This is a genomic window from Polyangium fumosum (assembly GCF_005144585.1).
Taxonomy (GTDB): domain Bacteria; phylum Myxococcota_A; class Polyangia; order Polyangiales; family Polyangiaceae; genus Polyangium; species Polyangium fumosum.
The window spans coordinates 1-52,124 of record NZ_SSMQ01000086.1 but is presented as its reverse complement, the minus strand read 5'-3'; the positions used below and the strand labels follow the sequence as shown (position 1 = coordinate 52,124).

The window sequence follows — 52,124 nt, the reverse complement described above, 5'->3', positions numbered from 1 at the left end:
TCGCTCCGCTCCGATCGTGCTCCCGAGCACCATGCGCCGAGGGCACGGCCAGGGGAACGTCGCTTCGCTCCGAGGGTGCCCACGTGCGCCGGAACGGGTGCCCAGGTGCCAGCGGAACGGGTGCCCAGGTGGAGCGGAATGCGCACTGGTTCGCCACGAACGAGCTGAAGCGGCCCGACGCTGTAACGATCACGTGGTCGACGAACAGGAGGCCGACTTGGTCTCCAGCTTCCTTGACGCGCAGGGTGAGCTCGATGTCCTCGGCCGAGGGATCGGGATTGCCGCTCGGGTGGTTGTGGATGAGGACGAACCCCGAAGCGGCGAGCTCGAGGCCAGCACGCAGGATGTCGGATGTGCGAACGGCGAGTGCGTGGAGACCGCCTCGGGCGAGCATCCGTGCCCCACGGAAGTGGCTCTGCCCGCTGAGCGCGAGGAGGTGCATCTCCTCGTGGATGAGGTGCCCGAGCCGGGGTTGGGCCCAGGCGACGACGTCCAGGCAGGAGGCGATCGAGGTGACGTCTGCGGCTTCGACGAACCGGCGGTGGCCGAGCTCCAGGGCGGCGAGGAGACGGGTGGCTTCGTCCGAGGTGAGGGCGAAGCGCTCGGTCAGGGCGAGGGGGGACAGGCGGGCGAGGGAGGCGAGGTTGCCGAGGTATTCGAGGAGATGGGCTGCGACGCCGGGGCGTCCGAGCACGTGGTCGAGGAGGGTTTCGGTGGGGGCGCTGTGGAGGTCAGAAGTCCCAGCCGGCAACGATTGGTGGTCGTCGGGAGCGTCGGACAAGGTGCGCGGCTCCTTTTCGAGGGGTCAAGCGAATGGCGTGATGCCATTCATTACTCTTATGCCTCCCACGCACCTGGTTTTTCAGAACAACAGCCGCTGCACCCCCGGTGGCGCATGATCCCACTCGCACGACACCCGCAGGCCTTCGGGCGTCATCTTGGCAAGCTCGTCCAGCATGGGTGCATGGTCCAGCCTGCTCGCGAGCCACCTCGACCGCCAATACTCGGCGACCGCCTCCCCGCCATCGTCATCCAGCGGAAATGCGTACTCCGGCGAGCTGTCGACGCCGAGCAAAAACCTCCGCGTGTTTCGCGCGAGCGGGACGACATACACGATCCGCGGCGAACCGTGGCGGATCAAATCCGACGCCTGAAGCCCGAGTGCAGCGAGCCCCTCCCGGATCTGCCGCATCTTAGGGCTCACGCCCTCCCCGAAGACGAAGTTCACGTTCTGGAACTCCCGTTGATCCACCGCCAGCTTGGCGAGGGCTTCCTCCGCTTCTGCGCTGAAGTTTGTCGAGCCGTGGCCGCCGCTGCGCCCCACCTCGATGTAATCGACAGAAGACGTCTGCCCTGGAATCGTGCCCGAGGGGAGGCGCACCCGATTGTATTGCGACGAGCGCTCAGGGTACAGGCTCGTCGTTCCGAGCATGACCAGGGTCGGATCCTTCGTGATCCGTCGACCGGCCATCTGGCTCGCAATGATGCTCGCCTCGCCTTCGTAACGGGCGCGGTACGCCCTCACGACGGTCGGGCTCGCCATCATCAGGCAGGCGAGCTTTCCGCCGAGCAGGTGACCATAGGGAGGCGCCGCGCCACAGGTGGTGATCTCCATGATCGCCGACGAAGCGAAATGTTGCTTCGTCTGACGCAGGGCGAGCTCCGCCGCCCATCGCGCCTCGGAGTCGGCCAACAGCGATGAAAGAGAGCCCTGCGTGCTGGAAAGTGCACGGTGGGCCCGGAGCAATACCCTCGCAGTCGCGGCCCGCTTGGCACGGAACAGCGGGGATTTGGCACGATCGAGCAGGTCTGCGCCCTCGAGCGAGACCTCGCGCTCTACGCCGCCCTCCTTGAGTTGCGCGCCTCTCTGGCCGAGAGCCTCTCGCGCGAGTTCTGCGAGCCGCTGCTCGAGCGCGTCCTCGAGCAGCGGGGGGTGGGCGCCGTCGAACCCCAGATCCTCGGTGTAGAGGGCCCCGAGATCCTCACGAACCCTGCGGCGCAAGGCTTCGAGGGCTTCCACATCCGTGAGCTCTCCTAGCCGAATCCGCGCGAGGAGCCCATCCAGCGTCCAACCGATCCACTCATCACGGGCGGAAAGCTGCATCACGGCGTTGCTCAATGACGCAATGCCAATGACGGGGTGGTGCGGCTGCGCGGCATCTCGAATGAGGTAGGCGAGGACGCGCCCCGGCGTTCGTCGGTACCGGCTCGACCACGTGTGCCGGAAGTACCGCCACACCTGATACAGGTCGATGTTCGTGAATCGATCCCGGACACCGGTCTCCGCGGCTTGTAAATAAGGCCGACAGATCCCCCGGAGCAGATCTGCGCGCTCGGCGCGCGACTTGGCTGCGACCGGGCGCAGCGCTGCGGCGAGCCTCCGACCGTCCGCGATGAGGTTGATGATCGACTCGTATCGCGCGCCGCGTGACGGACGCTCGAACTCTTCGATGAAGCGCCGTACCGAGTGGCTGTGGAGCTGGTCCTTGCGGCCGAAGAGGAGCTGCCGGCGCACGGCCTCCTTCGTCGGCCCGGCATCTTGGTCGTCGTGGGGACGAATCCAGATAGCCTCCCCTTCCGACCGTACCTGCCAGCCGATCTGGACGAGATCGCGGAGGATCAAGAGAGCGGCGACATGGCGGCGCGCCGGTGGCTGCTCTCCCCTCGCCTGCTCGATCTGCTCCTGGAGCGCAGCCGCTGCCGTCTGGGCTTCCTCGTCGAGGCCCTCGACGAACTCTGCGAGAGCTCGCAGCGGCGGGGCGTGGTCCTCGAGACGGGGCTGGAAGGCGATGCCCAGCTTGTTCCCTGTCCGCGCGTGCTTCGTGTACCATCCGCCCAGCCCTCGTGTCCTCCCCCTTTCTCGGAATCCCGCCCTCCCATTGGCTCGCGAGTAACCCCCTCGCGTTCGCAGTTCCCGACCTCTACCCGGTGAGCCCCGGCCACACCCTCGTCATCCCCCGCCGGCTCATCGCGACCTGGTTCGATGCGACCCCCGAGGAGCAGGCGGCCATCTTTCAGCTCGTCGACGAGGTCAAGCGCAAGCTCGACGCGGAGCGCTCCCCGGACGGCTACAACATTGGCATCAATGCGGGCGAGGCCGCAGGCCAGACGGTCATGCACTTGCACGTGCACGTCATCCCGCGGTACCGCGGTGATGTCGACGACCCACGCGGCGGCGTGCGGCACGTCATTCCCGGCAAAGGCAACTACCTGGAGAATCGGCCCGCTCCCCTCACCCGTGGCGGCAAGGTCGACCCGCTCCTCCGGCACATCGATCCCCTCTTCCGGCAAGCCACCGATATCGCCATTCTCGCGGCGTTCGTACAGCAGAGCGGCGTCAGCCTGCTCCAGGCCCATGTCTTCGGCGCCCTCTTGCGGGGCGCGCACGTCCGACTCGTCACGGGCGATTATCTCAACATCACCCAGAGCGAGGCCCTCGCGAAGCTCCGCGACTGGATGGACACCTGGGAGGCGCGCATCGCTCCGGATGGCTCGTCCCCTGGGCGCTTTGAGGCGCGCGTCGTCGAAGTGGAGCGCCTACCCGAGGGCATCCGGTCCTTCCACCCCAAGTCCTGGCGTTTCGAGGGGCCCGATTTCGGTACTGCGTTCGTCGGATCGAGCAATCTTTCGCATGTCGCGCTGCGCACAGGGGTCGAGTGGAACCTTCGCGTGGATCGTCATCGCGATCAAGCCGCCTATCAGGCCATCGTCGATGCTTACGAGCAGTGGTGGACGGCCGCCGTTCCGCTCACGGCCGATTGGATTGCAGACTATGCGCGCCGGGCTCGAGAGGCTCCCGTCTTCGCCCTGCCTCCCGGCGAGGAGGACGACGAGACGAAAGCGCCGCCCGAGCCGCATCCCATCCAGCGGGAAGCCCTGGCCGCCCTCGCGCAGTCGCGTGCCGAGGGGCGCAACCGGGCGCTTTGCGTTCTGGCGACGGGCCTCGGCAAGACGTGGCTCGCCGTGTTCGATGTGGCGGCCTTTGCAGAGTTACACGGGAATCGCCCCCGCGTGCTTCTTCTCGCTCACCGAGAGGAGCTGCTCGTGCAAGCTGCGAATACATTTCGGCGCCAGCTCCGCGATGCGCGCGTGCGTTTTGGGTGGTTCGTCGGCGACAAAGACGACCTCGGAGGCGACATCGTATTCGCCTCCATCCAGAAGCTCTCCCGCCCGGAGCACCTCGCCCGCCTCGCCCCCGAGGGGTTCGATTACGTCATCGTCGACGAGGTCCATCACGCCACCGCCCCGAGTTATCGCAGCATCGTCGACCGGCTCACGCCACGCTTTCTCCTCGGGCTCACGGCCACTCCGGAACGAGCCGACGGAGCGGACGTGGCAGGGCTCTTCGACGACCACGTAGCCTACCGGGCCGACATCGGCGTAGGGATCCAGCGCGACCTGCTCGTGCCCTTCGCGTACTTCGGGCTGAAGGACGAGACGAATTACGACGCCATCCCGTTCCGCAATCGTCGCTTCGATCCCGAGGCGCTCGAACAGGCCGTCGACACGGACGCTCGGCTCGAACGGATGTTCCGCGCCTGGCAGGACCATCCAGGCAAACGCACGCTCGTGTTCTGCTGCTCGATTCGCCACGCCGATCATGCTTCCGCGTTCCTCGCGAAGCAGGGCGTTCGCGCGGCCTCCGTGCATTCGGGACCAACCTCGGCGACACGCGAAAGCGCCATTGCTGCATTGATCGACGGGACGCTGGACGCCCTTTGCACGGTCGATCTCTTCAACGAAGGGATCGACATCCCGGCCATCGATCGCGTGGTGATGCTCCACCCGACGGAGTCCCCGGTCGTCTTTCTTCAGCAGCTCGGTCGTGGCCTCCGCGCAACCGAGGGGAAGACGCGCCTCGTCGCCCTGGATTTCGTGGGCAATCACCGCGTGTTCCTGGAGCGCGTACGCACGCTGATCTCGCTCGAACCGGAGCCCACGAGCCTGCGCGACTTCCTGGAGGGCAAGCAGGCCGCGAAGATGGCCCCCGGGTGCAACGTCGACCTCGAGCTCGAAGCCAAGGACCTCCTGCGCTCGATGATGTCGTCGCGCGAAGGTGGCCTGATCGTGCAAGTCTACCGCGATCTGCGGACCATCCGCGGCGAACGTCCGACCGCTGGGGAGCTGCGCCGTATGGGATACCCCCCGTCCACGTTGCCCGACGAATACGATGGGTGGTTCGATTTCGTGAATGCGGAAGGTGACCTCCACGAGGACGAGCGGCGCGTTCTGGGCACCACCCGCGCGTGGTTCCAGCACGTCGAATCGATCCCCTCGACCCACGCTCCGCGGCTTCTCGTGCTCGAAGCGCTCCTCGAAGCTGGCGCCCTCCTTCAGGGAATGCCAATCGATACCCTCGTGCGCCATTGCCGCGACGTGCTCGTGCGTTTCCCCGAGCTTGCGGCGGAGTGCGGCAAGCTCGCGAATACCGATCCGGTGAGTTCTTCGACGGCGTGGAAAACGGGCCCTCTTGCGGACTGGACCGAAGACAAGGGGAGACGCTTTTTCTCTCCCGGAGGCGAACGCTTCGTGCCTCGCATTCCCTGCCCGGCGGGGCACGAGGACACGCTCGTCGCCATGACGGCCGAGCTCGTCGACGAACGCCTGGCAGCCTGCCGAGCACGCCTGCGTCAGGATGCGTCGGGCACTTCCTTCACGGCCAAGGTCACTTGGAACCAGCGCAATCCCATCCTGAAGCTCCCGTCCCGCGAGCAATGGCCGGATCTTCCTTTCGGCTTCCAGGACGTGCGCCTGCCGGACGGATCCTCGTGGCAATTCTCGTTCGTGAAGGAGTTCTGCAACGTCGCGCGTCCGGTGGGTTCGCAGCGGAACGCCCTTGCCGACCTCATGCGCCGGTGGTTCGGGCCATCCGCCGGTCATCCCAAAACCCAATTTCACGTGCGATTCAACCGATCCCCCGATGGATGGTGGGTCGGCCCCGAGGAGCGATACGTCGTGGCGCGTGCCGAGCGCGGGCTGCTCGTTGCATTCCCCACGCTCCGCGCAGCCGCCGGAGCTGCGCGGGATCCGATCGCGCTCGCGCCCGAAGGGGAGCAGGTCCGGTTACCGATGAAGGCTCGTGGGGAAGGATTGTTCGCCGTGCGTGCGACGGGCGATTCCATGAATGGAGGCAAGGAGCCCATCCGAGACGGTGATTGGCTCGTGATGCGATTCGCACGGAGCGCGTCCCGTGAAGCCATCCAGGGCAAAATTGTGCTGGTCGAGATGCCGGATTCCGATCTCGGCGCAAGTCATCTGGTCAAGCGCATCGTCCGGGACGACAAGCGGTGGGTCTTGCGCTCGGAAAACCCTGCCTTTCTCTCCATCGACGCCACGGCCGACATGGTGCCCATCGCGATGCTCGTCGAGGTGGTGAAGCCGGAATCGCTCGGGCCACCGGTCGGCGCGACCATCGAGGATGAAAAGCTAGCCGAAGCATTCGGTCTCTCGGTGCCTCCGCGGAGCGGAAGGGTGGATGGTCACCTCTTTCTGCTCATCGAGGAGAAGGGAAGGCTCGTAGCGCCGGATCGGATCCGTTTCCCGGGCATCGAACCGCGACCAGGTGAAACGGCGTTCGTGCTGACACGGGCGCCGGAGGGGTCGACATGGCGTTACGCCGGCGTCGCCTGCTTCCTCGAAGAGGATGGCCTGTGGGCGTGCGCGGGAATCGATCTCCCGGCCTTCCGTACGCTGGGAGAGGGCCGGGAGGCGTCTCGCACGTTGCATAAATCCGCCGAGGATCGGGCGCGTCGCCTCATCGATGAGCTACTTCGCAAGAAGGGCGCGGGGTCGAGCGTCGAGCGGAATGGAAAACGATTCCGGCTCGTCGGACCTACAAAACGCGGCGGCGTGCGTATCGACGGCGGGCCGGGTGGATTCGAGGAACGGACGGTGTCGCTCACGGATATCGGCTGGGCCCTCGCCGCGCTCTCCGAGGGGAACGAAGATCCGCGCCTGCTCCAGGAGGAGCTCGTTCACCGTTTGCGATATCTGGAAGGCACGCCGAAGGGCTCGACGCGTTACATCGATACGGGCTGGGCCATCCTGCTCGTGAAAGAGGCGCTCGCCTCGAAGGATTGAGCAATCAGCCGCCCTGCTCTTCCGGCTTTTTCTTCCCCCGCCGCTTGTACAGCGCCGAGAGCTCGAATGCCGTGGCGATCGCTGGTTCCGCGAGCTCCCGCGCCGCCGCCTCGGCGGCCTCGCGTGCCGTTCGCGTCAAGCTCACGATGATCCCGTCGATGAGGTCCAGCGCCTCGGTCTCGACCGGCGTTCCCCGCGGCTCCGCCTTCGCCTTCGCCGCGTCACGCAGCGCCGCCGCCTTCGCTTCGAGATCGACCGCCGCTTGCGGACCCCCGCGATTCTGCGCGGCGGATGCGACGGCAGGCTCCTTCAGAACGGTGCGCAGGGCATCGAGCTGCTTGGCCAGCCCTTCGGCATCCTCGGCGACAGCGGACTCGCTATCGAGCAGAACCTCGATTTTCTTCACGGCTTCCGTATTGCCTGAAAGCAAGAGCGCACGCTTCGTTCCGGCGAGCACCGAGCGCCCGCGTAATCGCACCCCCTGCCCGTCCCGCATCGCCGTCGCGTGTGCGACGGTATCGATCTTCTTGCTCGTCCGCTTGGCCTCGCGCCCGACGCCCGCATCGATCAGCGCGTCCCGCGCGTCCTTCAGCTCGGCGGCGTCCTCGGGCGCGAAACCGAACGCCGCGAGCTTCGATCCGTGCGTCAGGTAGGCATTGAGCGTCTGATTCGCCTGCTCCAGCGTGTCCTCGGAACCGAACCGCTCACCGTCCTTGATGAAGGCCGCGCGAGCTTCGGGGGGAAAGGTGTTCAAATCGAGCGCCATGTGGAAACGTCCTCCCGTGAGGTGAGCACGCTACATGAGCTGGCATACGTGTGTCCAGGGTGGAGGCGCGTGGACCTGACCGGGCGGCGTGTGAACCTGGGCCAGGGGCGCGTGAGGTTGGCTCGGAAGCGCGTGCGGTTCGGGTCGGGATGTAATGAAGGCCACGCGGTGGCGCGTGAACTTGGCAAGGGGGCGCGTGGACCGGGGTCGGGGCCGCCTGAAACTCACGAACGGCGCGGCTGGAGGTGACGGCCGCGCGGTTGGACTTCAGCGACGGCGCGCGCGTGGTTCGGGCGGGGGCGCCTGTAGCACCGAAAGGGAGGCGTGGGTTTCGCGAGGTGGACGCCTGGACCTGGGTCGGGGTCGCGTGAAGCCGATATGCCTGCGTGTGGACTCGCGAGACGCTACGCCCGGATCTCTCGCGGCATCACACGGGGTTGTCCGGGGCGCGTGAGGACTTCACGCGCCCCCTTCGCGCCCCCTGGATCGCCGACGCCCTTGGGCCCCCGCCAGAAGTCGCGTGGCTGTACCACCGTGCTTCCGGTGTCTCGCTGCGCGTCGATCCCGAGCTCCTCGCGGCCCTCCGCGCGGCTTCCGGGACGTCGGGGCCCGTGTCGATCCCGGAGCCTGTGCAGCGGTTCCTCGTGCGGCTCGCGGGGTGGGATGAAGAGACCCGCGCTCGCGGGCCGGTGGATGAGGAGGCCGCGATCCTCGAGCGTCCGAGGGGTGAGCTGGTCGCGGCGGCGCGCGTGCGCTCGGAGAAGAACGGAGCAGCGAGGTATGTCTAACACCCGCAAGGTCGAGTTCGAGGCTGTCCGCCGGACCCTCATGGGAGACCAGGAGGTCCCCGGGGCCTTCGAGCAAGCGCTCGGCTTCCGCGCGGCGACGACGGCCTACAAGGGCGTCCACCTCATGAACGACGTGGCGCAATCCATCCTCGGAGGCGCGCCGGCCCATGGCGGAGACTTTCTCTCCCGCGTGATCCGGTTCGACGTCGAGGACGAGGACAACAGCGAGCGCGCGATGCGCAGCGACAAGCGATTCGGCGCCGCGTTCAACCAGGCGTTTCCGCCGTCGCTCGGCCCGCAGCGCGTCGAGGATCTCCGCCGCGCCGCGCGCATCGTGCTGAACGCGGACGGCGGCTTGTACGCGCCCGGCACGTCGATGGCCAGCCCGCTCGCGACGCACAAGGCCCTCCTGGGCTTCGAGGGGTTCCGGCGCTTCCGAATTGGCGGCTACCTCGCGAACGCGCTCGCGGCCGAGGGCCGGCAGCGATTGAAGCGCCTGCTCGAGGACGAGGGGGATCCGATCACGCGCGCGTTCCGCCCGCTGCTCCTCGAGGCGGACCTCGTGGACAAGCAGCCGCCCAAGGAGATCAAGCGGACGGCGTTCGACGAGGCCCTGGGGCGCAGGCTCTCGACGCTCCTCGCGCAGCCCTTGAGCAAGCCGGCCATTCTTCGGCTCTTCGCGCTCGGGGCGAGCCTTGGGGTCGTACTGAAGTTCCTGGGCGCAGGTCGCCCGCACGGGCGTCCCCTCGTGCTCGCGCTCGCCGCCGAGCAGCAAGGGCAGATCAAGCCCGTGCGGCAGGAGGCGGTGGGCTCGTTCAAGCGCGGTATCGATGCCTTCGATCAGTGCGTCGCCAAGCTGATCCCGAGCCACCCGTATGCGCAGGAGATCGAGGCGAAGCCGCGGGCCAAGGCCGATTGCCTGGAGGTACCTCGCGGCCCGCTCGCGAGCAGCGCAGAGGGCATCATCGCCGCCGCGCGCGACTATGGTGGCAGCAAGGGAGACGAGAAGGATCTGTATTGGCCCGACAAGTTCTTCGTGGCCTTCGGCCGCAAGGCTGGGTGCGTCTTGCCGCGCAATGACAAGGCCGGGTGGGGAAAGCACCTCGCGCTCACATCGGAGCTCGTGGAAGTGCTCGTCCTGATGCTTGTCCCGCGTGGCTCTATGCCGCGCCCGTGGAACGACTTCTGGCGTAGCGTCCGAGAGGAGCTCGGGGTCGTCGTCGGCAGCAACGTGTCGGCCGATACGGCAGCGCTGGAGTCGATCGGGATCGAGAACGTCAGCGCCGAGCAGCTCGCGGAGAACGCGGAGTTGCTGCTGTCGAACGCGGTACGCCGTGGCGTTGCGCGTCGCCTGCCGGATGGTGGTGCGGAGGTCGGTGGAGAGCTGTCATGAAGGTATCTACGCTCATCGCCCTGGCGGCTAGCGAGCTCTTCAAGGAGGAGCCGCAGCGCCTCGGGCTTCGCATCTGCCCGATCACCCTCACGGCCTCGGAGCTCGTCGACGTGGTAAAAGAGCTCCGCCGGGTACTCGGCGCGAAGGTCTTCATCGTCGGGTCCGCGCCAGGGGTTCCTTTCGAGCGCTCCGAGCGGACGATGATCGCGCCAGATCACCGCGCTGCCGAGCAGGCGACAGCCTGGCGGAATAGCGTCGAGGTCAAGTCCAAGGAGCACCTGATTTACGTCAGCGTGGAGGACCACCCGAAGGCGAGCGGCCTGAAGGATTGCCTCGTGCCAGTTCGCGAGGACGCCCTCCGCGATGCATTCCTCGCTTGGTGCGACCAGAAGGACAGCGGGTTGCCCGCTGGTCTCGCGGAGTCGCTAAAGAAGTCGGGGCTCGATCGCCAGGTCCGCATCGCCACGCTGTGCGAGTTCGCGCAGGCGGCAAAGGCCGCCGGGGCGCGAGCTCCAGCGTGGGAGGCCGTCGGGAACAGCCTCCCCGTCATGGGGCTGGCGCGCGATACGAGGCTATCGAAGGCGGACGCGGCGGATCGGCTCGCCGCGAATGCAAAGATCGTGAGGGCTGCGCAGACGGGTGAGTCGCGGCGGCGCACGGCGGAGGGGCCGCTCTCCGAAATGGAGGCCCAGGTCCAGGAGGCCCTCGCGAGCTCGACGGGGCAGGCGCGTCAGAAGGCGCTCGCCGCGATCGACCTGAAGCCCTTGACCACGCGTCAGCTCGCCCCGCCGAAAGCGACGAGGCCGAAGCCGTCCCCCGTCGAGCCCCCGGAGCCCGCGGCGCCTCCTGCGAAGCCCGGCAAAGCGAAGGCTGCTAGCGCCCCGGAGCCGCCGCCGCCGCCCGCGCCAAAGGGAAAAGGGCGCGCCGAGAGTCCTCCGGTCAAAGCGTCGCCAAAGGTCGAGCCCAGAGCTTCACGTGACGCTGACGTCCTTGAGGTTGAAGAAGAAGAAGACGAGGTCGAGCAGGCCGAGGAACCGTCGCCTGCGCCGGGGCCTGCGAAACACGCGCGCGTTCATGCTCCCGCTCTGCCGAAGGGGCTCGCGGTGCTCGTGGACGAGTTGCTCCGCGACGAGGGGCATCCGGTCGAGGCGACGTTGCGTGTCGGGGCGCGCTCGTTTCTCGAAGGGTTGCCGAAGATTGCGACGCTCAGCGTGCGCCGCTCGGAGCGCGCGCTCAGGGAGCTGCCGAGGGAATGGGCCGCGTGGGCGAAAGAGCGGAAGAACCTCCTCGAGGCGATCGCGTTCGTCTTCGAGGGGCAGAACGCTGGGGTACTGCTCGCCGGCGCATTGCCGAAGCTGCTCGAGGATGGGAATGTCGAGCGAGCGGCACGCCGCTTCGTAGACGCGACCATCGCACTCTACAACGCGGCGGTCGACGCGGACCAGGCCACCATGCGGGAGGTCCTCGCGCTCGATACGTGCGCGATTCGCGACAGCGGGGGCGTGACCGTCCGCGTCGCGGGCCCCACGCACCTGCTCACACTGGGGCTCGCGTACATGCGGCAACGGGCGCTCGCGTCGCTGTCGGATTCGGCGCGGAAGCGCGTCAAGCGGGCGATCGAGGCTGCGCCATCGGCGCCCGCCGAGTTCTTGGAGGTGGACGGGGCGGAGCTCGGGTACTCGGGGACCGAGGGCGGCTTGCTCGTCTTCGAGCGCACGCCGGAGGTGATCCCTCAAAGCTCGCTCGTCGAGCTGGGCGAGCAGCTCATTCGCCGGTATCTATCGCTGTGCCCCCACGCGCTCCTCGGGTGTCGTGTCGCGATCTACAACGATCGCGAAGCGGCTCCCTTGATCGAAGGGCTTTCACGTGGCGCCATTGCATTCGAGGCGCCCAGCCTGCGCGAGCTCTCCGTGCTTTGCGCTCGCCCGCCGGATCTCTCGGGTCGGTCCTTTACCGCGTCGCAGGGGCTCCTCGGCGAAGGGCGCTTGCGCCTGGGGCCCCTCCCCGTCGGCGCGGCCGCCGCTGGCGCGGATGCGCCGCATATCGCGATCCATGTCGGCCGCCCGGCGACATCACAGGAGAATGAAGAGCCGGCGTCCCCTGCGCACCAGACCTTCTCGGCGCCAGAGGGGCCGGTGCGGACGGTCTTCGAGCTGCGGGAGCATCGGCTCCGGGTTCGCACGTCGATCGCGGGCGTCCCGGAGCTCGAGGCGTTCGAGGCGCTCCACGCCGCGTCGCGCGGCAGGGCAGCGCAGCGCGCATTCATCGCGGATGCCTCGGGGCTATCGCTGCGCGCGGAGCTCGAGCGGCTGCAGCTCGGCAATGCGACGTGGGGCGTCATCGTGGGGCCGAGCGTTGGGAGGAGGCCGCCGCTGCGCTCGTTCCTGCTCGTGCACGAGCGGGTGGATGAGCATGCGACGTGCGCGGTCGTGACGCGTGACGTGCGGCCCGCGATCCGGGCCGTGCAACAGGGACTGCGCAAGGTCGAGCTGCACGAAGAGCGCCCGAAAGCATTGCAGTCGCTCGCTACGAGGCTCGCATCGGCGACGCGCGCGGGGCTCGTGTCGCTGCGGCGTACGAATGAGCAGCTCGTCGCGGCGGGGCTGCTCGCGATCGAGATCGGGAGGAGAGCCGGGGGATCGACGCCGCCGGTGATCGCGCCGATCGAGGGGCAGAGCTACGAGGCGCTGGTCGGCGAGCCCCACGATGACTCGCAGGGGATGGTTTGGCTCGGCGTGACCAAGAAGGACGACGGGCTGTCTTTCGTTCTCGGGTACACGACGCTGGATCCAAACGTCGATGTGGACCTGTCGAAGGCCCAGATCGGCGGGGAACTCGGGCGGCGGATCGGGCATCTGGTTGGGGCACTTCAGCATGCGCTCTCCGGGGATGGACCGGCGGCGGAGGTGGCGCGGGAAGCCCTGTCGTGGGTGATCTGGCCGGCCCTGGCGGGTGAAGAGCAGGCGGGGACGGAGTTGCCGAAGCTGCTCTTGGAGTGGCGGGGGGCGCAGGGGGCGGCGATCGAGGTGGTGTGCTTGCTGCCGCCGGCGCAGGTGACCCGGGGGAAGACGGTGAAAAGTGGGAAGGTGCAGGTCGCGGTGCAGGTGCTGGATGTGGATTTGATCAATCGGGTGTTGCTGTCGGGGTAGGACAGGCACTATCGCGCAGACGGAGAAGACGATGAGCAAAGAGGCGGCGATCTGGAACGACGAGATCGACTTCAGCAGGCTCAACGTTGCCGCATTCACGCGGTACGTGGCTCCAACTGTGCTGTTCGAGCCATTTTACCAGGAGGCAGGGCTGACGCTCGACGATATCGTTTACCGGAATAAGCCCCAACTTTCGGATTCGAAGTGCAAGCAACTTTTCCAGTTGCTGTGGCCCTCTTTCGCTAAGTCGATGCGCGATGGCCGATTCGTCGATGCCGAAGAGGCCAGGCAGTACCTATCCGAGAACGACAGGAGGTACTTCAGAGACCACCGCAAACACATCGTGTTCAAGCACGCTGGAAATACATTTGTGGTCGAAGTCGAGACGCCCGACGGCAGGATCGAGGTGATCACGTGCTGGAGGGTTCCGGATAGCGATATCTACCCTGACAGCATCATCGTGACCTTCGACAGGGTTGCTGATAAGGAGCGCTTCGACGCGATCGCGAAGGGGCTCGGCTACGACCCCAGGCTTCTGCTCCATGATCTCGCGTACGACTTCATGCTCAAGTTCGAGAAGGTCGGGGAGTTGAAGCTGCCCACAGATACGAAGATCAAGGACACGAAGCTCGAAACAAGGAAAAAGACGAGCTGAACGCCTCTGCTCTCAGAGGCTCCACGATTCGTCCAGCAGAACCACACCTGCCATCGCCTTTGCGTGGACCAGGGCCTCCGCGAGCGTCTCTCCAGGCGCTGTCCCCACGAGCGCGACCAGCAAAACCGGCGCCTCCCCTGCTTCGAGCTTCCAGGTCCGCGTGGGGAGAGCACCTTCCGCCCCCTGGCACACGTAACGCACGTCCACCGGATCCGCGCCGGGCGATGGCTCGAGCGTGATTCGGTCGCCCACCCGCATTCGCACAGGAACGACCTGTCCCCAGCGGGGCGCCAGACTCTCCGCGCCTGGTCCCTCCTCCGCCGGGCCCAGCGTCGCGGTGACCAGCGCGTCGAGCTCGGCATCCGGAAACAGGAGGGAAAACGTCCCCGTCGGCGCAGCCTTCGTTTGGCGTGACATCGCCGAAAGCCTCGCAATGGCCCGCGCGAGCCACGGTCTGCCGAGGAGCGCGGAAGCTACGAGATCTCGGCGCCGCCGTCGCGTGACGGCTTCCCGAAACATCTCCGCACCGCCCGGGTTCCGCACGAGCGCCTCCCAGGCCTCGCGATCCTCGGGCGCGTCCGTGCCGAGGACGAGCGCGTCCAGCGTCTCCGCATCCGGCCGGCTCATGAAGAGGCCTCCGAGCTGGGCTTGGAGAGGGCGCCGATCTGCTCTCGCAACGTGATATCGTCCTCGATGCCGAGCGCATGCAGGGTCGTGGGGCCGAGCGATTGGCGTGTCAGCTCGGCGGCGAGGCTCTCCTTCGCGGCCGCGAGCGCGCGTGGAAATGCCTGCTCGAGGCAACGTCGCACGCACCGCTTGGCTCCCTCTTTACGTAAATGCCCGACCTCGCGTCGGCCTTGTACGCCGAGAGCTCCGAGGAGCGGCAGAACGACGTCATCGGGGACACGATAGGGCGGCGTGTTTTCGCAAGGGGAGAGCGTCGTGAGGAGGAGCGCGCGCTCGGCGAGGTCCTCCGGCTCGGGTGGGACGAGGTCGTGCAGCAAGCACAGGAATCGGAACATGGCGTCGTGGCCGTAGAAGCTCCGCTGTTTCTTCGACAAGGCCGCCCCTTTTTCCGAGATCTAGCCGCGCTCACGCCAGCCGAACCACGCACGCCGCAATGTCCGAGTCGCTTCGAGCCAGAATCCCGCGAGGTCCGCGCAGGTGCGATGGCCGAGCGTGCGGAGAGTCGCCGCGAGCGTCTTCCCGAACTCCTCGACTGCGCCGGGATCGAGACCGTCCCCTTCCCCACCGTGTGCCTCTTCGCGTGGGACTTCGGGGGAGCGCGGAGCCGCGAGGAGACGGCCATATCCTTCACGACCGACCTTCTGATGCAGCCAGAACCGCGCCTCCGTGAAGAGGCGCAAGCTCCGGGACCCAGGGTGCAGGTACGCGGGATCGATATCGGCGTCGACGAATCGCTTCATCGACCACTCCACGGCCTCGCTGACAGGGTCGTCCCCGCGAAACCCGAACGACGAGAGGCCGACCTCGTGGGTCTCGACGAAATCGGTGAACGCGAGGTCGAGCAGCGCGCGGATCTCGTCCCCGCGGGCCTCGACGAGGCGCCTCCGACCCTCGGGCGTCCAATCGTCGATCGGGTCATAGACCTGCGCGCTCGTCATGGTTTCTCCTCAGAGCCAGGACCAGTACCGGAATGCCGCGAGATGGACGGGGCTGCAAGCTTCCTCCACGAGGGCCTCGACGGAGAGGCCTCGCAGCGAGGGCGCGTCGAGCCGAGCCGCGAGAGGAACGACGGCGCGAGGATCGAGCCCTGCGTCGCGGGCGAACCGGCGCCGCTGCTCATCGAGGAATTCAAGGGCGATCTCCACGTCCGCGAAGGAAGATGCGGCGGCGCGCCATTGCGCAAGCAAGTCGGCCGCGCTGGCGACGGCCTCCGCGAGCGCCCCAGGGCCGCTGAGCTCGGAGAGGCGCCGCAGGACGCCGAAGCGCTCGCAGACGAGCGCCTTGACGAGGTCGAAGATGGGCCAGGCGAGATCGAGCACCGCTGCCGCGCCGCAGGCGAGGAAGTCGCCGACGAGGCCCGGGAGGTGATCCCGATCGTTTCTGCGAATGGCATCGACTGGGCCGATCCCGGCGGTGGCGGCCCAGAGCTCGACTTCCTCGCAGGACGGGAGCATGAGGCCGTGCGTGTTCCGGACTCTGTACGCGCGTCCCCCTTCGAGGTTGAACGAGGCGGTGCCGTCGGTCGCCGTGAAGGGATGCGAGGTCGCGGAAATCCGCAGCGTTCGGAGCGCGGGCCCCATCGGATCGAGCTGCTCCACCTCGTGGATGTCGCGCGTCGGCGTCGTCGGCGGATAGATCGTGACGGGCGCGAACCACCGGCGCAGGGTCTCGACGACCGCTTCGCCGCACGAGGTGTCGCCCCGCTCCCGCTCCACCGGGAGCCAGCAGGCCTCCAGCGTTCCCTCCTTTGCGGCGGGGGGCTCGAAATTCAGCGTCGGCAGGTGAACGAGCGCCCGAACGCGCTTGAAGAGGGGCTCGCCGCCGACACGCATGCCGAGGAGCGGGAGGGTCCGCAGCGAGCCCGGCGCGAGGACGTAGACCAGCATGGGCTCCTTTTCCAGCGCGGGTCCGAGCAGGCGCTCCAGCACGGGCGCGAGGAGCCCTTCGAGCTTGTCCCAGGCTTCTGCGCGACCCTCGGCCGAGATGCACTGGAGAGGCTCTTCCGAGAGGGATCCCGCGTGAAGCCGCACGAGGAGATCTTGCACGAGAAAGCCCACCTTCGATTCCGTGAGATGAACCCGCTCCTCGACGCCGTCGCCGTTGTTCCAGATCGACGCGGCGACGAGGTGCCCGGAGGCCTCGACCGCGAGGCCGAGCACGAGGGAAGCCGGCGGGACGCGGCGCAGAAGGTCCTGCCGCGCCGGCAAGCGGAGCCCCGGGTCGAAGAGCACGTCCGGGCCGGGCTCGTCCCGATTGCGGGGCGCGCGGGCGGCCACCTCGGTCAGCGCACGCCACACGGCGAGCATCTCCTCGGTCCGGACCTGATTGCTCCGCACTGCCTGGAACGCCGCCGTCCGCGCCCCCTGGAGGGCAGGGAGCGGCAACCAGCCGCACGCCTCCGAGAGCTGCCAAGGGATCAGGTCAGGCGTGCTCCTGCCCTTCGTTGCGAGGTCTCTGGCCGTGTCGTGGAACGGGTCTAGCCGGTGCGGCTGGAGCTCGGGGGGCTCTTCGCTCGCTTTGTCTGGATCGACCATCAGCGCTGATTCCTCGAGGCACGTCAGCACCGTCTCGCGCTCTCGGGCCATGACCCAAAAGCGGAGGGAGCGCTGATCGCGCCACGGCTGCATCAACCACACCCAGCGCCGGAGCAGCGGCAAGCGAAGGTCGCAGAGTGGCTGCAGGCAAGCGATGAACTGGCTCGCGTCCCTCGCGCCGGGCGGAGCGCTCGCAATGCCGACGAGCAGGGAGCTGGCGAGCCGGCGATAAGCCCCGTCGAGCGTGCCGGTAGACGCCCAGATCGGGGAACGATCGTCCTCGGGGTATCCCCAGAGGCTGCCCTCGATTGCATCCCAGGCGCGGTTGAAGCGCCTGTCCTGCATCGGCTTTTCGTGCGAGAGCGCAGCGTCACTCAACATGCCGGAATGCAGCGCTTCCCGGGCGAGCTCCCGCGGCGTGAGCGAGCCCATGCCATCGACCTCCTTGAGGATGTCTGGCATCTCTTCGACAACGACGAGCGCCATCGTGCTCCGAAGGCGCGCGCGGGCTCCGATGCACTCGGCAGATCGCGTTGGGTTGTCGAGGACCTCGGCGATCTTCTGGGCGCAGAGCTTCCGGGCCTCGGGGAGGAGCCGCGGCACGAAGAGCGGGATCTCCCAGGCGATCGTGAGGGTGCGGAGGGTCTCGTAGCTCTCCAGGGCCATCGCTTGAATGACCGACGCCGTGATGGCCCAGGTCCGCTCGAAGACAGCGACGAGGTCATCTTCGCGCGCATTGGATGCTTTCAGCAAATCGATGAACGCGCGCGCCATCCGGACATGGTCGTCCTCGGGCAAACCCTGGAGGAGTCGCTCCGCTCTCGCCAGGGCCACCGGATGCGCCCCCATGAGCGGGAGATCGAGGGGGAAGACTGCATCTCCACGGGCCACCTCGATCCAGAGCCATGCCGCCTCGAGCGCGAGCTTTTGCTTCGCCTCGCGCTGGCCCATCTCCTCGCTCGTCCCTTCGAGGACGGCCATGGCCTCGTGCAGCCACGCGAGGGCCGTGAGCAGGTTGTGTCGCGGGGAGGCGACGAGCCGGTCTCGATAGAGCCGCGCCACGCGGATCGCCTGCTCGGGCGACGGAGGCGCGCTTGGCGCGAGCTTCGTCGCCTCCGCGAGCCATTCCTCGATCCATTCGTCCAGGGGTTTGCCTTCTCGCTCTTTTCCCCGAGCCGCGAGGACCTCGGCGACGATGCGCTCGCCCTCCGCCATCTCTTCCGGCGTGATCGGCCGGAAGTGCTCGGGATTGTAGAGCTCGGTGGGGCGCCGCTCGTGGACGCCCACGAACCGGAAGCCGGCCCAGGACAGGGGGTGCGCGAGCCTGCGCACCTGCTCCTCAATGCGCCGCCGCGGGTCCTCGGTCGGAGCGGCCGACGGACCGAGGAACGCCGCGATCTCCGCGTCGTGCTCCTCCTCCGCCTCGGGAGCCCCGAGCGTCGCCTTGAAGGCCCTTAATCCTGCATCGAACGTGGGGGCCGTCGTGAGGTGCTCGAGGAGCGACCGCGCTCCCTCGTCCCGCCAGAACCGCTGCGCGTCGGCGAGCGCCCGGGGCGCGGGCAAACCCTGGCGCAAGCCGTCCCGGTAGCGCCGAACGATGCAGGCGGTGACGAAATCAGGCACGGACCAGAGAGTCCCAATGGCGCTCCGCACGCCGTTCCGCACGAAGGCGACGTCGAGCCCGAAGGCCTCGTCCACGGGAGGAACGAGCGGATCGGAGGGCATGTTGACCCCCGACTGGCAAGCCCAGAGCTCGACGCGCTCCATGCCCGCCCACCCCTCGGGCAGCGAGCCCTCGCCGAGGAACTCGCTTCCGTGCAGGTCGACGTGTGGGCCTCGCTCGCTCGCGTGCCGGCCATGGGTGTACAGGCAAACCACGTCGGCCTTGCGCGCGGCGGCTCGCACCCGCTCCTCCGTGGCGCGGGGGCCTTCGATCCGCGTCTCGTTGGGAAGGGGGACGCCGAACGCGAAGGCGTGGTGAAGTGTCCCTCCAGGTGCGATCGAGACGACCCCTTCGCGAGGCGCGAGCGCCGCTTGACGAACGAAGAGCGGCGTCAGGCAAGGCATCCACGAGAGCGCCTCGAAATGGTCGAGCGGGGTTTTTCCCCGCGGCCCGAGCGCGCCGAGCGGCAGGAAGGAGGCCATGTACGACGTCAAGAGCACCCCGTGGGCCATGCGGCGGGGCGGGAGGCCCGGGGAGAGATCGAGCGCCTCGAGATCGGACGTGATCTTCTCGAGCCGCTTGAGCGGCGGGTGTTTCGCGTCCTTTCGGTGCTCGAAGATGCGCCGGAAGAGGTTTCGGGGCACGTCCACGCGGTGGTGGCGCGTGACCACCTCGTCTCCTTCGAGCCACACGGACACGACGAGCAGATCCTCGGCGAGGCTGAGCCGCACGAACGCATGATCCGGGTGCTCCCGCAGCAAATCGCGGACGACCTCACGCGTGAGCCTTAAGAGCCATGATTTGTCCTTCGGGCGCACGCTCGTCGAGTCGAGCTCGTCCATTCGCTCTCGGATCCGGACCGCCTCTCGCCCGACCTCGCGCGCCTTCCGCTGCAGGTACCCTGCGGGATCGGGGTGCTTCACGGTCTCCTCCAGGATCCCGACGAGCTCCTCGGCCATCTGACGCGGCACCTCGCCCGTATCCACGACAGGCAGGATCTCCTTCGTCTTCTCCAGGGCCTCACGAATGTCGAGAAAGCCTTGCGTCAGGCGGCTCGCGGCGTCCTCCAGCTCGACGGCGAGGACGCTCCGCGCGTGATAGTAGCCACCGAGGACGCGGAGCAGCGGATTCTCCTGGAGCCGCGTGAATGCCTCGACATTCTCCGTGAAGCGAAGGCCCGAGACGTACTCCAGGGTGAAGAACGCCTCGAGCGCGTCCTCCTCCTCGAGGTGCAATCGGGCCGCGCTGTGCGCCGCGGTCTGCGCCATGGCGGCGTGATGATCGGCGATGTGGTCGGCCATCGCGCCCTTCCACTGCTCCATCGCGCTCTGGATCCGGCGTTGATGAAGCTCGAGCGCCTCCTTGCGCAGCCCCGCGCTCGCGAGGAGGTGGGCGAACTCCGGCTGGAGCTCCGCGCGGATTCGATCGACGCGGATCCGGCGCAGGAGGGCCTGGGCCTCCTCGATCGCGGGCGGCGCTTCCTCGAGCAACACCCTGGCGAGCCGCAGCATCGCCGTGTCCACCCACTGCGGATGCCCGATCTCGATGGCCTCGCGGAGCTGTTTCTTGGCCTGCTCCTCATCCCCGCCCCGCCCGCGTCGCGCGCGATGACCCGCCGCGTGGACGAGGATCCGCGAGATGTACTCCTCCTGCGCCCCGGGTTTGACGAAGCGCCCGAGCCTGCGGGCATACGCCTCGGCGCGATCCATGGCGAAGAGCGCCGCGTCGAATTCGCCACGCTGCGCCCGACAATTGCCGAGGTTGTGGGAAAAGCTCACGACGTCCTCGAACCCCGCGGATCCCGTGGTCAGGGCGATCCTGACCGCCTCCTCGAAGAGCTTCGTGGCCTCGTCGAGGAGCCTCTTCTCCGCCGCGGGATTCTCGTACGCGAGGTACCGCAGACACGATGCGAGCGCATCGCGGACCATGCCCATGCGGTGGGGATCCCTCGGCAGCGAGGGCGAATCGAGCGCGCGGCGATACATCACCTCGGCGTTTCGCAGGTTGTCCTTGTGAACGCCGTCGTCACGGTGCTCATAGGCGCGGCCGAGGTCGAACCAGGCCATCGCCGCAGCCGGGCTCGGATCGCCCTTGTCGAACAGGTTCGCGGCCTGCTCGTAGAGCGCGATGGCGCTCTTCATGTCGCCCCTCTCCCGGAGCGCATGCGCCCGCTGCCGCAGCTCGAAGGACTGGTGGCCGATGGGGGTCGAGGAGACCTCTTCTTCAAAGGCCATGCGCTTCTGGAGAGCGGTCCAGCCCGAGAGGGCTTCCTGGGGGGTGAAGTCTTTCGTCACGGGTTCCTCCGGATGTTCGCCTGCCATAGCCCCGCGGGGAAAAAAGTTTCCCCGGATGGCAGGGCGCCAGGCGCACGGGCCCGTGAGCAGGGAGGGCGTGCCAGGTGGGCAAGACACTCCACATCTCAGAAGGGAGCGGCCGACGAACTTTTAAGGGACAGCAAGATCACGGCGACGCGGCAGTTCGCCATCGCCATGCATGCAGATGATCGGGCGCGATGAGGTCGAGGCTCGCAGTCCCCCCGGCCCCAGCCCAGCGTCCCCCAGCGGGCAACACCCCCGTTGCCCATCCGTTGCCCATCCGTTGCCCACGCGACCGCCCCGAGCCGTCCTCCCCCGTCCCGTACTGTCGCCTTCCCCACCTCGGCTGAACCCCATGCCCAAGGCACCCAAGTACGCGTCCAGGCCGTGTTTTCAGCTTGAAACCAGGGTTCTTCGCCGCTTCACCCGAGGAGCGCATTCAAGGCCAGGCGCGCGTTTTCAAAACCGCTGCCTTCGACCACTCGGCCACTCCTCCCAAGCAGACGCCGAACATATCGGCTTTTTCTTCCTGGTTTGTCAATCCCCTGCTGCTCGCCCTCCATCCTCTCCTCGTCCCGGTCGCCTGCCGGGCGCGGCGTACGAACAGCACTACCACGGGGCGGCGCTCGTCGCACCTCCTCGGCGTGGGCGGGGCGTGCGATGCTCGCTCGCCGAGGTGCCATGAACACGCCTGCCTTCGTCGTTGATGCCTGGATCCAGCATCCTACCGGCCCGTTCCTGCGGGATCCCCTGTTCGCCACCCTCCGGCGGTGGATGGGCGTCGAGGCGGATGCGCTGCCGGACGTCATTCCCGATGCGTTCACCCTCGGCGCGCTCGAGGCCGCCTCCGTCTCCGTCGCGCTCGTCTCCGCCTGGTGGGGGCCTTCCGGGCCGATGCTCGACAACGATCACGTGGCCGCGTTCGTCGGGCGGTATCCCGACCGCCTCGTGGGTGTCGCCTCCGTCGACCTCGCTCGGCCCATGGACGCCGTGCGCGAGCTCCGGCGCGCCGTGCGCTCCCTCGGCATGCGCGCGCTCCGCATCCTGCCCTGGCTCTGGGGCCTGCCGCCGAATGACAGGCGGTATTATCCCCTCTACGCCGAATGCATCGAGCTCGACGTGCCGTTTTGCCTCCAGGTCGGTCATGCAGGCCCGCTCCGGCCGAGCGAGCCCGGACGGCCCATTCCTTATCTCGACGAGGTCGCTTGCGAGTTTCCCGAGCTCCGCATCGTCGGCGGGCACATCGGCTATCCGTGGACGACCGAGATGATCGCGCTCGCCACGAAATATCCCAACGTGTACATCGATACCTCCGCCTACAAAGCGAGCCGGTATCCCCCGGAGCTCGTCTCGTTCCTGCGCGGGCACGGGCGCCACAAGGTGCTCTTCGGGAGCAACTGGCCCATGCTCTCGCCCGTGAATTGCCTCGACAAGCTCGATTCGCTCGGTCTCGATGACGAGGCGCGCGCGGCGTTCCTCGGGGAAAACGCGCGGCGGGTGTTCAAGCTAGGCTAGCGCAGCCACTCGCGCGTAAAATAACGGTCCCAGCTATCGGCCAGGATCGCGACCACCGGCCCCTGGAGCTCGCCGCTCGCCGCCACGCGGAGCGCCGCGACCACGGCTGCGCCCGAGGAGGCGCCCACGAAGAGGCCTTCCTCGCGGATCAAGCGGCGCGTCATGAGGAACGCGTCCTCGTCGCTCACCGTGATCGCCTCGTCGATCACCGTCCGATCGAGCAGCTCCGGCGGCCGGCTCGCGCCGATGCCCTCGATGCGGTAGGGCATGTCAGGGCCGATTTCGCCCGTCTCCACCCAGTGCGCCAGCACCGAGCCGCGCGGGTCGGCGAGGACGATACGTACGCCCGGCGCAATACGCTTCAAATACCGGCCGACGCCCGTGATCGTGCCGCCCGTGCCCGCGCCGGCCACGAAGGCGCCGATCTTCCGGCCCATCGAGACCAGGATCTCCGGGCCCGTCGTCTCCTCGTGCGCCCGGATGTTCGCGGGGTTCCGGAACTGGTCGGTCAAGAACCAGCCCTCCGTCCGCGCGAGGCGCTCGGCCACATTGCGAAAATTGTCGGGGCTGTCCGGCGGATCGTTCGGCGTGATGAAGAGGCGCGCGCCGAGCGAGGAGAGCGCCGCGCGTTTGTCGACGCTCATCTTCTCGGGCATCACGCAGACGAGCTCGTAGCCGCGGACGGCCGCCATGAGCGCGAGGCCCATGCCCGTATTGCCCGCCGTGGCCTCGACGAGCGTCGCGCCGGGCCGGAGGGCGCCGCGTCGCTCGGCGTCCTCCACGATGGCCCGCGCGATGCGGTCCTTGATGCTGCCGCCGGGGTTCAGGTGCTCGCATTTGACGTACACCGGCACGGGCAGGCCCTTGCCGATACGCTTGAGCGGCACGATGGGGGTATGGCCAATCTCGTCGAGGATCGTGCGCGTCTTCGTCATCGTCCCGCGCGGGCCCTGCCCGCCTCGCCGTCCGGTGGTGCGGCCTGCCAAACCTCTCCCAGCCACGTGACCGCCTCGGCGCATTGCCCACGCGCCCGCGGTCGTCCCCCCTCCCTCTCGTACGGCCCCGCGACGAACGCGAGGTCCCGGCCCCGCGCCCCCCACGCGACAGGGCCGAGCGTATCCCGCTCCCGGCAGCCTTTTCCGTATTTGCGCTCGAAAAGCTCCGCGACCTCGGCCGCGTCCGCCGCCGTATCCATGCGGAGCCGGAAGGCCACGGCGAAGAGCCGCTTCGCCCCCTCCTCGCGCGCCGCCACCACGAATCGATCTCCGCCCCACCCCGCCGCGCCGTCCCGCGCCTGTCCGCGGCTGCCGACGTCCTCCAGCAAGATCCGCAGCCCCTGCTCGCCCACCACGTCGTCGATGAGCACGCGATAACCCTGTCGCGCGAGCGCCCCGAGCACGGGCGGCGCGATGGCCTCCGCCGGCTCGCGCGCGAGGAGTTTGTCGATGTGGAGCAATTGCTCCGTCGTCTCGGGCATCGCCCGCCATATCTCGTCGACCGCGCGCCAATCGCCGCGGCGGCGCAACGCCTGGATGAAGGCAAAGCCGTCGGTGTAGGGCGTGAGCAAAGACGAGGTGATGGCGCGTGGGGTCTTCACGCCGACGTCGGACATCGCGGTCGACGCGACGAACGCGAAGCGCACCTGCTCCTCGGTCATCTGAAAGGCCGAGCCGAGCGTGACGTCGAGCATCGCGCTCGTGGCGTCGCCCTCGATGACCGCATGCACGGCCGAGAGGCGGTCGCCCGCGCCCGGCGCGTATTCGACCATCGGCGCCAAGGGAAACGTCTGGTCGGCGAGGGCGTGCGCGAGCTCGTGCGCGAGCGTCTCCTCGGCCTCCGCCTCGCCGAGGTCGTCCGCGAGGTACATGGCTCCGTCGTCCGGATCGTAAAACCCCGCGACGCGCCCACCGAGCAGGGCAAAGGCGCCGGCGACGAAATCGTACTCGGCAGGCACGAGCTCGAGCGACGCGAGCAGCTCGCCTTGCCCGACGAGCGCGTCCTTCGGCGTGTCCTCTTCGACCGTCTCGCGGATGCGGCGCAGCATCGTGTCGCGATCGAGGACCTTGCCCGGCACAGCGCGCTTGATCGGCAAGCCCCGCGCGCGCGCGACGCGCTGGAGCATCCTCTGCACCGCCGCCGTGCTCTCGGCGTCCGGCGCGGATTCCTCGTCGAGGTTGATCTCCCTCGGCTCGCTCGGTCGCGGAGGGCTCGGTCGTGTCGGCTCGGGCGCGCGCGACGGCGGCGAGGAGGGACCACAGCCGGAGGCGAGCGCGAGGGCGACGGCCCCGAGCCACGCCCGTCTCACGCCAGCGTCCCCGTGCCCAGGGCCGCGTCCGCGCGCAGGGCGTCGATCGCCGCGCGATACCGGGCGACCCGCGCGTCGAAGGAGAGGTCCCCAGCGCCCGACGCCGCATTGAAGACGGCCGAGCCCGCGACGAGCACACGCGCGCCCGCGCGGACGACCTCACGCGCGGTGCCGACCGCGACGCCGCCGTCGATTTCGAGGTCCACGGCGAGGCCCTGCGCGTCGATGGCGCGGCGGAGCGCGTCGAGCTTGGGCAGGGCGCTCGGGATGAAGCGCTGGCCGCCGAAGCCGGGGTTGACGCTCATCACGAGGATGAAGTCGCAGTCGGGGAGCACGTAGCGGATCGTCTCCTCCGACGTGTGCGGGTTCAAGACGACGCCGGCCTTCTTCCCGAGGGCGCGGATTTGTTGGAGGGTGCGGTGCAGGTGCGGCGAGGCCTCCACGTGCACGCTGAGGAGGTCGGCGCCGGCCTTCGCGAAATCCGCGACATACCGCTCCGGCTCGACGATCATGAGGTGCACGTCGATCGGCAGGCGCGTCGCGGCGCGGACCGCTTGCACGACGAGCGGGCCGATCGTGATGTTCGGCACGAACCGCCCGTCCATGACATCGACGTGGATCCAGTCGGCGCCCGCGGCCTCGACGGCGCGGACCTCCTCGGCGAGGCGACCGAAATCTGCGGAAAGTATCGAGGGGGCGATGCGGATCGCGTCGCGGCTCACGGCGCTACGGCTAGCATGTTTTTCGAGTGGGGTCCCTAGCCCAAGAGCGGCTACCCTGGGGCAGCCCGAGCCGGGCTCACGCAGGAGGCGCCGTGGAACTGACGACGAGACCCCTCAAGAAGTCGGACTACGACGAGGTCGTACGCGTGATCGACCGCTGGTGGGGTGGCCCCACGAGCGCGCTCGCGCACCCGATCTTTTTCTACGAGCTTGGAAGGCTCGCGCGGGTGGTGGAGCACGACGAGCATCTCGTGGGCTTCCTGTTCGGGTTCATCGCGCCCGAAGGGCCGGTCGGCTACGTGCACATCGTCGGCATCCACCCGGACTACCGGCGCCGCGGCGTCGCGCGCCTGCTCTACACCGCGTTCGAGGCCGACTGCCACGGGGCCGGGTGCCGCCAGATGAAAGCAATCACCACGCTCGGCAACGAAGGGTCCGTGCGCTTCCACGACGCCCTCGGCTGGTCGAGGGCCGAGGTCGAGGACTACGCGGGCCCCGGTCGTCAACGAATCGTGTTCACGAAGGAACTCGCCGCTCGTTGATTGATGCTTTCGCCCCTTGGGCGTAAGGTTTCTCTCGCTTCTTGCTCTTGCTCCCGTTCGCGCGAGGTGACGATGAGAACAAGCTTTTTCGTGGCGATGGCGCTCGTTTCGCTCGGGGGATTGGGGCTCGGTGCGTGCGCGAAAGGCAGCGCGTACACGGGCACGGGTGGAGGCGGCGGCGAAGGCGGCGAAGAGAGCGGGCCGGGGCCCGGTCCGTCGTCGAACAGCTCGTCGTCCGCGAGCGGCATGGGCGGCACAGGAGGCATGGGCGGCGGCTCGGTGAGCTCGTCGGGGAGCGGCGCGGGTTCGTCCTCGTCCTCGTCGTCGTCGTCCGCGAGCGGAACCGGCGGCGGCGGCGCGTGCAACGAGACGCCTTGCAAGCTCGTCTCGCCGCAGTGCGGGTGTGCGGCCGGCGAGATGTGCCAGATCGACGGCGCGGACGCGCGCGTGTGTGTGGCCGCGGGCAACGTGCAGATCGGCGGGGTCTGCGACCTCGACAATGACTGCGCGCCCGGAGGCATCTGCCTCGCGACGACGCCGACGCTCAGCACGTGCGGCGAGTTCTGCTCGACCGACGCGCAGTGCACGGCGCCGGGCGGCCTGTGTGTCATCAAGCTCAACAACGGCAGCGGCGGCCAGGTCCCGGGCGTCACGCTCTGCTCGGAGAACTGCAACGCCACGACGAACGTCGGTTGCGCGGCGGGCACGGGCTGCACGTTCGGGCGCGAGGCGGCGGGGCAGATGCGGCTCTTCACGACGTGCCGCGAGGCCGGCAGTGGCACGCAAAACTCGTCGTGCACGGACGACACCGATTGCGCGGCGACGTTCGGGTGCTTCAACACGGGCAGCTCGGACGTGTGCTTGAAGTACTGCAACGTGAACGCGCCGAGCTGTCCTGCGGGCGCGTCGTGTACGCCGATCACGATTGGCGCGGATGCAGTGGAAGTGATCATCGGCAACGTGACGTACGGCGCATGTCTCTGAAACTCGGCTTCCAGGGTAGTGAGCGGCTGCGGGAGATCGGCCTGTTCGGCGGGCTCGGCGACGAGGTCTTGCAAGACCTCTCGGGCTCGCTCGACATGATCGAGCTGCCGCCTGGCGCGGTGGTGTTTCGCGAGGGCGACAGCGGTCGCGAGATGTTCGTCTTGCTCGACGGCGAGATGGAGGTCTTGAAGCAGTCGAAGCGCAAGCACGAGACACGCGTGGCCGTGCTCGGCCCGGGCGACTGGTTCGGCGAGATGTCGATCCTCGACGTGCTCCCGCGCTCGGCGACGGTGCGCGCCGTGGCGCCGTCGAGGCTGCTTCGCCTCACCGCGCACGACCTCGACTCGCTCTACCGGCGCGACCTCCGCGCCTACTCGTTGCTCGTGCTCAACATCGCGCGCGAGATGTCCCGACGCCTGCGCGTCTGCGACAACCTGCTCGCCGAGCTCGTCGCCAACGTGATCGACGAGTACACCCGGCCCAACCGGAACGGCTAGGGGCCTCGGACCGCCGAGAGCGGTCGCGACGGTCCCCCGAGGGGGTCGCCTCGCGTCGACCTCCGCCGGTCATCGCGCACCGAGCAGGTCGCCGCGTGTCGACACCCGCACGTCATCGTGCACCGAGGGGGTCGCCGCGTGTCGACACCCGCACGTCATCGTGCACCGAGCAGGTCGCCGCGTGTCGACACCCGCAGGTCGTCGTGCACCGAGGGGGTCGCCGCGTGTCGACACCCGCACGTCATCGTGCACCGAGGGGGTCGACGCGAGGCGACCGTCGCAAGTCATCGCGACGCGAGGGGGTCGCGTCGTGGCGACCCCCTCGGTCATCGTGAGCGTGGGGAGGACGAGGGGAGGGACGTCGTTGGGAGGGAGGGCGTCGATCCGTCTCGGCTACTTGCCGCGCGCGCCGCCCGCGCCGCCAGCGCCACCGGCGCCACCGGCACCGCCTGCACCGCCGGCGCCGCCTGCACCACCGGCACCACCCGCGCCGCCCATGCCGCCGGAGCCACCGGCACCACCCGCGCCGCCTTCACCACCCGCGCCGCCGCCGCCACCGGCGCCGCCTACATCCCCCCCGGCATCGCCGCTCGTCGTATCGCCGCCAGTGCCGCCCGAAGACGGGACTCCGCCGCCGCCACCTGCGCCCACCGCGTTGTTCGCGCCCGAGCCCGCGCTGCCGGACTCGGCTCCAGGCGGATCGGGTTGCGGGTTGAAGGTACACGCCGAGATGACGAGGCCCGGGACGACGAAGAGGACGAGGAGCTTTCGCATGGCTGATGTCGTGACGCCGCAACCATCATGCCATGACGTGCGACGTCGTTTCCACGAGGAAACGGGCACAAGAGCGGCACAGCTTGGCACGTCTCCGGACGCCCGGATCGTGCTGGCCTTTGGCACAGGCGTGCCGCTCGCGAGGCGCGCAGGGCGCGGTATCGTGGGGCCCTGTGAACGAGGACGAAAGCACGATCTCCGCGCGTCTCGCCGCCGTGCGCGCGCGCATCGACGAAGCAGCGATCCGAGCCGGGCGAAGCCCGCGCGCGGTGCGGCTCGTCGCGGTGTCGAAGACCAAGCCGCCCGAGGCGATCCGCGCCGCGTACGCCGCAGGCCAGCGCGACTTCGGCGAGAACTACGTGCAAGAGCTGGTGCAAAAGGCCACGGCGCTCGCGGACCTGCCGGAGCTGCGGCTGCACTTCATCGGCGCGCTCCAGCGCAACAAGGCGAAGCTGGCCGCGAGCGTGGCCGCCGTGATCCAGACGGTGGACCGCGAAGAGCTCGCGACGGAGCTCGATCGACGCGCCGGCGCGCTCGGTCGCAAGCTCGACGTGCTGCTCGAAGTGAACGTGGGCGGCGAGGAATCGAAGGCCGGATGCGCGCCCGAAGCCTTGCCAGCGTTGCTCGAAGCGGCGAGGCGCGCCGAGCATCTGCGCGTCGTGGGGCTGATGGCGATCCCGCCCTTCCTCGACGATCCCGAGGCCGTCCGTCCGTTCTTCGCGCGTCTGCGCGCGCTGCGCGACACGCTCGAAGCGCCCGCGCTTCTGCCCGAACTGTCGATGGGCATGTCCCACGATTTCCACGTGGCCATCGAGGAGGGCGCGACGATCGTCCGCGTCGGCACGGCCATCTTCGGCGCACGATAGCCTTCGCTGCACGATCTCGCAGAGCATCGAAGGGTTCGATGCTCTAGAGTTCGAGCAACCCATGCGTGGTCCTCTTCATCCCATGGCTGCCACGCCGAGCGTGCTCGCTTGCGCGGGCGCGATCGGCCTCTTCGGTTGCGCGCCGCCCATGCCCGCGTCGATGGGCCATCCGCTGCTCGGCGCCGCGTCGCCGCCGTTTCACGAGACCGCGATCGACGAGCGCTCGGTCGACGTGCCGGGCACGCTGCGCACGCACGTGACCGTGATCGATTTCTGGGCGTCGTGGTGTGGCTCGTGTCAGCAGACGATGCCCGCGCTCGAGCGGCTCTACCAAGATCGACGCGCCGAGGGGCTCGTGGTCGTGGGCGTGAGCGTGGACGATAGCCCCGACGAGGCCGCGGCCGGCGCCGAGGCATTCGGCGTGTCGTTCCCGATCGTGCACGACGGCGGGCACGGGCTTCAGTACGCGTTCGGCGTGTCGCAGGTGCCCACGACGTTCGTGGTCGATCGATCGGGCACGGTGCGCTTCGTGGGGCGAGATCCGTCGAGCATCCAGCGCGCGGTGATCGCGCTGATGGACCGGTGACATGACGGCCCGGCGAGGCCCTCGCGGCGGCGAGAAGGACGCGGGCCCGACGTTGTTCGAGGCCGCGCTGAAGCGTGATCCGAAGCTCGGCGAGCTCGTGCCGCTCGCGGAGCGGATGCGGCCGCGCGCGCTCGCGGACCTCGTCGGGCAGGAGCACCTCGTCGGCGAGGGGAAGCTGCTCGCGCACGCGATCGCGGCCGATCGGGTGCCGTCGATGATCCTGTGGGGGCCGCCGGGATCGGGCAAGACGACGCTCGCGCGGATCGTGGCGGAGTCGACGCGGGCGCGCTTCGTCCCGTTCAACGCGGTGCTCGGCGGCGTGCCGGAGCTGCGGGTGGTGATGGCCGCGGCGAAGGAGGCACGCGCCTACGAGGGGAAACGGACGATCCTGTTCGTCGACGAGATCCACCGGTTCAACCGCGCGCAGCAGGACGCGTTTTTGCCGCACGTGGAGGACGGGACGATCACGCTGATCGGCGCGACGACGGAAAACCCTTCGTTCGCCGTGAACGCGCCGCTCCTTTCGCGGTGCCGCGTGTTCCGGTTGAACCTGCTCGACGAGAAGGGGATCACGGAGCTTCTCCGGCGCGCGATCGAATCGCCGGAGGGGCTCGCGGGGTCCGTGGGCGCGGACGAGGAGGCGATCGAGGCGATCGCGAAGCTCGCGGCGGGCGACGCGCGGAGGGCGCTGACGACGCTGGAGATCGCGGCCGACGAGGCGAAGCGCGAGGGGCGCGCGCGGGTGACGCGCGAGGACGTGGTGCAGACGAGCGGGCAGAAGACGCTGCTCTACGACAAGGCGGGGGACGAGCACTACAACGTCATCAGCGCGTTCATCAAATCGATGCGCGGCTCGGATCCGGACGCGGCGATCTACTGGTTGATGCGCATGCTGGAGGCGGGCGACGATCCGCTGTTCTTGCTGCGGCGCATGATGATCTTCGCGAGCGAGGACGTGGGCAACGCGGACCCGCGCGCGCTCGACGTGGCCGTCGCGGCGGACGCGGCGTTCCAGCGCGTGGGGATGCCCGAGGGGACCTACTTCCTCGCGCAGGCGGCGATCTACCTGGCGTGCGCGCCGAAGTCGAACGCGTGCAACGCCGCGTGGCATGCGGCGCAGGAGGTCGTGCGCGAGAGGGGCAGCCTGCCCGTGCCGATGAAGCTACGCAACGCGGTGACGGGTCTCATGAAGCGCGAAGGCTACGGGACGGGATACCGCTACGCGCACAACGAGAAGGGCGGCGTCGCGTGGGGCGAGACGTACCTGCCGGACGCGATCGCGGGGACGCACTTCTACGAGCCGACGGAGCGCGGCTACGAGAAGGTGATCGCCGAACGCGTGCGATGGGTTCGCGCGCAGCAATCTCCTCCCCTCTCCCGCGAGGGAGAGGGGGCGGGGGTGAGGGCGTCGTCCGAGGGGGAAGAGGAAACCGATCCGAAGGCTCAGTCGTCGAGCGCCGACAAGGCCGACTGAATCTCCGAGAGCGCGTGCGAATCGCCCTTGGCGCGCGCCCGCGTGACACCCTCTTCGAGCCACGCGCGCCCCGCGTCCACGCGCCCCGCCTTCACGAGCATCTGCCCGCACATGAGGTACTGCGGCACGTAGTTCGGATCCATGTCGCGCAGCGACGTGTACGTGCGGAGCGCGTCGTCGATCCGATCGGCTCCCGCGTACTCCATCGCGAGCGCATACCAGGCGAAGGGATCCTTCGACCCCTTCTGGATCATGCTCTCCAGGACCGCGAGGCGCTTGCTCACGACGCCGACTCCACGAGGCCGATGAACGGCAAGTTGCGGTAACGCTCGGCCCAGTCGAGCCCGTAGCCCACGACGAACTTGTCTTCGATCGTGAAGCCCAGGTAGTCGATCGGCACCTGGATGCGCGTGCGCGCAGGCTTGTGCAGAAGCGAGCAGACCTTCACGCTCGCGGGCTTGCGTGTGCGGAGCAGCTCGAGCAGGTGGGCGATCGTGAGGCCCGTGTCGACGATGTCCTCGACGAGGAGGACGTGGTCGCCCTCGACGGGCTTGGTGAGGTCGTGCGTGATTTGCACGACGCCGGAGGACTTGGTGTCCTCACCGTAGCTGCGCACGCCGAGGAACTCGACGCGCATCGGGAGATCGATGTGGCGCGCGAGGTCGGAGGTGAAGACGAAGCTGCCCTTGAGGACGCAAACGAGGACGAGGTTGCGCCCGGCGTAGTCGCGCGTGATCTCGGCGCCGAGCTCGCGCACGCGCTGCGCGATGCTCTCGGCGTCGATCATCGTGGAGACGTTGGTGGCCATCGAGTCCGCGAGCTAGCACCGGCGGCGCGGGGCGCCTAGGTGGACGTGCGCGGGGCGCGCTCCCGGCGGGTCCCGCGGCGCGCTATGCTGGCGGTATGGCGCCTCCGGCGACCGAGGACGAGCGGGTGATCCTGAACGGGATGACGTGGCAGGACTACGAGAGGCTGCTCGCCGAGCGCGGGGATCTTGCCGGGGCGCGCATGGCCTACCTCGACGGATCGATCGAGCTCTTGCGTTCGTCCTTCCAGCATGAGGCCGTCAAGAAGACGATCTGCCGGCTCATCGAGGCTTACGCGGACGAACGGGGGCTGAGCCTCAACGGCTACGGCTCTTGGACGTTGAAGAGTGTGCTCGGCCAGCGAGGTGTAGAGCCGGATGCGTGTTACGCGCTCGGCGTACCGAGCGGCGACGTTCCGCAACTCGTCATCGAGGTCGTGTGGACGAGTGGCGGGGTGAACAAGCTGGAGATTTACCGGAGCCTCGGCGTGGGCGAGGTGTGGATCTGGGAGCGAGGTGCGGGCTTCTCGGTTCACGTCCTCAGGGACGGTCGGTACGAGAAGGCGCCGAGGAGTGCTCTTCTGCCAGAGCTCGACCTTCCGCTGCTCCAGAGCTTCGTCGAGTCGCCTAACCAGAGCCAGGCCGTGCGGGCTTCTCGCGAGGTGCTGCGAGGCGGGTGACGGTGAGTCGCGGCGCCCTGACGGTGGGTCGCGGCGCCCTGACGGTGAGCCTCGACGCCCTGACGGTGAGCCTCGACGCCCTGACGGTGGGTCGCGGACGGGTGACGGGTATCCCAGCGGGGACAAGCACACATGGTCTTGGCGGTCAAGCCAGTGTTTGCCTTGATCAGGCGGGCACGTGAGGAGAGCAGGCCGAGCTCGACCATCGGCGCACGATGCCCGATGGCCGAACCCGGCCGCCCTATTCAGCTACCGCAGCATCGTGGATTGGTGCAGATGCGCCGCCGGTCTGGCTGCGGTAATGCACGATGGATGCGGACGTGCCGGGAAACGTACCGCACGATCTCAATGATAATCCGCTTTAGAGTCAGCTCGACGAGCGCGATCCAATCGATTTCGGGCAAATCGATCTCCTTGTGTGTCAACAAGGACCGCCACAGTCCGCCGTGAGCGGCGCCATAACTGGCGGAAATCGTAAGCGCCTCTGGAGGAGAGGCTCTCCAAGAAGACACGCAGCCGCGCAAAGCACGATTCAAGGCGTGATGGAACGACGGTACCATGGACACTACCGCAACCGCAACTGCCGGTGCCGCGTGTGGGGTCCCTGGCCCGACGGGCGCAGAACACCGACCGAAGCGCTCGCGATCGAGGCTCCGATGGAGTAACCTGCGACCCCCGTGAGAGCACCGAGCCCGAAGACGCGCCGCGCGACGTTCGCCGCCCTCGTGATCATCGCCGCCGCCGCGCTCATGCTGGGGGCGCGGGTGACGGACGAGAACGACTCGCTGTTCGATCACTGCGAGGATAACCTGGGGTACGTCTTCGAAGGGTGCCGGGAGTGGGACTTCTGCCCGAACGTGGACGAAGACTTCCTGGACGCGTGTGTTGCCGGTTGTGTGCTCGGGTTCTGCCCCAAACAAGACGAGTGCACGGGCCTCGACCCCATGTTCTGCGCCCCCTGCGACGACATGCAGGGCGCTCTCTTCTGGCGCAACGCCGATGCGGCCGATAGCCGATGCGACGACAAAGCTGGCTTCCCGGCTCCGACGGAGAACGTCACGGCAGCCATGTTCGATGTCTACGACGCATGCTTCGTCGCGGATGTGGAGAGGCACTGTCCGGCGCTCGCCGGAACGGATTGGTTGGCACGGTACGATGCCGCCAGGCGCTACCCCCGCAAGCGCACAATTCGGTGACCCCCAGACGCTAAATCCCGCCCTGCCCCCCCTCGCCGACGTGGGCCTCGTCGTCCCCGGCGCCGCCCGCGCCCTCCTCGCCGAACCAATAATCACCCGTACCGGCACCGACGCCCACCGTAACGAGCGTCCCGCCCGTGGGCCCGGTGAAGTCGGGTCCGTCCGACGCACCAGCCCCGTCGAGGCAGATCAATGCGGGCGCGGCTGCGACTTCACAGTGTTCCGGAACGTGACCACGATGTTTCGCCTTCCTCCTGCAATGGCTTTCGTTGGTGGAGCCGTGATCACGGATGACCGGATCCACGAGGCCCTGCAAATGCTCCACCGAAGGGTCGCGCCCTGCCTGGTTGGGGCACATGATCGTGATGTTGCACTGAATGGCAGAGCCCTCGATTCCATCGTCATCGACGTGCAATTTCGGATTCCTGCATTTGCTCCCGCACCCCACCCCGAACAAGAACCCCCACGCCACCAGCACCCCGGCAGCCATCCGCTTCATACACGACCCCGCTCCGGCGCGACCCCGTCCTCCCGGCAAGCCCCCGGGTACAGGTGATCCTCGTTGCCCGAGGCTCCCCCACGGGGCCAACTATCCGACCACGTTCCCACTCTTTACACCTACCACCCTCCCGTCCTACCTTGCCCCGCCACTCTCACCCCCTCACCCGGAGAATCACCCCCATGTCCGAACACACCCTCGCGAGCATCGCCAACGCCCTCGGCCCCCCCGATCCCGCGCTGCTCGACGCATGGCTCGACGGCGCCAGCGAGGCGCAGCTCGTCGCCAAAGGCAATCAGATCGCCTCGGCCCGGGTCCTCACGGACGTGCGGCGGCTCTATGCGCTCGCGTATTCGTTCTGGCAATCGGCCACGGATACGCAGAAAGAGGCGCTCCGGGGGTTTTCGCCGGAGTTGCTCTCGATCGCCGTGCACCAGGCGCTCGCGCTCGACGCCCTGCTCGCCGATCACGAGGAGCGGGGGGATTCACGCGGCGCCTCGCGCGCGACGCTCGAGGTCGCATTGCGGGATGCATTCGAGAAGGCGCTGTCGCTGCGGGATCAGGCCCGCGCGGTCCTGCTCGGCGTCGCCGGCAATGACGCGGCCGCGCAGGAAGAGGTGAATCAGGCGGTCGGGACCGCGGAAGACCCCGCCGCGCTCGCGAGGGGAATCGGAGCGCTCGTCGCCCTGGGAAAGAAATACCTGGGCATCCCGGCCGGACCGATCAAGACGCGAGCGAAGCTCCTGCGGCTCGACGGCGATTACATCGGAAAGCTGGAGACCGCCGCAACCACGCTCTCGGCCGCAGCGCTCGCCGCCTCGGCGCGGCCCGCGGGCGAGAAGGTCACCCAGGGCTCGCTCGATCGCGCGGATGGCGTGAATCTCTTGCTGCTCACGCAAATCGTTCGCGCCTTCGAGAATGCACACGAGCAGGATCCGACCATTCCCCGTCTCGTGCCCATCGCCGCCCGGCGGATGTTCGAGCGAGGGACGAAAAAGAAGGGCAGCGGCGCTGCCGAGGCCGACGCCGAATCGTGATGCCCACCGAAAAAGAGCCGCTCCCCGAGCACCTCACGAGCCGCATGACCCTGACCGTCCGCTTCTGCGAGACGGACCTCATGGGCATTGTGCACCACGCGAACTACCTGACCTACTTCGAAGCCGGCCGCGTCGACTGGCTCCACCGCCGCGGGATCTCCTACGAAAAGTGGGTCGAGATGGGCATCCACCTGCCCGTCGTCGAGGCGAAGCTCCGCTACCGGAAAGCCGCGCGCTTCGACGAGACGCTCGTCGTGGAAAGCACGTGCGCCGAGGTGACGCGTGTGACCGTGCGCTTCAGCTATCGCATCCTGCGCGGCGCGGACGTGCTCTGTGAAGGCGAGACGCTGCTCGCGTGCGTGGGGAACGAGCTCACGCCGAAGCGGTTGCCGCCGGAGATCGCCGCCGTGTTTCGAAGCCCCGAGACGGTTTAGTTCGCGCTGCCGCCCCCGTCCGGCGCGCCCGCGTCGGGGACCTCGCCGAACGTGAAGCGCGCCGGGAGGTCGAGCGTGCTCGCCGGGCCGATGCGATCGCCGAGAAACGTGCGCCACTGGATCACGTAGCGGCCGCGCAAGGTGCCGATGACGTAGCGCTGATCGTTCGGCGGGACCGCGACGACGGGCACGCCGTCGACGAGGACGTACGCGAGCATGTCGGACGCGTTCACCGCGATGAACCCTTCGCCGGGCGCGAGCGGATCCGTGGGCGGCGGGAGCTGCACCGCCGACGAACGGAACGCCGTGACCTCCTCGCGCGTGAGGAACACGCCGCCCGGCGACGCAGGCAGGCCACTCGGTTGGTACGTCGAGCCAGGCGGGGGCACGAGCGTCTCGTTCGTGGGGATGTCGGTGCGTCGCGTGATCGTGGTGACCTCGAAGTCGATGCCGCCGCCGTCCTGCCACGTATACGCGGCCGCGAGCGGGACCTCGCCGCCCTGACAAACCGACGTGCGCGGATCGACGCCGACGATCTCCACGAGCGCGCGGCAGAGCAGCGCGCCGCCCTCGCCGATCTCCGCGGACTTGCCGAGCTCGAGCCGCACCGAGCCGAGGCTCGACGTGATCTCGACCTTGCGCGTGGGGAGCTGCAAGCGTTTGCCCTCGCCGAGCGGGCGCGCGACGCCGGGCGAGAGGGGCGTGACGTCGACGCGACGCTCGCCGAGCACGGTGCGGAGCGCGCCGGGCGGGACGACGCGGTAGTCGGTGGCGTCAGGCCAGAGGGCAATGTGGCCGTACCGATCGGTGCGCGCGCGGATCTCCGAGCGCTGCGGCAGCGGCATCGCGCGCGAGGCGAACTCGATCCGCATGCGGCCCGTGTCGGTGAGGTCGATCTTCCACTTCGGCGCGGTGAGCGCCGCGGCGGCCTTGATGCCGTCCTGGGAGATCTCGGGGCCACGGGGCGCGGGCGGGACGTTGCGCGGGCGGAAGACGGCTTCGAGCGTGGCGCCCGCGAGGTCCTTCGTGGTCGGCGACTCGGCGGGGATCGCCTCGTCGCCACGAAGAACCCCCGGCGGCGGCGCGCCCGCGTCGGGGATGATGAGCCGGCCCGAGGAGTCGGCCATGAGGCCAATCGGGCCGCCCTCGGGGACGGGGCCGCCGGCGTCGTGCTGCGCCTCTTCGGCCTCGGTGGCGAGGGGCGCGGGCAGGATGCTCGCGTTCGGGCTCGCGGCGTCGGTCGGCGAGGTCGAGGAAGGGGGCGAGCCGGGCGGCGCCTCGCACGCGGCGAGGGCCGGGAGAAGCAGGGCGAGCGCGACAGTGGGTTTCATGGCTCGAACTCGAAGGAATGGATCACGTGGGCACGTGCATCGAGCGGCGGAGGATCGGGGGCGTACTGGGTGTCCACGAAGACCGTCGTGCACGCGGGGTGGATCTCCAGGAACAGGTTACAGTTCGCCGGCTCGTTGTCGAAGACGGCGATGACCTCGCCGAGCCGCGAGAACGCCGGCGCGACCTCACGCTTGAAGACGCTGTCGGGCGTCTCGAAGGCGGGTTTCGTGACCAGCTCGGTGCCAACGACGCCGATCGGAAAGCCGAGATCCCGCAGGCTCGCGAAGGATCCGAGCGCCATGTTCGGCAGATCGCGGCCCGTCAGGTACACGATGACCGCGCCGGCGTCGTAACAGGCGCGCACGTAGTCGCGCGCGCCGGCGATCTCGGTGTCGTGGCGGATGTGCGGGTCGTAGAAGAAGCGCTCGCGCCAGAAGCGGAAGCCTTCTTCGTGGAGCGTTGGTTCGCTGACGCCGAGGCGTCGCAGCGTGTCGACGAGGCCGTAGACGACGTCATCGATGCCGGCGGCGGCGAGGGCGACCGACTCGCCCGGGTGTCGCGCGCGCCAGAGGTCGGCGAGCTCGTGCAGGATGGCGACGACCCGCGGCCGGTTGTCCATGATCGTGCCGTCGAGGTCGAAGACGATGACGCCCGCGCCGCGGGAACGATCCCGCGCCCGCTCCAGCACCTCGCGGAGCAGCCGCTTGCGTTCGACCTCGCCGAGCCTTCGATGCGTGAAAAGTGCTCCCACCGGACGCTAGCCTTGGCGCAGGTCGAGGCTCCTTGTCCAGCCGAAGGTGGCGAGCCAGGGGCGTAGGGACGTAGGGGACACACCTCCACGTCGGCACATTGTCGCCTGATCTCCTACATTTGTTGGCCCCAGGATCCAGGCTCCCTTAACGTTTTGCCCAGCCGGCGGACCTGGCACGCGAGTGGAGATCGCGGCCTTGCTTCGTCGGCCGGAGGCCCATGCGTTTTTCCAAGAAGACGGCCCTCGTGCTGGCGGCCGTCGCCCTGTTCGCGTCGGGATGCGGCAAGACGCCGAAGGACCGGCTCCAGGGGCGATGGCTCGGAGAATCGATCGAAAACGTGCCGGAGCCGCACCTCGCCAAGGCCATGGGCTGGGTGAAAGGCACGGCGTTCGAGTTCGCCGGGAACAAGGTGACGGTGACGATCCCCGCGGAGTCGCCGCGAACCGGCTCGTTCCGGGTGACGGAGGCAAACGGCGACCGCCTGCTCGTGAGCTTTCTGCGCGAGGAGGGAGGCCGCGACGAGGCAGAGCTTTCGTTCGTCGGAGAAGGTCAGCTCCGGTGGCGGATCGGGGACGGTCGGGAGATCGTGCTCGTGAAGTCCGTGCAGAACTGAGCTACCGCCGCACGCGCTCGCGCCGGACCCGCAGCCTCCGCGGCTTTTCCCCGTCCCCATCCGGCGCGAGCGTCAGCACCACGTCCTCGGCGAGCGGCCCCGAGATGCGCCGGCGCGCATCCTCGATCGTCCGCACCTCGCGATCGTTCACCTTGAGCAGGCGATCGCCCGGCTCGACCCCCGCGAGCTCGGCCTCGCCGTTCGGCGGCACCATCACGACGACGATCACCTTCGCCCCGCGCTCGGTCCGCTCGCCGAGCGTGAGCGCGATGCTGCCCGCGCCCTTCGGCTCGCCCTTCGCGCTCCCCTCGCCCGGCAGCGTGATGTCCACGCGTGACGTGCTCCGACCCGCGCGGACCTTCACGTTCGTCGACGCACGGCCGAGGTCCGACGAATACGCCTCGATCGTCGCATCGCCCTCGGGCACGCCGACGATCTTGAAGTGTCCCTCGCGATCCGTGGTGACGACGCCACGCGGGAGCGGGCCGAGCGGCAGGTACGTGGGCACGAGGCCCGCCGCCACGCGCGCGCCCGCGACGGGTTCGTCGTTCGGATCGATCACCGTGCCCTCGACCTCGCCGGCCTCGGCGAGATCGACGGCGCCGAGATCCACCTCGCGGCTCGGCGCGGGCGCAACGGCGGCGATCTTCTCGTTCGTCGCCCAGTCCGGATGGGAGGCAACGATCCGCACGCGGCCCGGCGCGAGGTCTTTTACCTCGAACGCGCCCTCGGCGTCGCTGCGTGCGCGGCGCACGCCCGCGTCGGTGTAGACCACGACCTCGGCGCCCTCGATGCGCTCGCGTCCGTCGCGCCCCGTGACCTCGCCGCGCGCCGTGATGCCTTCAGCGAGCTCGTACGTGAGCTTCGCCGGGGCGATCTCGACCTCCTCGACGCGCGGCGCCTTGCTCGGCCGCGTCAGCACGAAACGAAGTGGCAAACCCGCGGCGTCGGGGATCTCGACGTCGCCGTCATCGTCCGTGAAGAACGTGCGGCGTAGCGGGACCGTGGGGTCGAGGGAGACAGCGCGCACCTCGACACGATCGAGCGGATAGCCGCGATCGTCGGTGACGTGCACGACGACGGCATCACGCTGGCGCGGCAGGACGATCTCGACCTCCTTGCGCTCGTGATCCGGGATCTCGACGATGAGCCGCGCCGCGACGTCGCTCGGCGTCTCGGGGCGCGCGACGCTGATCAAGACCTCGTCCGGGACGGCGGCAAAGGCAAAACTGCCGCTGTCGTCGGTGTAGGTGACGCGTTCGAGCGTGCCGGCGGCGGCGGCGATCTCGACGCGCGCGCCGGAGACGGGGCGGTGATCGGCGTCGACGACGCGGCCTTCGAGCGAGCCGCCTTGATGCAGCACGACCTTCACGCGGGCCTCGCCGCCGGAGACGATGGTGACGGTCTCGCTCTCGGCCTCGACGTAGTCGGGGTGCCGGACGATGGCGTGCACGCGGCCGGGCGGGATGGGCTCGGCGCGGAACTCGCCGTCCCCGCGCGTGACCCACGGATCACCGCCGCCGAGCGAGGTGGCGGCGAAGGCGCCGGCGCGCGGCAGGTCGGGAATGGGGCCAGGCATCACGCCGAGCTCGCCGATGGGCAAGAGCGGGAGCGGGCCGGGCAGCGCGAGGTCGAAGTGATCGTCGCGGAACTCGGCCATCGCGCTCGTCTCGTCGATCGGCATGCCCTCGATGTCCACGCCGACGACCTCGATCGTCGCGCCGCCGACGGGAAACCCTCGATCATCGACGACCTCGCCGACGAGCGCGCCGCCGCGCAGGAGCGAGACACGCACCTCGGTCGCGTCGTCGTCGACGGGCACCGCGCTCCGCGGCACGAAGCCTGGAGCGCGCGCGCTGACGGTCGCGTAGCCGAGCGCGATCGGGCCGAGCACGACCACACCTTTTGCGTCCGTACGACCGTGGATCGGGAAGGGGCTCAGGCCTTCTTCGGCGAGCACGACGCTCGCTTCCTTCACGGGCGGCGCGTCCTCGGACTCGCCGTCGGTCACCTTCACCGTGATCCTTCGGCCTGCGCCGAGCACGAGCTTCACGGGCTTCGTCACGGCGCGCTCGAGCTCGACGCCGAGCTCCGTCGCGCTCACGCGTTCGCCAAGCTCGGCCTTGAGATCGTACCCGCCCCGCCGGAGCCCCACGATCCGCGCGACGCCGTTCGCATCGGCGACCGTGCTGCGCGCCGGCCAGAGCCCCGCGCCCGCGCAGAGCACACGCGCATAGGGCGCGGGTTTTCCGTCGGCTTCCACGACCGACACCTCGAACGCGCCGAGCCGTTCGAGCTTGATCCGCACGGGAACCGGCCCCGGCAAAACCCCCGTCCGTACGACGTCATCGTACCCGCGCGCCGTCGCGCGCACCGAAAACGGCCCCTGCCCCAGCCGATCGATCCGCGCGCGCCCATCCGCGCCGGTCATGGCCACGAACGGGAGCGGATCGCCGCCGGTGACGGTGATCTTCGCGCTGGGGAACGGCTTTTCGGCCTCGTCGACGACGACGACATCGATCGCCGCGGCCGGCTGAAGCACGAGCCGCACGACGCGCTCCCCGGCGCCGAGCACGACCCGGACCGACCCTCGCGCGCGCCCCTCGGCATACGCGAGGAGCCACGTTTCTCCGCGCGGCATGCCTTCGAGTGAAGCGACGCCGTCCTCCCCTGCGCGCGCTTCACCGGCGAAGTACGTGGTCCCGCCCTGAATCGAGAACAGCCGCACGACAGCTCCGGGCAGCGGGCGATCGTGCTCGTCGACGATGGCCACACGCACATCGGCGTCGCGTGTGGTGAGCACCGCGGGAAGCGCGGGCGCCTGCATGGCGAGGTCGAACGGCGAGAGCCGCGTATCGAAGAGCCCCGCCACGTAGAGCAGGCTCACGAGCGTCGCGAGCAGCGCGACGAGCCGCGCGTATCGCGACGGCTTCGGAGCGGGGGGCGGGGTGCTCACGTTGTTCGGTGCTAGCGCGCATGGCGCGAGGGGACCAGCGGCAAGAGGCGGTCGTCAGAGGCCGATCCGTGCGCGTGCGGTCACTCGTCTGCCCAGGGATCGATGATGCGAACTCCGGTGCGCCCGATGTCGGTCTCGTTCCGGGTCACGACCACGAGCCCATGCGCGAGCGCGGTCGCCCCGACGAGCGCATCGATGACGGGTAACGTCTGCCCACGACGCTCGACCTCGCCCTGCAGCCTGCCCCACGTGAGCGCGATCTCCTCGGTCACGTCGAGCAAGCGACCGGCGAACCGCTCCCGCATGTCGTGATCGAGCCACTCCTGAAGCGCCGTCTTCCGCCGGCTGTTCGGAAGCTTCTCGATCCCTTTCTGCAGCTCCCCCAACGTAAGCACGCTCAGAAAGAGCGCGGCTTCGTCGCGTTCTTCGAGCCACGCCAGCACGTTCGGGTTGGGCCGCGGCTTCGCGAACTCGGAGAGGACGCACGTGTCCAGCAGATACTTCACAGATCCACCGGACGTCCGGGATCCTTCGATCGCTCGACCTCGAGCTCCGAGCCGGCCAGCGGAGAGCCCGCGAGGAACTCGACCAGGCTCCCCTTGGGCTTCACGAGCTTCACGTAATCATCGAACGACAGGACGACCGCCGCCTCGACCCCGCGCCTTCGGATCACCTGCGGCCCGTGCTTTTTGGCCTCGTCGACGACCTCGCCGAGCCGGCTCTTTGCTTCTTCGAGCCGCCACACCTTCCCCGTCCGCTTGGCCGTGCCCTTCATGGTGACCTCATTCTCCCGAACAGGTCGATCGACCCCCTCCACCCCGTCCGCGACCGGCTCCAACAGGTCGATCGACCCCCTCCACCCCATCCACGACCGGCTCCAACAGGTCGATCGACCCCCTCCACCCCATCCACGACCGGCTCGAACGGGTCGATCGACCCCCTCCACCCCATCCACGACCAGCTCCAACAGGTCGATCGACCCCCTCCACCCCGTCCGCGACCGGCTCGACCAGGTCGATCGACCCCCTACCGCGCGTTCACCTCATCAACAACCGCCAGGATCTCCTCGTCCGAGAGGATGTGGCTCGACCCTTTGGCCTTCTTCAGGATCGCCTCCACGAGCTCCTTCGACGGCTCGATCCTCCGCTGCCGCAGCCAGAAATTCACGTTGGAGGCGCCCGACATGTACCCCACGCAGATCTCCTGCTTCCGTCCGAACATGCCCGCCGGCACGCCCGAGTAGATGCGGTCCGCGAGCCACGCGTCGCCCTTGCCTTGCGCCTTGATGATCGCCGCTGCGTGCACGCCCGTCGCCGTGCGGAACGCGTCGCGGCCGACGAGCGGATAGTTGATCGGGATCTGCCAGCCCACCGCCTCCGCCGCCGTGTTGCAATACTCCAGCATGTGCGTGAGGTCCTGGTGCTCCAGGAGCCCGAGGAGCTTCAGATTGAGCAGGATCAGCTCCATCGCCGCGTTCCCCACGCGCTCGCCGATCCCGAGCGCCGTCCCGTGCACCCGATCCGCCCCGAACTCCAGCGCCCACAACGCGTTCTCCAGCGCGAGCCCCCGATCGTTGTGCCCGTGCCAGTCGATGCGGACCTTTCCGTCCGACCCGTGGCCCGCGATGATCGCCTTCGTGAACGAGATCAGGTTGCGCACGCCGTCCGGCGTCGCGTGACCCACGGTGTCGCAGAGGCACAGCCTCGATGCGCCGTGGTCGATCGCCATCTTGAACAACGTCGCCAGCATGTCCGGCCGCGAGCGCGTCGTGTCTTCCGTCACGTACGCGACGGGCAGGCCTGCCTTCACCGCCACGTCGATCGCCTCGGCGCTACGCTTGACGATCGTGTCGAGGTCCCAGTCCTCGGCGAGCTGGCGAATCGGGCTCGATCCGATGAAACAGTAGACCTCCACGGGGATCCCCGCGCGCTGGGAGATCTCGATCATCGGCGTGATGTCGGAGGCCACGGTGCGACCCGCACACGCCACGCCGAGCGGCAGGCGGTTGTCCGTGATCTCGCGGCACATGCGCAGCACGTCGTCGAAGGCACGCTTCGAGCTGCCAGGCAGGCCGATGTCCGCGACGTGGATGCCGATCTTGGACATCAGGTGAATCAGCTTGAGCTTTTGCTCGATGTTCGGATCCGCGACCGAGGGGTTCTGCAGACCGTCGCGCAGCGTCTCGTCGAAGAACGTGACGTCCCGGGGGATCAAGCGCCCTTTTCGGCCGATCTCGTTCCAGTCGTAGATGAGGTCGTCGGATCGGAAGTCGGGCGTGGCGCTCATGTGGAAGAGTATAATCGTGTTCGCTCCCGTCGGACGAGGGGACGCGTATTTGCCGCCGCGCGTCGTCTCGCGTCGCGCCCGATGAGCGGCGACGAGGCGTCCTCGGGAAATAGGGCGCGTAGACGTGGCCCCGGCTCCGTGGCCGGCCTAAGCTCTGCCCCCCGCCATGTCGATCTGGCAATCGCTCCCCGAGTTCGGAACCGGCGTTCTTTACGCGATCCTGATCGCCGCGGCGTACACGTTCGCCGTCGCGCTCGCCTCGAGCACCGGCAGGCCACGCCTGCTCCAGGCAGCTCGGCTGGGCGCGTACGGCACCGTGTCCCTCGTCGGCCTCTCGGTCCTCGTGCTCGCGTTCGCCTTCGTGAGCCACGATTTCCGCATCAGCTACGTCGCCCGGTACAGCGACCGCTCGATGACCACGCCGTACCTCGTCGCGGCGCTCTGGGGCGGCCAAGACGGCTCCCTGCTCTGGTGGCTCTTCCTCACGTCGGTCTTCTCCGCGGGCTGCGTGACGTGGCTCCGGCGCAAGTACCTCGAGCTTCAGCCCTTCGTGATCGCGACGCTGATGACCATCATCGGCTTCTTCGCGATCCTCATGATTTTCGCGGCGAACCCCTTCGCGACGAGCGCGGGCGGCGCGCCGGTGGATGGCAGCGGGCTGAACTACCAGCTCCGCAACTTCTACATGATCATCCACCCGCCGAGCCTCTACATCGGGTTCACGAGCTCGGCGATCCCCTTCGCGTTCGCGATCGCGGCGCTCGCCACAGGAAGGCTCGACAACGAGTGGATCGTGGCCACGCGCAAGTGGATGCTCTTCGCCTGGCTCTTCCTCTCGATCGGCAATGCGCTCGGCATGCTCTGGGCCTACGAGGAGCTCGGCTGGGGCGGCTACTGGGCCTGGGATCCCGTGGAGAACGCGGCGTTTTTGCCGTGGCTCACGGCGAGCGCCTACGTGCACTCGACGATGATCCAGGAGCGGCGCGGGATGCTGAAGGTCTGGAACGTCTTCCTCATCTGCGCGACGTTCTTCCTCACGATCTTCGGCACGTTCCTCACGCGCTCCGGCCTGATTTCGAGCGTGCACTCCTTCGCCCAGTCCGGCATCGGCATCTTCTTCGTCTATTACATGGGCGTCATCGCCGCGGTGAGCATCTCGCTGATCGTCTGGCGTTTGCCGCGGCTCCGGAGCGAGGGCGCCTTCGAGTCCGTGCTCTCGCGCGAGGCGGCGTTCGTGCTGAACAACTGGGGCTTCCTGAGCCTGACGGTGTTCATCGCGACGGCGACGACGTGGCCGCGCATCAGCGAGTGGCTGCTCAACCAGGAGTCGACGCTCGGGCCGACGTTCTACAACACCTGGATCCCGCCCCTCGCGCTCGTGATCTTCTTCGCCATGGGCGCAGCTCCGCTGCTCGGCTGGCGCAAGACGAGCCCGGAGCTCTTCGTGAAGAGCTTCCGCTGGCCCGTCGCGGTGATGCTCGTCGTCGGCGCGATCCACCTCTTGATCGGCAAGCGCTTCAACTACCCGGCGTTCTATGACGCCGCGCCGATCTACGAGGGCACGCTCGGCCGCGCGCTCGCCTGGGTCTCGGGCAAGCTGCCGTTCGTCACGGTGATGCTCGTCGCGTTCAACATCACCGTCGTCGTGCAGGAGTTCTACCGCGGCGTCGCGGCGCGGCAGCGGAGCAAGAGCGACGAGAACCTCTTCGCCTCGCTCTTCAACCTCGTGGCGAAGTCGCGCCGCCGCTACGGCGGTTACGTCGTGCACGTGGGCATCGCGCTCATGTTCCTCGGCTTCACCGGTCGCGCGTGGGGCGTCGACAAGGAGCTCAGCATGTCGCCGGGCGAGACGGCCCAGGTCGACTACTACTCCATGACGTACGTCGGCCCGCGCATGGAGGTCGACAACGAGAAGCGCATGATCTTCACGGACCTCGACGTGGTCCGTCAGGGCAAGCCCATCGGCCGCGTCACGCCGGCCAAGTTCATCTACAAGACCGGCGCCGATCAGCCCTCGACCGAGGTCGCCAAGCACATGACCATCCGCGACGATCTCTACGTGATCGTAGGAATGGTCAACCCGACGACGAAGGTCGCCTCGTTCCAGTTCCACGTGAACCCGCTCGTGAACTTCATCTGGATCGGCGTGGGCATCCTGATCCTCGGCGCGATCGTGTCGATGTGGCCCGAGGTCGCGCTGGAGGAGGCGGGCGCGTTCGGCTACATCCGCGCCGCGGCCTCGGTCGCGACGTCCGTCATCTTCGCCCTGCTCCTCGCGGCCGGCCCCTCGCTCGCCTACGGCGGGACGGGCGCCCCGCGTGCCCCGCCTGCGCCGGCGATCGAAGCCCCCTCCCCTGCGCCCCTGCCCGGCGCTGCCCTCGCTCCCGCCAAGTAACGCCGAATGACGACCCGACGAACACCGCTCCACCTCGCGCTGCTCACCGCGGCCGGCATTGCCGCCGCGTGGCTGACGTTCGATCCGCACCTCGCGCACGGACAGCACACGGGCAGCACGGGGACCGTGTCGATCCAGAACGAGACCGAGCGCCAGCTCTTCTGGAGCCTCATCTGCACCTGCGGCTGCCCGCGCGAGACGCTCGGCACCTGCCCGTGCGACATCGCGCACCAGCGCCGCACCGCGCTGCGCGAGATGCTCGCCGAGGGCAAGACCGTGGAGCAGGCGCAGGACGTCTACGTCTCGATGTACGGGCCCAAATCACTCGCCGTGCCGCGCAACCAGGGCGCGAGCCGCGCGCTCTGGGTCGTGCCCCTCACGGCGATCGTGGCCGGAGCCGGGCTCGTGTTCGTCGTGCTCCGACGCTGGCAACGACGTGGCCTCGCCGCAGCAGCAGGGCCCGCGGGGACGAAGGCCACGACCAAAAACAACAAGCGTGACGCGTACGACGACAGGCTCGATCAGGAGCTGAAGGACCTCGACGACGAATGAGCTCCGAGACCAGCACGGACAAACGCGCCGCGGACAAGCGGGACCGCGGGCTCGGAGACGCAGCTCCGCGTGCCGGAGCGGAGCCTTCGAACGTCGACCAGGAGCTGGAGCGCAAGATCGCGGATGCCGTGAAGTTCGGCGTTCCGGCCGTGACGGCCATCCTCGCGCTCCTCGGGGGCATGTTCGTCGACGTGCCCACGGCCATCCTGGTCCTCGCGGCCGGCGTGCTCGTGACGGTGATCGCGAGCTTCTGGGCGAGCCTGCGCACGCTGCTCGGCGAGACGCCGCTCTCGGGCGCCGACGCCTACGCGATCGGGGCTCCGCCTCGCGCCGAGGAAGAGCAGAAGCGCGCCGTGATCCGCGCGCTCAAGGACCTCGAATTCGAGCGCAGCGTCGGCAAGATCAGCGAGGAGGACTATCGCGCCCTCGTCGCGAAATACCGCGCCGAGGCCAAGCGCCTGCTGCGAGCCCTCGATCAGAACGCGGCGCCCGGCCGCGAGCGGGCGGAGGTGCTCGTGCAGCGGCGCCTGAAGCAGCTCGGCCTGCTCGACGGCGAGAAGGAAGAGACGGACGAGGACGACGAGGCGGGCGACGCCGCGGAGGCCGCGGAGGCACCAGCGCCGAAGGCGGAGGCCAAGGCCGCGCCGGAGCCCGCGGCGGCGAAGGAAGAGGCCGATGAGGCCTCGAAAAAGCCCAAGAAAAAGAAGAAGGCGAAGGCGCCCGCGAAAGCGACGAGCGACGAGGCCGCCGCGCAACACGCGTGTGATGCGTGCGGCACGGAGAACGACGAGGACGCTTTGTTCTGCAAGAAATGCGGCGCGCGCATGGCCGCACCCGAGCCCGCGGAGGAGACCCGCGAGGCGAAGAAGGCCGACGAGGGGGCGGAGGCGTCATGAATTCGATCCGACGAACCCGCCTCGGGATCCTCGGCGCGGCCCTCACGGTCGCCGCCGCGATCTCGCTGCCGCACGTGGCGACCGCCGCCGGCGAGGACAACCCCGCCGCGGCGAAGAAGGCCGAGAAGGACAAGCCCAGCGCGGACAAACCCGACGCGGGGCCCGGGGATGCGGGCGCGGGGGACGGCGGCAAGACGGCCGGACCGCTTCCCGCCGGACATCCCGACGTCGGTGAGCTGCCGCCGGGGCATCCGAGCGTCGACGAAGGCGCGGAGGCCGATCCCCACGCCGGCGAATCGCCGCATGGCGCGAATCCGCACGGAGGGAACCCGCACGGGGATGCGCCGCGCCGCGGCGGGAACAGCGGGTTTTTCGAGGCGCCGCCCGACACCGCGGTCGAAGATCAGACGCTCCCGCCGGGCACGATGGTCTTCACGATCCGCGACGCCGACGAGCGCCCGATCCCGAACGCGACCGCGATCCTCGGCATCCTCAAGAGCAGCGTGGCGCAAGGCGACAAGCGCGAGCGCCGTGAGGTCACGACCGACGCGGAAGGCACGGCGCGGCTCGACGGGCTGCCCGTCGGCGCCGGCACGAGTTACCGCATCACCACGATGCGTGGCCTCGGCACGTACGCGACCGACGCGTTCGCGCTCTCCGACAAGGCCGGCAAGCGCGTCGTTTTGCACGCCTACGAAGCGACCGACAACGTCGAAGGCGCGCTCGTCGGCGCGCAGGCGTTCGTGTTCGTGTCGCTGCGCGAGGGCGTGCTCTCGGTCGAGCAGCTCTTCAACGTCTTCAACATCGGCAAGGTCGCGTGGGTGCCGGGCAAGGGCGCCGCGCAGGTCGGCTTGCCCGAGGGGTACCAAGCCTTCCGCATCCCCGACGGCATGACCGACGTGCGGTTCGTCGACGAACCCACGAAGGGGCCGTGGCTCTCCGGCACGATCGCGCCCGGTCGGCACGAGGCCTCGTTCAGCTACCAGGTCCCGCTCGAAGGCAAGGATCGCCAAACCTTCCGCGTCGAGCTGCCGCCGCGCGTGGGCGAGGTGCGCATCTTCTCCGAGGCGAACAAGACCATGGGCCTCCAGGTCGCCGGCTTCCCCGAGGCGCAACGCCAGGCGGGCCGCGACGGCCGCAAGGTGATGGTGACGATGCGCCAGGCGATGCAAGGCGAGCGCGGCATCAACGCGCTCGACATCACCATCACGGGCCTGCCCGTGCCCGGAAACACGCGCTGGTTCGCGTTGCTCTTCGCGCTCTCGGCGGCCGGGCTCGCCGCGGCGTACACGATCCGCCAGCGCGCCGAGGGCGCGGTGCCCGACGAGGCGAAGGACGATCTGCTCGAAGCACGCGAGGCGCTGCTCGGCGAGTTCGTCGCGCTGGAGAAGGCGCATCGGAAGGGCGACATCGGTCCGAAGACATACGGTCGGCTCAAGGCCGCGCTGCTCGACGCGCTCGCGCGGATCGAGGCGCGCCTCGACGAGGTGAAGGCCGCGCGCGCCGAGCAGCGCAGGCGCGATCGGGAAGGTACACGACGACCCCGAGGGGAGGCCCGCGGCGAGGGTGGCTCGGCCTGAGGCGCGCGGGGCGAGGCCGGTTGTCCGGACGATCGGCCTCTTCGCCCTTTCGATCGGGCTCGCCGTCGCCGTGGTGCTCGTGGCGCGCGACCGCGCCGCGCCGCCGGCCCGGTGCGCGCCCGGGATGACGCCGCTCGGCGCGCGTTGTTGTGGGGAAGGACAAACCCTCGCGGGCGATCGTTGCGTGGGCAAACCCGATCGATGCGCGGCGGGGCTCGTCGTGACGGAGGCCGGGTGCGTGGCCACGCCGCGCGCCGTGGGCATCGCGGCCGGCCTCTTGCGGATCGGGCCGAGTGATTGGGAGGCGCAAGGTCAGGTCACGCCGCGCGCCGTGCCGATGGAGGCCTTCGCCCTCGACGCCTACGAGGTCACGGAGGCGCGTTATGCCGCCTGCGTGGCCGCGTCCGCTTGCACGCCCGTCGCGCTCTCGGGCGAGCCCGGTCGTGCGCTCTCCCGCGTGGGTTTGTCCGAGGCGCGGACGTTTTGCGCGTGGGCCGGCGGCTCGCTCCCGACGCCGGAAGAGCTCGCCTTCGCGGCGGCGGGCGCCAAAGGCCGACGGTATGCTTGGGGCGATACGGGCGCGGTTTGTCGACGGGCGGCGTGGGGGCTCGTGCGCGGGCCTTGTGGTGAGGGCGCGGCGGGGCCCGAGGTCGCGGGCTCGCATCCGGACGGCGCTTCGCCCGAGGGTGCGCACGATCTCGCCGGCAACGTGGCCGAGTGGGCGGCGCCCAAAGCGGGCGTGGCCGAGGGCCCGGCGCTCGCCGAGGCGCGGGGCGGGTCGTTCGGGGACGGCGCGGCGAGCGCGCTGCGAAGCTGGAATCGCCTGGAGATCGCGGCGAGCACGCGCGCGGCCGAGGTCGGCTTCCGGTGTGTGTATCCGTTCGCGGCGGCGGCCGAGGGCGGCGCCCTTCCGCGCTGAATCGTGGCTTTTTCGCCATCGAGGCCCTCGTCAAGGGCGCGCGATGGGATAGAGTGCATGCCCCCAAAATGACCGCCGCGATTCTCTCGATCGGTACCGAGCTCACCCGAGGCGAAATCGTCAACACGAACGCGGCGTGGATCTCCGCGGAGCTGACGGCCGCGGGCTTCACTGTGGATGTGATCGACGCGATCCCCGACGACGTGGAGCAGATCGTCGCGACGTTGCGCACGCTCGCAAAGACGCACCGGCTCGTCGTCGTGACGGGCGGGCTTGGCCCGACCACGGATGATCTGACGGCGGCCGCCGCCGCGAGCGCCGCGGGCGTGTCGCTCGTGCGGGACGAGAGCGCGCTGCTCGCGATCCGGCGGCGCGTGGAGTCGCGCGGCAAGACGATGAACGCGGGCCACGAGAAGCAGGCCGATCTGCCGGCGGGCGCGGACGTGCTGCCGAACAGCGTGGGCTCGGCGCCGGGGTTTGCGGTCTCGATCGGGGACACGCCGCTCTTCTTCCTGCCGGGCGTGCCGCGCGAGATGAAGCGCATGTTCACGGACCAGGTCTTGCCGCGGATCCGGCCCTCGGCGCCGAACAACACGTTCCAGGTGCGCCTGCGGACGTACGGGCTCGGCGAGAGCCTCGTCGGGCAGGCGCTCGCGGGCATCGAGGGCACGCACGCGGGCGTGACGCTCGGGTATCGGGTGCATTTCCCCGAGGTCGACGTGAAGGTGCACGCGCGGGGCGCCAATCGCGAGGTCGCGCGGGACCTCGCGCTGCGGGCCGCGACCGAGGTGAAGGCGCGGCTCGGCGACGTGGTGTACGGCGAGGGCGACGAGGCGTTCACCGAGATGGTGGGCCGCGCGGTGCGCAGCCGCGGCTATCGGCTGGCGCTCGCGGAGTCGTGCACGGGCGGGCTCATCGCGCACATGCTGACGCGATATCCGGCGAGCGATTACCTCGTGGGCGGCGCGGTGGTGTACGCGAACAGCGCGAAGACGCGGCTGCTCGGAGTCTCGGAGGACACGCTGCGGGGCCACGGCGCGGTGTCGGCCGAGGTGGCGGCGGAGATGGCCGAGGGTGTGCGTCGCACCTGCGAGACGGACGTGGGCCTGTCGGTGACGGGCATCGCGGGCCCGACGGGCGGCACGGCCGAGAAACCCGTGGGCCTCGTGTACTGGGCCGTCGCGCATCCGGGCGGCACGGTCGTGCGCAGCAAGGTCTTTCAGGGCGAACGCGAGGAGGTGCAGATCGCGGCGGCGTATGCCGTGCTGGATCTGCTCCGCCGCATTGCGCTCGGTTTGCCCGAGCGGGCGCAGTAACGGGCCGTCAGCGCGCGCCCGAGCGTTTGCCCTTTCGCGAGCAGGGCGGCTCCTCTTCGGGCGGGGGCGCCGGCGGTTCTTCCACGTCACTCGGGTAGATACACGTGTGCGCCCCGAAAAACGGCAGGGGCTCGATCTGCACGGGGGGCATGAGCCCTGGCCGTGCCTCGATGACTGCGGTACCCGCGACCACCGTCGCGGCCGCCACGAGGAAAAACGTGCCCCTCGCGAGCCACACAACTGTGGTCACCTGCGCCGCGATCCATCGAGGCTTCTCGAGCCGTCGACCCACGAGCCAACCGCGCAACGCATGAGCGTGAACCCTCATCCCTTGCAGGACACCCGGCCGCCGCCAGGGTTCCGCGGGCTGCACCACAATGACGCTTGACGCGCCTCTGGAAATGGCTTGTTGCATCGCGCCATGCGCCGCCTTTCCAGCTCGTTCGCCCTGACCACCACGGCCGTCCTCTTCGCCGCCTGCGCGTCCGCGCCGCCGCCTGCGCCGCCCCCGGCCCCGCCGCCGCCCGCGGCGCAGGCCACGCCCTCCACACCGGCCCCCGTGGCCGCTGCGCCCGAGGCCG

At 68.9% G+C, this 52,124-nt stretch carries 44 protein-coding genes; 23 read left to right on the top strand and 21 right to left on the bottom strand.

Features of this window, described 5'->3' with window-relative positions; genetic code table 11:
* Both E8A74_RS45430 and E8A74_RS45425 read right to left on the bottom strand, forming a co-directional pair.
* The coding region (locus E8A74_RS45430) for a JAB domain-containing protein (protein ID WP_136935414.1) at positions 1–781 on the bottom strand (781 nt) is incomplete at its 3' end.
* Between the two features lie 81 nt (positions 782–862).
* Entirely contained in the window at positions 863–2,515 is a 1,653-nt protein-coding gene (locus tag E8A74_RS45425) for a Druantia anti-phage system protein DruA (RefSeq protein WP_136935413.1), read from the bottom strand.
* Positions 2,516–2,844: 329 nt separating this feature from the next.
* Between E8A74_RS45425 and E8A74_RS45420 the strand changes: the two genes are divergently transcribed.
* Positions 2,845–7,080, top strand: a complete 4,236-nt coding sequence (locus tag E8A74_RS45420; RefSeq protein ID WP_136935412.1) for a DEAD/DEAH box helicase family protein — start codon at positions 2,845–2,847, stop codon at positions 7,078–7,080.
* Positions 7,081–7,084: 4 nt separating this feature from the next.
* Here the strand turns inward: E8A74_RS45420 and E8A74_RS45415 are convergent, their stop codons facing one another.
* Positions 7,085–7,846: a hypothetical protein gene (locus E8A74_RS45415; RefSeq protein WP_136935411.1), complete on the bottom strand. Its 762-nt coding sequence runs from the start codon at positions 7,844–7,846 to the stop codon at positions 7,085–7,087.
* A gap of 386 nt (positions 7,847–8,232) precedes the next feature.
* On the opposite strand from E8A74_RS45415, the gene E8A74_RS45410 reads away from it, so the two are divergent.
* The 4 genes from E8A74_RS45410 to E8A74_RS45395 are packed head-to-tail and all read left to right on the top strand — an operon-like array spanning position 8,233 to position 13,831.
* A complete protein-coding gene (locus E8A74_RS45410) occupies positions 8,233–8,634 on the top strand; it encodes a hypothetical protein (RefSeq protein WP_136935410.1) in 402 nt (133 codons plus the stop codon).
* A complete protein-coding gene (locus E8A74_RS45405; RefSeq protein WP_136935409.1) occupies positions 8,627–10,027 on the top strand; it encodes a hypothetical protein in 1,401 nt (466 codons plus the stop codon). Before E8A74_RS45410 ends, E8A74_RS45405 begins: the two co-directional genes overlap by 8 nt.
* A complete protein-coding gene (locus E8A74_RS45400) occupies positions 10,024–13,176 on the top strand; it encodes a hypothetical protein (protein ID WP_136935408.1) in 3,153 nt (1,050 codons plus the stop codon). The genes E8A74_RS45405 and E8A74_RS45400 overlap by 4 nt, the downstream gene beginning before the upstream one ends.
* 31 nt (positions 13,177–13,207) lie before the next feature.
* Positions 13,208–13,831: a hypothetical protein gene (locus tag E8A74_RS45395; protein ID WP_136935407.1), complete on the top strand. Its 624-nt coding sequence runs from the start codon at positions 13,208–13,210 to the stop codon at positions 13,829–13,831.
* 12 nt (positions 13,832–13,843) lie between these two features.
* Here the strand turns inward: E8A74_RS45395 and E8A74_RS45390 are convergent, their stop codons facing one another.
* The 4 genes from E8A74_RS45390 to E8A74_RS45375 are packed head-to-tail and all read right to left on the bottom strand — an operon-like array spanning position 13,844 to position 21,009.
* On the bottom strand, positions 13,844–14,458 hold the full coding sequence (locus E8A74_RS45390) for a hypothetical protein (protein WP_136935406.1): 615 nt from the start codon (positions 14,456–14,458) through the stop codon (positions 13,844–13,846).
* Positions 14,455–14,892: a hypothetical protein gene (locus E8A74_RS45385; RefSeq protein ID WP_136935405.1), complete on the bottom strand. Its 438-nt coding sequence runs from the start codon at positions 14,890–14,892 to the stop codon at positions 14,455–14,457. The genes E8A74_RS45390 and E8A74_RS45385 overlap by 4 nt, the downstream gene beginning before the upstream one ends.
* Before the next feature lie 21 nt (positions 14,893–14,913).
* Complete coding sequence (locus E8A74_RS45380) at positions 14,914–15,456, bottom strand: hypothetical protein (protein WP_136935404.1); 543 nt, start codon at positions 15,454–15,456, stop codon at positions 14,914–14,916.
* A 9-nt stretch (positions 15,457–15,465) separates the two neighbouring features.
* Positions 15,466–21,009, bottom strand: a complete 5,544-nt coding sequence (locus E8A74_RS45375; protein ID WP_170229869.1) for a CHAT domain-containing protein — start codon at positions 21,007–21,009, stop codon at positions 15,466–15,468.
* A 702-nt stretch (positions 21,010–21,711) separates the two neighbouring features.
* Here E8A74_RS45375 and E8A74_RS45370 point away from each other — a divergent pair.
* On the top strand, positions 21,712–22,545 hold the full coding sequence (locus E8A74_RS45370) for an amidohydrolase family protein (protein WP_136935402.1): 834 nt from the start codon (positions 21,712–21,714) through the stop codon (positions 22,543–22,545).
* Here E8A74_RS45370 and E8A74_RS45365 read toward each other — a convergent pair.
* From E8A74_RS45365 to rpe, 3 genes are read right to left on the bottom strand one after another with little or no spacing between them, the layout of a single operon-like run.
* Positions 22,542–23,480 carry a PLP-dependent cysteine synthase family protein gene (locus E8A74_RS45365; protein WP_136935401.1) on the bottom strand — a complete coding sequence of 313 codons (939 nt, stop codon included), beginning with the start codon at positions 23,478–23,480 and terminating at the stop codon, positions 22,542–22,544. The two genes, E8A74_RS45370 and E8A74_RS45365, sit on opposite strands and share 4 nt — an antisense overlap.
* On the bottom strand, positions 23,477–24,850 hold the full coding sequence (locus E8A74_RS45360; RefSeq protein ID WP_136935400.1) for a hypothetical protein: 1,374 nt from the start codon (positions 24,848–24,850) through the stop codon (positions 23,477–23,479). The genes E8A74_RS45365 and E8A74_RS45360 overlap by 4 nt, the downstream gene beginning before the upstream one ends.
* A complete protein-coding gene (rpe, locus tag E8A74_RS45355) occupies positions 24,847–25,572 on the bottom strand; it encodes a ribulose-phosphate 3-epimerase (protein ID WP_136935399.1) in 726 nt (241 codons plus the stop codon). The genes E8A74_RS45360 and rpe overlap by 4 nt, the downstream gene beginning before the upstream one ends.
* Before the next feature lie 92 nt (positions 25,573–25,664).
* On the opposite strand from rpe, the gene E8A74_RS45350 reads away from it, so the two are divergent.
* The 3 genes from E8A74_RS45350 to E8A74_RS45340 all read left to right on the top strand — a co-directional run bounded on the left by E8A74_RS45350 (position 25,665) and on the right by E8A74_RS45340 (position 27,595).
* On the top strand, positions 25,665–26,114 hold the full coding sequence (locus tag E8A74_RS45350) for a GNAT family N-acetyltransferase (RefSeq protein ID WP_232380040.1): 450 nt from the start codon (positions 25,665–25,667) through the stop codon (positions 26,112–26,114).
* 72 nt (positions 26,115–26,186) lie between these two features.
* Positions 26,187–27,098 carry a hypothetical protein gene (locus E8A74_RS45345; RefSeq protein ID WP_136935398.1) on the top strand — a complete coding sequence of 304 codons (912 nt, stop codon included), beginning with the start codon at positions 26,187–26,189 and terminating at the stop codon, positions 27,096–27,098.
* The gene (locus E8A74_RS45340) at positions 27,089–27,595 is read left to right on the top strand and encodes a cyclic nucleotide-binding domain-containing protein (RefSeq protein WP_136935397.1); all 507 of its coding nucleotides are present in this window, start codon (positions 27,089–27,091) and stop codon (positions 27,593–27,595) included. The genes E8A74_RS45345 and E8A74_RS45340 overlap by 10 nt, the downstream gene beginning before the upstream one ends.
* 393 nt (positions 27,596–27,988) lie before the next feature.
* On the opposite strand, the gene E8A74_RS54375 is transcribed toward E8A74_RS45340, so the two are convergent.
* Positions 27,989–28,369, bottom strand: coding sequence for a hypothetical protein (locus tag E8A74_RS54375; RefSeq protein ID WP_211365610.1), 381 nt, complete (start codon positions 28,367–28,369; stop codon positions 27,989–27,991).
* Between the two features lie 173 nt (positions 28,370–28,542).
* On the opposite strand from E8A74_RS54375, the gene E8A74_RS45330 reads away from it, so the two are divergent.
* From E8A74_RS45330 to E8A74_RS45320, 3 genes are all read left to right on the top strand, one after another.
* Positions 28,543–29,235, top strand: coding sequence for a YggS family pyridoxal phosphate-dependent enzyme (locus E8A74_RS45330; protein WP_232380039.1), 693 nt, complete (start codon positions 28,543–28,545; stop codon positions 29,233–29,235).
* 82 nt (positions 29,236–29,317) lie between these two features.
* Positions 29,318–29,821 (top strand): TlpA family protein disulfide reductase, encoded by a 504-nt coding sequence (locus tag E8A74_RS45325; RefSeq protein WP_170229868.1) that lies wholly within the window; start codon positions 29,318–29,320, stop codon positions 29,819–29,821.
* 1 nt (position 29,822) lies between these two features.
* Entirely contained in the window at positions 29,823–31,295 is a 1,473-nt protein-coding gene (locus tag E8A74_RS45320; protein WP_136935394.1) for a replication-associated recombination protein A, read from the top strand.
* Here the strand turns inward: E8A74_RS45320 and E8A74_RS45315 are convergent.
* Positions 31,265–31,579: a tetratricopeptide repeat protein gene (locus tag E8A74_RS45315; RefSeq protein ID WP_136935393.1), complete on the bottom strand. Its 315-nt coding sequence runs from the start codon at positions 31,577–31,579 to the stop codon at positions 31,265–31,267. The two genes, E8A74_RS45320 and E8A74_RS45315, sit on opposite strands and share 31 nt — an antisense overlap.
* Positions 31,576–32,103, bottom strand: coding sequence for a hypoxanthine phosphoribosyltransferase (gene hpt / locus E8A74_RS45310; RefSeq protein WP_136935392.1), 528 nt, complete (start codon positions 32,101–32,103; stop codon positions 31,576–31,578). The genes E8A74_RS45315 and hpt overlap by 4 nt, the downstream gene beginning before the upstream one ends.
* 95 nt (positions 32,104–32,198) lie before the next feature.
* Here hpt and E8A74_RS45305 point away from each other — a divergent pair, with 95 nt between their 5' ends.
* Together E8A74_RS45305 and E8A74_RS45300 are read left to right on the top strand one after the other, a co-directional pair.
* On the top strand, positions 32,199–32,780 hold the full coding sequence (locus tag E8A74_RS45305) for a Uma2 family endonuclease (RefSeq protein WP_136935391.1): 582 nt from the start codon (positions 32,199–32,201) through the stop codon (positions 32,778–32,780).
* 725 nt (positions 32,781–33,505) lie between these two features.
* Complete coding sequence (locus tag E8A74_RS45300; RefSeq protein WP_136935390.1) at positions 33,506–33,976, top strand: hypothetical protein; 471 nt, start codon at positions 33,506–33,508, stop codon at positions 33,974–33,976.
* A 10-nt stretch (positions 33,977–33,986) separates the two neighbouring features.
* Here the strand turns inward: E8A74_RS45300 and E8A74_RS45295 are convergent, their stop codons facing one another.
* Positions 33,987–34,475 (bottom strand): hypothetical protein, encoded by a 489-nt coding sequence (locus E8A74_RS45295; RefSeq protein ID WP_136935389.1) that lies wholly within the window; start codon positions 34,473–34,475, stop codon positions 33,987–33,989.
* Positions 34,476–34,657: 182 nt separating this feature from the next.
* Between E8A74_RS45295 and E8A74_RS45290 the strand changes: the two genes are divergently transcribed.
* Positions 34,658–35,512 (top strand): hypothetical protein, encoded by an 855-nt coding sequence (locus E8A74_RS45290; RefSeq protein ID WP_136935388.1) that lies wholly within the window; start codon positions 34,658–34,660, stop codon positions 35,510–35,512.
* Positions 35,512–35,946, top strand: coding sequence for an acyl-CoA thioesterase (locus E8A74_RS45285; RefSeq protein ID WP_136935387.1), 435 nt, complete (start codon positions 35,512–35,514; stop codon positions 35,944–35,946). Before E8A74_RS45290 ends, E8A74_RS45285 begins: the two co-directional genes overlap by 1 nt.
* On the opposite strand, the gene E8A74_RS45280 is transcribed toward E8A74_RS45285, so the two are convergent.
* Positions 35,943–37,277, bottom strand: coding sequence for a hypothetical protein (locus tag E8A74_RS45280; protein ID WP_136935386.1), 1,335 nt, complete (start codon positions 37,275–37,277; stop codon positions 35,943–35,945). The genes E8A74_RS45285 and E8A74_RS45280 overlap by 4 nt on opposite strands.
* The gene (locus E8A74_RS45275; protein WP_136935385.1) at positions 37,274–38,029 is read right to left on the bottom strand and encodes an HAD family hydrolase; all 756 of its coding nucleotides are present in this window, start codon (positions 38,027–38,029) and stop codon (positions 37,274–37,276) included. Before E8A74_RS45275 ends, E8A74_RS45280 begins: the two co-directional genes overlap by 4 nt.
* A gap of 218 nt (positions 38,030–38,247) precedes the next feature.
* Between E8A74_RS45275 and E8A74_RS45270 the strand changes: the two genes are divergently transcribed.
* Positions 38,248–38,643: a hypothetical protein gene (locus tag E8A74_RS45270; RefSeq protein WP_136935384.1), complete on the top strand. Its 396-nt coding sequence runs from the start codon at positions 38,248–38,250 to the stop codon at positions 38,641–38,643.
* Position 38,644: 1 nt separating this feature from the next.
* Here the strand turns inward: E8A74_RS45270 and E8A74_RS45265 are convergent, their stop codons facing one another.
* The 4 genes from E8A74_RS45265 to E8A74_RS45250 all read right to left on the bottom strand — a co-directional run bounded on the left by E8A74_RS45265 (position 38,645) and on the right by E8A74_RS45250 (position 43,885).
* On the bottom strand, positions 38,645–41,599 hold the full coding sequence (locus E8A74_RS45265; protein WP_136935383.1) for a carboxypeptidase regulatory-like domain-containing protein: 2,955 nt from the start codon (positions 41,597–41,599) through the stop codon (positions 38,645–38,647).
* An 80-nt stretch (positions 41,600–41,679) separates the two neighbouring features.
* The gene (locus tag E8A74_RS45260) at positions 41,680–42,105 is read right to left on the bottom strand and encodes a type II toxin-antitoxin system VapC family toxin (protein WP_136935382.1); all 426 of its coding nucleotides are present in this window, start codon (positions 42,103–42,105) and stop codon (positions 41,680–41,682) included.
* Positions 42,102–42,374 carry a type II toxin-antitoxin system Phd/YefM family antitoxin gene (locus tag E8A74_RS45255; protein WP_136935381.1) on the bottom strand — a complete coding sequence of 91 codons (273 nt, stop codon included), beginning with the start codon at positions 42,372–42,374 and terminating at the stop codon, positions 42,102–42,104. The genes E8A74_RS45260 and E8A74_RS45255 overlap by 4 nt, the downstream gene beginning before the upstream one ends.
* Positions 42,375–42,625: 251 nt before the next feature.
* Positions 42,626–43,885, bottom strand: coding sequence for a LeuA family protein (locus E8A74_RS45250; RefSeq protein WP_136935380.1), 1,260 nt, complete (start codon positions 43,883–43,885; stop codon positions 42,626–42,628).
* A gap of 166 nt (positions 43,886–44,051) precedes the next feature.
* Between E8A74_RS45250 and E8A74_RS45245 the strand changes: the two genes are divergently transcribed.
* From E8A74_RS45245 to E8A74_RS45220, 6 genes are all read left to right on the top strand, one after another.
* Complete coding sequence (locus E8A74_RS45245) at positions 44,052–46,280, top strand: heme lyase CcmF/NrfE family subunit (protein ID WP_232380038.1); 2,229 nt, start codon at positions 44,052–44,054, stop codon at positions 46,278–46,280.
* A gap of 6 nt (positions 46,281–46,286) precedes the next feature.
* A complete protein-coding gene (locus E8A74_RS45240; protein ID WP_136935379.1) occupies positions 46,287–46,832 on the top strand; it encodes a cytochrome c-type biogenesis protein in 546 nt (181 codons plus the stop codon).
* Positions 46,829–47,728 (top strand): zinc ribbon domain-containing protein, encoded by a 900-nt coding sequence (locus E8A74_RS45235; protein ID WP_136935378.1) that lies wholly within the window; start codon positions 46,829–46,831, stop codon positions 47,726–47,728. The genes E8A74_RS45240 and E8A74_RS45235 overlap by 4 nt, the downstream gene beginning before the upstream one ends.
* Entirely contained in the window at positions 47,725–49,308 is a 1,584-nt protein-coding gene (locus E8A74_RS45230) for a carboxypeptidase-like regulatory domain-containing protein (RefSeq protein ID WP_136935377.1), read from the top strand. The genes E8A74_RS45235 and E8A74_RS45230 overlap by 4 nt, the downstream gene beginning before the upstream one ends.
* Entirely contained in the window at positions 49,295–50,227 is a 933-nt protein-coding gene (locus E8A74_RS45225; protein ID WP_232380037.1) for a formylglycine-generating enzyme family protein, read from the top strand. The genes E8A74_RS45230 and E8A74_RS45225 overlap by 14 nt, the downstream gene beginning before the upstream one ends.
* A gap of 68 nt (positions 50,228–50,295) precedes the next feature.
* A complete protein-coding gene (locus E8A74_RS45220; protein WP_136935376.1) occupies positions 50,296–51,543 on the top strand; it encodes a CinA family nicotinamide mononucleotide deamidase-related protein in 1,248 nt (415 codons plus the stop codon).
* Positions 51,544–51,550: 7 nt separating this feature from the next.
* Here E8A74_RS45220 and E8A74_RS45215 read toward each other — a convergent pair whose 3' ends face one another.
* The gene (locus E8A74_RS45215) at positions 51,551–51,835 is read right to left on the bottom strand and encodes a hypothetical protein (RefSeq protein WP_136935375.1); all 285 of its coding nucleotides are present in this window, start codon (positions 51,833–51,835) and stop codon (positions 51,551–51,553) included.
* Positions 51,836–52,124: the final 289 nt, after the last annotated feature.

Coding starts and splice junctions, on each gene's coding strand:
- E8A74_RS45415 (WP_136935411.1), bottom strand. CDS start 7,846: ATGGCGCTCGATTTGAACACCTTTCCCCCCGAAGCTCGCGCGGCCTTC.
- E8A74_RS45405 (WP_136935409.1), top strand. CDS start 8,627: ATGTCTAACACCCGCAAGGTCGAGTTCGAGGCTGTCCGCCGGACCCTC.
- E8A74_RS45400 (WP_136935408.1), top strand. CDS start 10,024: ATGAAGGTATCTACGCTCATCGCCCTGGCGGCTAGCGAGCTCTTCAAG.
- E8A74_RS45395 (WP_136935407.1), top strand. CDS start 13,208: ATGAGCAAAGAGGCGGCGATCTGGAACGACGAGATCGACTTCAGCAGG.
- E8A74_RS45390 (WP_136935406.1), bottom strand. CDS start 14,458: ATGAGCCGGCCGGATGCGGAGACGCTGGACGCGCTCGTCCTCGGCACG.
- E8A74_RS45380 (WP_136935404.1), bottom strand. CDS start 15,456: ATGACGAGCGCGCAGGTCTATGACCCGATCGACGATTGGACGCCCGAG.
- E8A74_RS45370 (WP_136935402.1), top strand. CDS start 21,712: ATGAACACGCCTGCCTTCGTCGTTGATGCCTGGATCCAGCATCCTACC.
- E8A74_RS45365 (WP_136935401.1), bottom strand. CDS start 23,480: ATGACGAAGACGCGCACGATCCTCGACGAGATTGGCCATACCCCCATC.
- E8A74_RS45345 (WP_136935398.1), top strand. CDS start 26,187: ATGAGAACAAGCTTTTTCGTGGCGATGGCGCTCGTTTCGCTCGGGGGA.
- E8A74_RS45340 (WP_136935397.1), top strand. CDS start 27,089: ATGTCTCTGAAACTCGGCTTCCAGGGTAGTGAGCGGCTGCGGGAGATC.
- E8A74_RS54375 (WP_211365610.1), bottom strand. CDS start 28,369: ATGCGAAAGCTCCTCGTCCTCTTCGTCGTCCCGGGCCTCGTCATCTCG.
- E8A74_RS45325 (WP_170229868.1), top strand. CDS start 29,318: ATGGCTGCCACGCCGAGCGTGCTCGCTTGCGCGGGCGCGATCGGCCTC.
- E8A74_RS45320 (WP_136935394.1), top strand. CDS start 29,823: ATGACGGCCCGGCGAGGCCCTCGCGGCGGCGAGAAGGACGCGGGCCCG.
- hpt (WP_136935392.1), bottom strand. CDS start 32,103: ATGGCCACCAACGTCTCCACGATGATCGACGCCGAGAGCATCGCGCAG.
- E8A74_RS45305 (WP_136935391.1), top strand. CDS start 32,199: ATGGCGCCTCCGGCGACCGAGGACGAGCGGGTGATCCTGAACGGGATG.
- E8A74_RS45295 (WP_136935389.1), bottom strand. CDS start 34,475: ATGAAGCGGATGGCTGCCGGGGTGCTGGTGGCGTGGGGGTTCTTGTTC.
- E8A74_RS45290 (WP_136935388.1), top strand. CDS start 34,658: ATGTCCGAACACACCCTCGCGAGCATCGCCAACGCCCTCGGCCCCCCC.
- E8A74_RS45285 (WP_136935387.1), top strand. CDS start 35,512: ATGCCCACCGAAAAAGAGCCGCTCCCCGAGCACCTCACGAGCCGCATG.
- E8A74_RS45280 (WP_136935386.1), bottom strand. CDS start 37,277: ATGAAACCCACTGTCGCGCTCGCCCTGCTTCTCCCGGCCCTCGCCGCG.
- E8A74_RS45270 (WP_136935384.1), top strand. CDS start 38,248: ATGCGTTTTTCCAAGAAGACGGCCCTCGTGCTGGCGGCCGTCGCCCTG.
- E8A74_RS45255 (WP_136935381.1), bottom strand. CDS start 42,374: ATGAAGGGCACGGCCAAGCGGACGGGGAAGGTGTGGCGGCTCGAAGAA.
- E8A74_RS45250 (WP_136935380.1), bottom strand. CDS start 43,885: ATGAGCGCCACGCCCGACTTCCGATCCGACGACCTCATCTACGACTGG.
- E8A74_RS45245 (WP_232380038.1), top strand. CDS start 44,052: ATGTCGATCTGGCAATCGCTCCCCGAGTTCGGAACCGGCGTTCTTTAC.
- E8A74_RS45240 (WP_136935379.1), top strand. CDS start 46,287: ATGACGACCCGACGAACACCGCTCCACCTCGCGCTGCTCACCGCGGCC.
- E8A74_RS45235 (WP_136935378.1), top strand. CDS start 46,829: ATGAGCTCCGAGACCAGCACGGACAAACGCGCCGCGGACAAGCGGGAC.
- E8A74_RS45230 (WP_136935377.1), top strand. CDS start 47,725: ATGAATTCGATCCGACGAACCCGCCTCGGGATCCTCGGCGCGGCCCTC.
- E8A74_RS45220 (WP_136935376.1), top strand. CDS start 50,296: ATGACCGCCGCGATTCTCTCGATCGGTACCGAGCTCACCCGAGGCGAA.